This is a genomic window from Okeania sp. SIO2C9 (genome assembly GCF_010672455.1).
Taxonomy (GTDB): Bacteria; Cyanobacteriota; Cyanobacteriia; order Cyanobacteriales; family Microcoleaceae; genus Okeania.
On sequence record NZ_JAAHGO010000047.1, the window covers coordinates 1 to 57,671 of the forward strand.

Annotated in this window: 52 protein-coding genes and 2 pseudogenes; 35 read left to right on the top strand and 19 right to left on the bottom strand. The window is 35.3% G+C overall.

The window, feature by feature from the left end:
* Positions 1–211 precede the first annotated feature (211 nt).
* On the bottom strand, positions 212–964 hold the full coding sequence (locus tag F6K23_RS27360) for a S8 family serine peptidase (protein ID WP_293161634.1): 753 nt from the start codon (positions 962–964) through the stop codon (positions 212–214).
* Positions 965–1,216: 252 nt separating this feature from the next.
* On the bottom strand, positions 1,217–2,530 hold the full coding sequence (locus tag F6K23_RS27365; protein WP_293161636.1) for a hypothetical protein: 1,314 nt from the start codon (positions 2,528–2,530) through the stop codon (positions 1,217–1,219).
* Positions 2,531–3,279: 749 nt separating this feature from the next.
* On the opposite strand from F6K23_RS27365, the gene F6K23_RS27370 reads away from it, so the two are divergent.
* Complete coding sequence (locus F6K23_RS27370; protein WP_293161638.1) at positions 3,280–3,879, top strand: sigma-70 family RNA polymerase sigma factor; 600 nt, start codon at positions 3,280–3,282, stop codon at positions 3,877–3,879.
* Between the two features lie 184 nt (positions 3,880–4,063).
* Here the strand turns inward: F6K23_RS27370 and F6K23_RS27375 are convergent, their stop codons facing one another.
* From F6K23_RS27375 to F6K23_RS27390, 4 genes are all read right to left on the bottom strand, one after another.
* Positions 4,064–4,720, bottom strand: a complete 657-nt coding sequence (locus F6K23_RS27375; RefSeq protein ID WP_293161640.1) for a tetratricopeptide repeat protein — start codon at positions 4,718–4,720, stop codon at positions 4,064–4,066.
* A 518-nt stretch (positions 4,721–5,238) separates the two neighbouring features.
* Positions 5,239–7,323 (bottom strand): FAD-dependent oxidoreductase, encoded by a 2,085-nt coding sequence (locus tag F6K23_RS27380; protein WP_293161642.1) that lies wholly within the window; start codon positions 7,321–7,323, stop codon positions 5,239–5,241.
* 1,315 nt (positions 7,324–8,638) lie between these two features.
* Positions 8,639–9,226, bottom strand: coding sequence for a pentapeptide repeat-containing protein (locus F6K23_RS27385; protein ID WP_293161644.1), 588 nt, complete (start codon positions 9,224–9,226; stop codon positions 8,639–8,641).
* 188 nt (positions 9,227–9,414) lie between these two features.
* On the bottom strand, positions 9,415–10,023 hold the full coding sequence (locus tag F6K23_RS27390) for a Uma2 family endonuclease (RefSeq protein ID WP_293161646.1): 609 nt from the start codon (positions 10,021–10,023) through the stop codon (positions 9,415–9,417).
* A gap of 270 nt (positions 10,024–10,293) precedes the next feature.
* Here F6K23_RS27390 and F6K23_RS27395 point away from each other — a divergent pair.
* A pseudogene (locus F6K23_RS27395) lies at positions 10,294–10,710 on the top strand (element excision factor XisH family protein).
* Positions 10,698–11,051: a XisI protein gene (locus tag F6K23_RS27400; RefSeq protein WP_293059285.1), complete on the top strand. Its 354-nt coding sequence runs from the start codon at positions 10,698–10,700 to the stop codon at positions 11,049–11,051. Before F6K23_RS27395 ends, F6K23_RS27400 begins: the two are co-directional and overlap by 13 nt.
* Positions 11,052–11,239: 188 nt before the next feature.
* Here the strand turns inward: F6K23_RS27400 and F6K23_RS27405 are convergent, their stop codons facing one another.
* Positions 11,240–12,610 (bottom strand): NB-ARC domain-containing protein, encoded by a 1,371-nt coding sequence (locus tag F6K23_RS27405; protein ID WP_293161648.1) that lies wholly within the window; start codon positions 12,608–12,610, stop codon positions 11,240–11,242.
* A 383-nt stretch (positions 12,611–12,993) separates the two neighbouring features.
* On the opposite strand from F6K23_RS27405, the gene F6K23_RS27410 reads away from it, so the two are divergent.
* Together F6K23_RS27410 and F6K23_RS27415 are read left to right on the top strand one after the other, a co-directional pair.
* Positions 12,994–13,203, top strand: a complete 210-nt coding sequence (locus tag F6K23_RS27410; RefSeq protein ID WP_293161650.1) for a hypothetical protein — start codon at positions 12,994–12,996, stop codon at positions 13,201–13,203.
* 99 nt (positions 13,204–13,302) lie between these two features.
* Positions 13,303–14,013, top strand: a complete 711-nt coding sequence (locus F6K23_RS27415; RefSeq protein ID WP_293161652.1) for a bifunctional 2-polyprenyl-6-hydroxyphenol methylase/3-demethylubiquinol 3-O-methyltransferase UbiG — start codon at positions 13,303–13,305, stop codon at positions 14,011–14,013.
* A 138-nt stretch (positions 14,014–14,151) separates the two neighbouring features.
* Here the strand turns inward: F6K23_RS27415 and F6K23_RS27420 are convergent, their stop codons facing one another.
* Positions 14,152–14,490: a XisI protein gene (locus F6K23_RS27420; protein ID WP_293161654.1), complete on the bottom strand. Its 339-nt coding sequence runs from the start codon at positions 14,488–14,490 to the stop codon at positions 14,152–14,154.
* Entirely contained in the window at positions 14,481–14,897 is a 417-nt protein-coding gene (locus tag F6K23_RS27425; RefSeq protein WP_293161656.1) for a XisH family protein, read from the bottom strand. Before F6K23_RS27425 ends, F6K23_RS27420 begins: the two co-directional genes overlap by 10 nt.
* A 625-nt stretch (positions 14,898–15,522) precedes the next feature.
* On the opposite strand from F6K23_RS27425, the gene F6K23_RS27430 reads away from it, so the two are divergent.
* From F6K23_RS27430 to F6K23_RS27440, 3 genes are all read left to right on the top strand, one after another.
* A complete protein-coding gene (locus tag F6K23_RS27430) occupies positions 15,523–16,065 on the top strand; it encodes a Uma2 family endonuclease (RefSeq protein WP_293161676.1) in 543 nt (180 codons plus the stop codon).
* Positions 16,066–16,322: 257 nt separating this feature from the next.
* Positions 16,323–16,922: a Uma2 family endonuclease gene (locus F6K23_RS27435; protein ID WP_293161678.1), complete on the top strand. Its 600-nt coding sequence runs from the start codon at positions 16,323–16,325 to the stop codon at positions 16,920–16,922.
* A 461-nt stretch (positions 16,923–17,383) separates the two neighbouring features.
* Complete coding sequence (locus F6K23_RS27440) at positions 17,384–17,983, top strand: PEP-CTERM sorting domain-containing protein (RefSeq protein WP_293161680.1); 600 nt, start codon at positions 17,384–17,386, stop codon at positions 17,981–17,983.
* Positions 17,984–18,776: 793 nt separating this feature from the next.
* Here F6K23_RS27440 and F6K23_RS27445 read toward each other — a convergent pair.
* The 5 genes from F6K23_RS27445 to F6K23_RS27465 form a co-directional block, all read right to left on the bottom strand.
* Positions 18,777–19,700 (bottom strand): TauD/TfdA family dioxygenase, encoded by a 924-nt coding sequence (locus F6K23_RS27445; protein ID WP_293161682.1) that lies wholly within the window; start codon positions 19,698–19,700, stop codon positions 18,777–18,779.
* Between the two features lie 99 nt (positions 19,701–19,799).
* Positions 19,800–20,873 (bottom strand): hypothetical protein, encoded by a 1,074-nt coding sequence (locus F6K23_RS27450; protein WP_293161684.1) that lies wholly within the window; start codon positions 20,871–20,873, stop codon positions 19,800–19,802.
* Between the two features lie 118 nt (positions 20,874–20,991).
* Positions 20,992–21,303, bottom strand: coding sequence for a hypothetical protein (locus tag F6K23_RS27455; RefSeq protein WP_293161686.1), 312 nt, complete (start codon positions 21,301–21,303; stop codon positions 20,992–20,994).
* Between the two features lie 118 nt (positions 21,304–21,421).
* The gene (locus F6K23_RS27460) at positions 21,422–23,710 is read right to left on the bottom strand and encodes a CHAT domain-containing protein (protein ID WP_293161688.1); all 2,289 of its coding nucleotides are present in this window, start codon (positions 23,708–23,710) and stop codon (positions 21,422–21,424) included.
* Positions 23,711–23,720: 10 nt separating this feature from the next.
* The gene (locus tag F6K23_RS27465) at positions 23,721–25,880 is read right to left on the bottom strand and encodes a hypothetical protein (protein ID WP_293161690.1); all 2,160 of its coding nucleotides are present in this window, start codon (positions 25,878–25,880) and stop codon (positions 23,721–23,723) included.
* 431 nt (positions 25,881–26,311) lie between these two features.
* On the opposite strand from F6K23_RS27465, the gene purL reads away from it, so the two are divergent.
* Positions 26,312–28,630 (top strand): phosphoribosylformylglycinamidine synthase subunit PurL, encoded by a 2,319-nt coding sequence (gene purL, locus F6K23_RS27470; RefSeq protein ID WP_293161692.1) that lies wholly within the window; start codon positions 26,312–26,314, stop codon positions 28,628–28,630.
* Between the two features lie 677 nt (positions 28,631–29,307).
* On the opposite strand, the gene F6K23_RS27475 is transcribed toward purL, so the two are convergent.
* Positions 29,308–29,577: a hypothetical protein gene (locus F6K23_RS27475; protein WP_293161694.1), complete on the bottom strand. Its 270-nt coding sequence runs from the start codon at positions 29,575–29,577 to the stop codon at positions 29,308–29,310.
* Between the two features lie 852 nt (positions 29,578–30,429).
* Between F6K23_RS27475 and F6K23_RS27480 the strand changes: the two genes are divergently transcribed.
* The 8 genes from F6K23_RS27480 (at position 30,430) to F6K23_RS27510 (ending at position 34,482) form a co-directional block, all read left to right on the top strand.
* Complete coding sequence (locus F6K23_RS27480; RefSeq protein ID WP_293161695.1) at positions 30,430–30,999, top strand: hypothetical protein; 570 nt, start codon at positions 30,430–30,432, stop codon at positions 30,997–30,999.
* Positions 31,000–31,312: 313 nt separating this feature from the next.
* Positions 31,313–31,540: an addiction module protein gene (locus F6K23_RS27485; protein ID WP_293161697.1), complete on the top strand. Its 228-nt coding sequence runs from the start codon at positions 31,313–31,315 to the stop codon at positions 31,538–31,540.
* A gap of 92 nt (positions 31,541–31,632) precedes the next feature.
* Positions 31,633–31,833, top strand: coding sequence for a hypothetical protein (locus F6K23_RS27490; RefSeq protein WP_293161759.1), 201 nt, complete (start codon positions 31,633–31,635; stop codon positions 31,831–31,833).
* A gap of 211 nt (positions 31,834–32,044) precedes the next feature.
* Positions 32,045–32,290: a UPF0175 family protein gene (locus tag F6K23_RS27495; RefSeq protein ID WP_293161698.1), complete on the top strand. Its 246-nt coding sequence runs from the start codon at positions 32,045–32,047 to the stop codon at positions 32,288–32,290.
* Positions 32,287–32,778 (top strand): DUF3368 domain-containing protein, encoded by a 492-nt coding sequence (locus F6K23_RS27500; RefSeq protein WP_293161699.1) that lies wholly within the window; start codon positions 32,287–32,289, stop codon positions 32,776–32,778. Before F6K23_RS27495 ends, F6K23_RS27500 begins: the two co-directional genes overlap by 4 nt.
* A gap of 197 nt (positions 32,779–32,975) precedes the next feature.
* Positions 32,976–33,416 carry a CHAT domain-containing protein gene (locus tag F6K23_RS27505; RefSeq protein WP_367267840.1) on the top strand — a complete coding sequence of 147 codons (441 nt, stop codon included), beginning with the start codon at positions 32,976–32,978 and terminating at the stop codon, positions 33,414–33,416.
* A 289-nt stretch (positions 33,417–33,705) separates the two neighbouring features.
* Positions 33,706–33,948 carry an element excision factor XisH family protein gene (locus F6K23_RS42210; RefSeq protein WP_367267838.1) on the top strand — a complete coding sequence of 81 codons (243 nt, stop codon included), beginning with the start codon at positions 33,706–33,708 and terminating at the stop codon, positions 33,946–33,948.
* 192 nt (positions 33,949–34,140) lie between these two features.
* On the top strand, positions 34,141–34,482 hold the full coding sequence (locus F6K23_RS27510) for a XisI protein (protein ID WP_293161700.1): 342 nt from the start codon (positions 34,141–34,143) through the stop codon (positions 34,480–34,482).
* Between the two features lie 158 nt (positions 34,483–34,640).
* On the opposite strand, the gene F6K23_RS27515 is transcribed toward F6K23_RS27510, so the two are convergent.
* Entirely contained in the window at positions 34,641–35,258 is a 618-nt protein-coding gene (locus F6K23_RS27515; protein ID WP_293161701.1) for a glutathione S-transferase family protein, read from the bottom strand.
* Positions 35,259–35,526: 268 nt separating this feature from the next.
* The gene (gene ileS, locus F6K23_RS27520; protein ID WP_293161702.1) at positions 35,527–38,991 is read right to left on the bottom strand and encodes an isoleucine--tRNA ligase; all 3,465 of its coding nucleotides are present in this window, start codon (positions 38,989–38,991) and stop codon (positions 35,527–35,529) included.
* Positions 38,992–39,333: 342 nt separating this feature from the next.
* Between ileS and F6K23_RS27525 the strand changes: the two genes are divergently transcribed.
* From F6K23_RS27525 to F6K23_RS27540, 4 genes are all read left to right on the top strand, one after another.
* Positions 39,334–39,783: an NYN domain-containing protein gene (locus F6K23_RS27525; RefSeq protein ID WP_293161704.1), complete on the top strand. Its 450-nt coding sequence runs from the start codon at positions 39,334–39,336 to the stop codon at positions 39,781–39,783.
* Between the two features lie 30 nt (positions 39,784–39,813).
* Positions 39,814–40,191, top strand: coding sequence for a hypothetical protein (locus tag F6K23_RS27530; protein ID WP_293161706.1), 378 nt, complete (start codon positions 39,814–39,816; stop codon positions 40,189–40,191).
* A gap of 208 nt (positions 40,192–40,399) precedes the next feature.
* Positions 40,400–41,362 carry a XamI family restriction endonuclease gene (locus F6K23_RS27535; protein WP_293161708.1) on the top strand — a complete coding sequence of 321 codons (963 nt, stop codon included), beginning with the start codon at positions 40,400–40,402 and terminating at the stop codon, positions 41,360–41,362.
* A complete protein-coding gene (locus tag F6K23_RS27540; protein ID WP_293161710.1) occupies positions 41,363–42,913 on the top strand; it encodes an Eco57I restriction-modification methylase domain-containing protein in 1,551 nt (516 codons plus the stop codon).
* 422 nt (positions 42,914–43,335) lie between these two features.
* Here F6K23_RS27540 and F6K23_RS27545 read toward each other — a convergent pair.
* Positions 43,336–43,464, bottom strand: a pseudogene (locus tag F6K23_RS27545) (DNA-binding protein); the annotation flags it as partial.
* A gap of 38 nt (positions 43,465–43,502) precedes the next feature.
* Here F6K23_RS27545 and F6K23_RS27550 point away from each other — a divergent pair.
* The 11 genes from F6K23_RS27550 to F6K23_RS27600 all read left to right on the top strand — a co-directional run bounded on the left by F6K23_RS27550 (position 43,503) and on the right by F6K23_RS27600 (position 54,427).
* Positions 43,503–45,614, top strand: a complete 2,112-nt coding sequence (locus F6K23_RS27550; RefSeq protein WP_293161712.1) for a GNAT family N-acetyltransferase — start codon at positions 43,503–43,505, stop codon at positions 45,612–45,614.
* Positions 45,592–46,071, top strand: coding sequence for an ASCH domain-containing protein (locus F6K23_RS27555; RefSeq protein ID WP_293161714.1), 480 nt, complete (start codon positions 45,592–45,594; stop codon positions 46,069–46,071). Before F6K23_RS27550 ends, F6K23_RS27555 begins: the two co-directional genes overlap by 23 nt.
* Before the next feature lie 274 nt (positions 46,072–46,345).
* Positions 46,346–48,040 carry an McrB family protein gene (locus tag F6K23_RS27560; protein ID WP_293161716.1) on the top strand — a complete coding sequence of 565 codons (1,695 nt, stop codon included), beginning with the start codon at positions 46,346–46,348 and terminating at the stop codon, positions 48,038–48,040.
* A 76-nt stretch (positions 48,041–48,116) separates the two neighbouring features.
* Positions 48,117–48,302 (top strand): hypothetical protein, encoded by a 186-nt coding sequence (locus F6K23_RS27565; RefSeq protein WP_293161718.1) that lies wholly within the window; start codon positions 48,117–48,119, stop codon positions 48,300–48,302.
* 448 nt (positions 48,303–48,750) lie between these two features.
* Complete coding sequence (locus F6K23_RS27570; protein WP_293161718.1) at positions 48,751–48,936, top strand: hypothetical protein; 186 nt, start codon at positions 48,751–48,753, stop codon at positions 48,934–48,936.
* Between the two features lie 326 nt (positions 48,937–49,262).
* Positions 49,263–49,775, top strand: coding sequence for a hypothetical protein (locus tag F6K23_RS27575; protein ID WP_293161719.1), 513 nt, complete (start codon positions 49,263–49,265; stop codon positions 49,773–49,775).
* A gap of 54 nt (positions 49,776–49,829) precedes the next feature.
* Entirely contained in the window at positions 49,830–50,969 is a 1,140-nt protein-coding gene (locus F6K23_RS27580; RefSeq protein WP_293161721.1) for an McrB family protein, read from the top strand.
* Between the two features lie 141 nt (positions 50,970–51,110).
* Positions 51,111–51,344 carry a hypothetical protein gene (locus tag F6K23_RS27585; protein ID WP_293161723.1) on the top strand — a complete coding sequence of 78 codons (234 nt, stop codon included), beginning with the start codon at positions 51,111–51,113 and terminating at the stop codon, positions 51,342–51,344.
* Positions 51,345–51,445: 101 nt separating this feature from the next.
* A complete protein-coding gene (locus F6K23_RS27590) occupies positions 51,446–52,654 on the top strand; it encodes an McrC family protein (protein ID WP_293161725.1) in 1,209 nt (402 codons plus the stop codon).
* Between the two features lie 261 nt (positions 52,655–52,915).
* On the top strand, positions 52,916–53,827 hold the full coding sequence (locus F6K23_RS27595; RefSeq protein ID WP_293161727.1) for an NYN domain-containing protein: 912 nt from the start codon (positions 52,916–52,918) through the stop codon (positions 53,825–53,827).
* A gap of 225 nt (positions 53,828–54,052) precedes the next feature.
* On the top strand, positions 54,053–54,427 hold the full coding sequence (locus F6K23_RS27600; RefSeq protein WP_293161729.1) for a zinc ribbon domain-containing protein: 375 nt from the start codon (positions 54,053–54,055) through the stop codon (positions 54,425–54,427).
* A gap of 239 nt (positions 54,428–54,666) precedes the next feature.
* Here the strand turns inward: F6K23_RS27600 and F6K23_RS27605 are convergent, their stop codons facing one another.
* Positions 54,667–55,098: an NUDIX hydrolase gene (locus F6K23_RS27605; protein ID WP_293161731.1), complete on the bottom strand. Its 432-nt coding sequence runs from the start codon at positions 55,096–55,098 to the stop codon at positions 54,667–54,669.
* Between the two features lie 381 nt (positions 55,099–55,479).
* Here F6K23_RS27605 and F6K23_RS27610 point away from each other — a divergent pair, with 381 nt between their 5' ends.
* From F6K23_RS27610 to F6K23_RS27620, 3 genes are all read left to right on the top strand, one after another.
* Positions 55,480–55,794 (top strand): hypothetical protein, encoded by a 315-nt coding sequence (locus tag F6K23_RS27610; protein WP_293161733.1) that lies wholly within the window; start codon positions 55,480–55,482, stop codon positions 55,792–55,794.
* Positions 55,795–55,865: 71 nt separating this feature from the next.
* Positions 55,866–56,354: an IS200/IS605 family accessory protein TnpB-related protein gene (locus F6K23_RS27615; protein WP_293161761.1), complete on the top strand. Its 489-nt coding sequence runs from the start codon at positions 55,866–55,868 to the stop codon at positions 56,352–56,354.
* Between the two features lie 300 nt (positions 56,355–56,654).
* On the top strand, positions 56,655–56,876 hold the full coding sequence (locus F6K23_RS27620; protein ID WP_293161735.1) for a hypothetical protein: 222 nt from the start codon (positions 56,655–56,657) through the stop codon (positions 56,874–56,876).
* Positions 56,877–57,671: the final 795 nt, after the last annotated feature.

The window sequence follows — 57,671 nt, forward strand, 5'->3', positions numbered from 1 at the left end:
ATATCTGGCTTTCAATGTTTTCGACCTATTACTAACACGCTCGTAGTTTTATTATAGCATGGGTTGGCATTCCCATACGACGCTCCCCTTCGGGAGAGCGCGGGTATAAATGCCAACATTAGATAAATAAGACCTATACAGTATAAATACTTACCAATATTACGATTTTTATACTACTTTTAATGCTACAAATTGACGTGCGGAATATGGGCTAAAATTTTGACCGCCTGACTCCTGAAGCTAAATAGAGCGTTTCTACTCCTCCTGCCAAAACAGTAGCAACCGAAGAGCCACTTGTAGACTTGCCTCTAACTCCAATTTCTAAGCCTGGAGCATAGCAGTTGACTTGAGGCATCTGACAGCACCAATTTAAGGGTTGACCATTAATATCTGCGGCTGAAACAGCAATTACATCAGATAAACGAGCTGGAAAGAGTAATGTCTCAGCCCCCCTATTTCCAGCAGCGGCTAAAACCACACAACCTGCTTTGATTGATTGATGCACGGCCTTAGTTACAACAGTTGTGCCACGAATTCGTCCTAAAGGCATGATAATCACATCTGCCTTTTCATAAATAGCCCAACGAATTCCTTTGGCTAAAGCTTCTGCACCCCTATGTGGATCGCCTGTTCCCAGAACTTTTCCTACTAAAAGCACAGAAGCAGGAACCAATCCCCAAAATCCATCAATACCCTGAGCAACCAATAATCTGGCGTTTTTTGTGCCGTGTCCGGTGGAATCGAAAACCCCACCAGACCCAGTGAAATCTCGCGCTCGAATTTGAGCGCTTTGCAGTTGACGATCGGAACTGGAAATCCCAGAATCAAGTAGCGCCACTCGCATTCCTGCTCCATCCTCCTTATCCAAAGCTGGATGCCAACGCAGTCGGTTTGGATGACTGCTATTAGAGGTAAAATGACGAATGATTTCTTGCAGATCGAGTTGGGGTTGGGAGTTTTTCACGGGGTGATGGGGGGATGGGGTGATGGGGGGATGGGGTGACGAAAAAAGCGCTCTGCACTATTTTAGGTGAAACAATCCACTAGAAATAAAAATCTATTGCACAGTTTTAGCTATGTCAGTCTACTACTGGACTGTTTCATTTTAAATGTTGCATTAGAAAATGGGGTGATGGGGTGATGGGGGGATGGGGTGACGAAAAAAGCGCTCTGCACTATTTTAGGTGAAACAATCCACTACGAGAAGATAGGACACTTAGGCGTACAACTTCCAGTAATAGTTAATGATGTAGTGACCGCCATGTCCATAGAAGTGAGCGGTACGAATGCCAGAAGTTGGGCTACCCCATTTGCCATTGGGATAATACCAACGCGCACCGAAACTGGGAACAGTACAACTTAGAACCTTGACAGGGAAAATATCATCTTTAAACAAATTGATGATCCAGCCGATCAGCTTGTCTACAAGCCAAGCTGTAATTTGTCCGATAGCTTTCGCAATTGCCGGCCCTACTAGAGAGGATAAAGCACCTGATACAGCCTTAGCGATCGCCTTTTTGACGTAATCCCGAATTTTGACATAAATACTATTCAAAACTGAGGAAAGTCCTCCGTTATCTTTTTCTGCCAAAATCAGAGAAACCTTGTAAGCTTTCGGCCAATATTGACCTTCCCGCATATTGAACCAGTGATATTTCCAATGAGGAGAGTAGGTTTTTTGATCTCCATCATCAAATCCACCTCCAATAAATTTTTCAGGAACCTTCTTTGTATCACCAGTTTCATCGACAGAAACACCAGCCAAAGCAATTTCGTCACTTCCCCAGAACTCTGGGTTTGTTTCATCAAGACATTTAACTCGCGTGATGTAAAATCCGAGTTTGTCTGTAACAGCTTGTTCTTCAAAGTCGTCTGAATCACTCACTCCGAATGGATCTTCTGAGTAGACAGGACCCCAAACTTGTTGCAGTTTTTCTGAATCATAAACTTCGGAATCAACAGAAGTTTTAACAACCTCTTGAGTTGCTTCCTCAAAATCAGTTTGATTGGAAATTCTAGCCGGAAGTTTATCTTTAGGAATAAGCAAACCCCCATCGGTCATTTGAGCAACACCTTGTGGTAAGGTAAGAACAGGAGTTTTTAATCCCAGAAGTTTTTGGTCAATTTCGAGTTTCGGTAAGACATTTGCTTCTTCAACGCGATCTATTCCCATGCTGAGATATTCTTGGCTACTCAGTTTTCCGTAACGTCCAAACTGAATCTCTCGTATTGCTTGAGGTGCCATTGTCAGTTCGGTGGCTTTGGATCGGACACTGGCACGCTTCTCCTCATTCATGCCTTTGATGGCTTCTTGAAAAGTTGCCTCCAATGTTTCCGGACGAGCCTGTTGTTCTACATTAGCAGCCGCAGTTGTAAAAGAATACTTAGCTGCATCTAGAACATCATTAGCAATCTTACGCAGTTCGCTATTTTCGATGTCTACAATTTGATCTGTATCAGAAACTGTCGGTTTTAAGAACCCAGGTTCTAGACTTAATCTGGTATAGTCAACGTTTGAAAAGTCTTGCATAATTATTTCCTCGTTGAAATTCTATTCTTGCGAATAATTTTTCTGACTTGAGTTGAGACATTTCAGTGTTTCATGCTTCAACCCTCTTGTTACTATTAACGGTTTCCACGCAGAAAATATTCCCAAATTTCTCAAAAATATTTTTCTCAAAAGGTCTAGATATAGTTCAAAGTTTTGCTAAACAATAGTTATAGCGTTTTTCTGGTCTGGGATATTAATGCCAATAGCATTTCTGTCTGATTCAATACTCAAGTATATCTATAGTCTGATAAATTTCTGGTTGTCCCAGATTTCCAGTAAAGAATCTTGCACTAACAAGTCAAGGTTACTTGTTTATAACTCCCACCTTTGAGACATTAATGCCAATAGCGTTTCTATCTGATTCAACACTCAAATATATCTATAGTCTGATAAATTTCTAGTTATCCCAAATTTTAGACTCAATAATTTTGGATTAAAGCGATCGTGCCTCCCACCGCTACCACGATAGAACTCCATTCTGCTGATTTTGCCTCTGTAATTTAAGGAAATTAGACTACACTGAAACTTACTGCATAACTGTGAAATTCTAGGAAATATTATCTCTTGATAACTGAGAGATTAATCTAAGTTGTGTTTCTGTCTGATTCCCTAGACTCGTTAATTACAACCGAAATTTTTCTGACATTAAGCATCTAACAATTCATTATTAATTTCCCCAAAACTATCAGGTCAGTGTCTATAGGTTTAAAAACTAGGATCGATATTTTATGTTTTTTAAGACACTTGTAAAGACTCAAAGTCAAACAATATTTAACAAAGAAATTGAGTATTGGAATCAATTGATTAATTGTTCCGATCATAGAAAAATTCTGGAAAAGATTGCCCGAAAACGTACTTATAATACCAGTCTTCCTTGGGAAGATGCTCTACAGATAGCTTACTTGAAGATTGTAGAAGCAATTCTAGCAGGAAAATTTTCTGGTCAAACAATTGAGGATTTTTATCGTTGGTCAGCTAAAGTAGCTAAAAATTCAATAGTTGACTGTATTTACCAAGAAAAAAATCGATATTGCATGAGTTTAGATCAATATGTATCTGAGACAGATGTGTCTCTACTAGAAACTTTATCAAACAAATCGAATTTATGGGAATATTTGGAGATAGAAGATTTAGCCCTCAAAGCAGCTCAGATTATCGAAAATCTTGACCAATATTACCCAAAACAAAAGTACAAGGATCTTTGGTTAGGAAGAGTTCAGGGCAAAACTCAAACACAACTTGCTCAAGAAATGGGATTAACCCAAAGTACCATTTCTAAGCGCTGGAAGGAGCTAGAAAATCGTTTACTTGAAGAGATGGAATTTTAACAATGAGTAGGGCGTTGTCATTATTCCTACTATTAACCATATTTTTGGGTTAATTTTTGTTCATTAGGGACGGAAAAAATTGACATTTTTTTTGTTTAGATATAAGCAGAAAGCGACCCCTTGTCTAAAGTATGCGATCGCCCTCTCCAAAAAATATCAATTAATAATTTTTTTAGGAATACAATTAACTATAAATTAATGCTTGAAATTGTGGTTCATAACGAATGTTTTCGCAATCTGGGTCTTCTTGTACCCAGTCTTTTACTTCTGGTTCTAAATTAATAGCTTGTTCTAAATTTTCAAGAGCCTGGTCAATCTTATTTTGTAAAGCATAACAGCAAACTTTGTTGTATAAAAGCCATCCATCATCTGGTATACATTCTATAGCTTTATCAAAGCAAATCATCGCTTCATCATATTCGTCAAAATTTATCAAAGCCCATCCTTTATCTTCCCAAACAGGTGCTAAATCATCTCTATCCCTCAAAGCTTTACCTTCTTGCACAGATTTCTCGTACCATTCAAGAGCTTGATTATGACATTCAATTGCTCCTTCATATCTTTCTAAAGCACTGAGAGTTAATCCTTTATTTCTTAATCCTGTATAAGTATCAAAAGAATCCTCTGGTTGTTCCAATGCTTGTTCATACATAGCAAGAGCTTCTTCATATCTTTCTAAACCTAAAAGGGCACTGCCTCTAGTATTAATTGGAACAAATTGATTAAAGTAGTCTGGCTCTAGTTCAAATGCTTTGTCTAAAGCAGCAAGTCCTTCCTCAAAATTGCCATCTTCTGTTTCTTCTAGACCTTTTTGTAGTAACTCTTCAGCTTCATTGGACATATCGATTCAGCCTCTATAAATAAAACAGATTTTTCCAGCAGCTTCTCACAAATAAAGACATGATTATCTATCCTGTAATTATTCTTAATATTTTCTTGAATTCAAAAATAATGAAAACAGAAAATACAATGAAATTCACAATAATTTGTCTAGATTTTTAAAATTGTTACACTAGTAAAAATACTCAATCCCGGTTTCTAGTAGAAGTTATATTACTAATATCATGTCCGGTTGAACAGTTATAAATAAATGACAGAGGAGTCATATTATGTCCGAAGGCAATCGTTTGTGTAAAAGTTGGCGTGGATATTTGCAGGAAATTTAAGTTTTTTTCTTGCCTGTTGCCTTCCGGAGCAGATGAGCTGTTGCCTATTTACTATACAATACCGATGCTACCGGACATGATATCAGTCCTCAGGAGTCAGTCCTGAGGAGGGAAGAAAGAATAAGAAACAGCAGGAGAAGGAGAAAATTTTTTGATAACTAATTATCCGGACATGATATAACTACAAAAACATTTAATCAATGTCATATTGCGATCGCAATACCATATACAAAATTCGAGATAACTCCCGTCGTGTCAAAGGTTGAGCATCTAGAGGTGTACCGGAAGTAGCAAATAACTGAAACACGTCAAAATCTCCACTTTTACCGATAATAAACGCCAACTGCTCCCGCGTACATTGTAAACTTGGGGCAAAATATCCATTTCCCACTCCCGAAACAATACCCTTTGCTGCCATAGTTTCAATAGCACGATAGGCAAAATGCTCCTTCGGTACATCAGAAAAAGTAGGAAACTCAGGATTAAGCATTTCAAAACCCATCACATTTACCACTGCCACCGAAACAACTGCTCGGTTTACCGTTCCCTCTGGATTAAAATATAAATGATTGTAATTCTCAGTCCTGACAAAACCTGCCACAGCTAAAATTTGAATCGCCTCAAAGTCTGGGTCGTCATGAGAAATATCGTTATACCAAAATAGGGGAATTTGATTACGAGTTAACAAACCCTGAAATTTATAAATCAGTCGTTTATTCGTGGCAATAGTCCGAATATCCACCCCTTCATTCAGAGCAAAAGCAGCTAAATGACCCCCTGCTTCCCCGATTGCCCATTCAACGGCGTGCATCCGATATACAGAATTACTCAAATGAGTCGTGCCAATACTTTTCGCCGACAGAATCAGATTATCTGTATTTATAGGCACCATTGCTTTTAACGCAATAGTAAAAGGCAAACATTTCATTTCATCTTTACTGTTAAAAACAAGATGGTTCGGGTTATCGGTGGGATGAAGATCAAACAAAGCATAATGACCAATACCAACGCTATCCTCAAAACATCGTCCCCGTGCTTGCTCGCCATAATATTGTTGAGCAGTATCTTGATAAACAATAGTGGTTAATGCTATCCCTCTTCTTGCTTCGCGGATATAGGGTTCCAGAGCAATACCATCATTAGTCCAAGTTAAATCTCCCCGTGGTTTTAATTCCCCTACCTTACCTATTAATATCCAATTGTTTGTTTTCAATGTTTGCGACTGGAGGTAATAAATATAAGCTTGAGTATATTCCCTTGCTTGCTGAATATGTTTTTGGCGATCGCTCCGACTCACCGCAGTCAACAGACCGACTTTGTAATCATTGGAATCATAATTGAGGATAGTCACATCACCATTACTCGTAGTTGGGATATACCCATCCTTGAGACGTCTTATCCGTCGATAAGTAAAAATGGCAAACCGCTCAAAAAATGCTCGTCCTTGATAAGTGCTGGTAAATTTATCTGTCTGTAACCAAGGTTCGACACCATAACCTTCTGGTTTACCAATGGGAACACCTGCTCCCTCAGCAGTCTTTTCCACAGCAGCACAAAAAGTGATTGACTGTTGACATTCGGGAAAAGGTTGTTGTGGTAGAAGTGGTTCACCCGTGTCGTTTTGTGATTCTTGTCCGACTCTGGATTCAATATTTCCTAATTCTAGTAAGTCTCCCAAGTCTGTCGCTTCAATGGTAATTTGAGCATTGACGGTGAAGCGTTGATTATTCTGCACATCCTGAAATACAACACCTGTTACCTGTCGTTGTTCATTGGGAGATTGATTAAATAAAATTTCTACAGGTTCAGCAAAAGGTATGAGGGTTAATTTGCCGTTGCTGAGAAAATCTTCTATAGCTTCATTAAGTGCTTGTGCCATAACTACAGTTGTTGTGGCAAAATTGCTTACCCAACCTCCACCAGGATTATCAATTTGTTTGCCGTTAACTGGTTGGAGTTCCCGACTACGTTGGCGAAATTGCCATTGGGTTTTGGAGAAAGCGTATTTGTCTCGGTCTACTTTATCTTCATATATTTCCCCTGGATTAAATTTTTTTTCTAGTTGAGGGTCGTCGGAAGCAGGTAATGCTTGAGTTGTAAATTGTCCGCCTAATATTTGTTTTGGTTGCACCAGGCAAACATTTGCACCCGCTTTTAATGCACCCAGGGTAGCTGAATATGCTGCTGTGGAACCACCCACTATTAATATTGGGAATGAGAAAATTTGACCGTCGGTGGGTCTGGTAAAAAAGCGATCGTCTAATATACTGTTGCTCATGGTTATTTTGGATGTGGAACTTTATAGCAAAATGCTAATTATTAGTATTTCCTTGTTTCAGCTTATTACAGGCAACTCTTTGGAAAAAGAGTTCAAGAATTTAGAATTTAGAATGCGCGAATTTAGAATTACCTCTTCTTTTCAAGGAGAGGATTCGGTTAAAAAGAATTTCTTTCTTCTCTTGGTCGATTGGATATGGTTCCGAGACCTCGCCATCCCACCCTTCGGGAAGCTACGCTAACGACTGCTTTTTTCTCCATGAATGGAGAGGCTTTATACCTTAATTTTTCGGTAATTATTAATTATTATAGCGTTTCTCAAATTAGTGAGATAAAGTTATCTTTTTGTCTTTTTCAGCGGTTTTCATTTGGGTAGACCACAGTAAGGACGTTCCATGGAACGTCCCTACAGGATTTTGCTTGTGAAGATGTGGTTCATCAAGAGCGAAAAGCGCTGTTATTCCCTGTTCTCTGTTCCCAGATCCGGTGTTCCCTCAAACCTAAAATTTTGTACCTCACGCTTTTTGGGAATTGCTATATAACAATTTAAAAAAAGAATGTTAAGAATAATAAGTGTGATGAAAAGACAGGTTTAGGAGATGTCCCTTTGACTAAAAAGATAATTTACGACCTAAAAAATAGAATCTAAGCAATTCATTCTGACTCCTGTAGGGGCAAACGGCCGTTTGCCCCTACTGACTCCCAATAAATAACCTAGTTATTCATGGCAAACATCGATCGAATTGGTATTAGACATCTCCGAAAAAGAATAAACTTTTTGCATAATTAGGCAATAGTTCAACAATTAATAATGAATAATGAATAATGAATAATTACTTCTCCTTGAAAAGAAGAGGATTGACTAATAATGAAAATTTTTTTTTATTATTCCCTTAAAAGGGGAGGCTTTAAACCACAATTTTTCGGTAACAGGGAATAAAAGTCCTGAAAAAAGGCAAAAAAAATTCTCTACATCTGTAATTTATACCAGATGTCTATTAATTTTAAGTTGTTGATTTTCTCACTATTTTTCTAGTTACTAACAAACTCAAAAAAATTAGCATCTTCAATAATATCAAATCCGTTAATTGGACATAAAAAAAATCTTCAATCGTCATAACTACGCTCATCTTTATGATTTTCTCTCTCCTCCTGACTCCTGAGCTAAAATCCGTTTAATTCGGTATAAAAAAATGTTCCATCACAAGTGCCATTGCCAAATCTTTCCCCTACTCCCCTACTCCCCTACTCCCCACACTAATTACACCCTCCTGGGAGGGGTTAGGGGTGGGTTGACTCCTCCTTACTGAACCAATCTATAACTGTTTAACCGGATTTAATATAATTTCCTCATCAAAAATAGCATTAGTTAAATTTGCATCCTCAAAAGATGTTTTTGATAATTTCTCCAAGTTTACAACAACTTGAAAAAACAAAATTATAGCCAATCCAAAAATTATTCCGGAACCCAAAAATAATAACAATGCCTTAACTATATTTCCGGAAAAAAAAGAGATAATACCACTCGAAGTAATAACTGCTGAAGTACCCGTTAAAACCGCAGCAATAATCTCATTCTCCGCATTAGTAATAGCAACCGCCACAACTCCAGTTCCAATTAAAGCAGCAACCCCCGCCATTCCATCAGCAACAAAACTCGCAAAAGCACTCGCAATAGTAACAGCGATCGCCGCTCCAGCACAACGAGCGATCAAAGTCCTAATTTTGCTCCTACATTGTCCAATTTTTGCACCTCGAAAATTGGCCTCTACTAGGATAGCATCCTGAAAATTGCAACCTCTCAAGTCAGAACCGCTAAAATTAGCCCCTGTCAGGTCTTGACCTTGAAAATCACGATGTCGTAGGTCTTGCTGAGAAAAATCTAAAGGTAATAGTTGATTCATGGTATTTTCAAAAAGGAATTAAGCAGAGGGTAAGCATTTCCTCCGGAATGCTGCGCAAACAGCCGTCAGCCATCAGCTATCAGCTATCAGCTATTGCTTTTAATTTAGGATAAAAGCTTTATTAATTGTCTTATTACATAAATAAAGGGTAAGTTTATTTTCTGGAGATGTCTAATAATTAATAATTATTAATTATTAATTGTTACCATAGGTCGCAACAAATCCCCAACCACAATCACACAATCAAGAAATTCTCTAGGAGCGATCACATCATCTTCTCCTAAAATCATTTTCTGTTGATATCCATCCTTAGTAGGTTGTCGATATACATACAACTGACGATGATTCACATCCAACACCCAATAATCCTCTATTCCAGACTTTGCATACTCTTTTCCTTTCACCTCCAAATCACTTTTGAGGGTACTATCAGCAATCTCCACGATCAAATACACATCTTCTGCTGTAGGATGAGAGTCATCATAATCAAGAGGATCTACTTTCACTACTGCAATATTTGGTTCAGGTTGAGAAAAATTATTCAGTATCACCGGAAGTTGTTTCTGCACCGAGACCATTTTTCCTAAAGATTTACTAAACAAGCGGTCTGCTCGTCGAATAGCTGCAGCGTGGGAACTTCCTTGAGGTGACATCTTGCGAATAATTTGTCCTGCTATTAATTCTACCTGTTCATCCTGGTGCAAAATTCCTACTTCTGCCATGCGCTGATATTCTTCTACACTTAGCAGACCTAGGGGTAATTCTGTGAAATTTAATAGCATTTTAGTGGTTGACATGACTGGGAAATGGAAAAATTTCCTAGAAGTATTTATTTTTTAATAAAAATCTTGATAATTGATAGGTTAAAGATTTATCTATGTTTAAATTATCAGTTTAGTTTATGGTAATTTTAGTCATCACTTTGTTTTGTAATTGGTTGTTTGAATTATAGCACAAAAAATCGCTATCTATCTCATTATTAGCTAGTATTTATATTTTAATATGCTAGGTTATAATTATATCCTGTATATCCTGAAAAACCATAAATCTAAACCCCAACTTAGATAATGCCACAATACGATTTGTATCACAACGAAGTTAAAAATGCGTTGAGCAAAGATGGCTGGACTATCACTAACGATCCTTATACTCTAGAATATAAAGGGCTGCGTTTGTATGCAGACTTAGGAGCATAAAAACTATTAGCCGCCGAAAGAGCAGAACAGAAAATAGCCGTAGAAATCAAAGTGTTTAATAGTCCTTCACAAGTAACCGAACTACAAAAAACTATTGGACAATATAATATGTATCGAAGCATATTGCGTCGTGTTAACCCAGACAGGAAATTATATTTAGCAATTCCCCAAGAGGTTTACCAAGATTTTTTTCAACAACCAGCTATTCAAGATATTGTCAGCGACCAAACAATTAATTTATTCATTTTCGATCCAGATAAGGAGGTAATTATTCAATGGCTAAATTAGAACCTAAATTAGAACATTACCGCAAAATTATTATCCAAATTCTCCAAAAACACGCCCAATATCAACCCAGTCATGGAAACATTGAACCACTATTGGTTTGCGATCCAATAATGAATAATTATTTATTGCTTGATACAGGATGGGATGAAACAGGGCGAGTTCATGCTGTTGTTTTGCATCTGCGCATTTTGGGAGAAAAAATTTACATTGAGTCAGATGGAACTGAAAGAGGAGTTGCTTTAGAACTTTTAGAATTAGACATTCCTAAAGAGGATATTGTTTTAGGATTTATTCGACCAAAAAGTAGGCATTTAACTAATTTTTCAGTAGATTTTAGTTAGTATTTCAGATTAAGTATTTAAATTATAGTAGTGGAATGACATATCTAAAATAGTGCCCTGCGACGGATTTTTAAATCCCTTTAAAAGTGACGAATGATTTTGGATTGAGAATTTATTTAATTAGTAATAATTTTAGATAATTATGAGTATTTATGTGGCATTACTAAGAATAATTCAGTAATATGCCGTCAACTGTTAGATTGATTTTTCACATATTCTTTAATAACAGGTTCAAGAGTAAAAACAGACCCTTCCTTGCTCACATTTTTTTTGATTAAACCTCGTTTTATTAAAGACTGTATTGCTCCTAAAAAATCGTTATTTGTAGAAAATTCTGGTGGTTGACTAGAAATATTTCCTCCTATTTCCTGATTGGCTAACCACTGCATGACTAACTTTTCAGACTCGGATAACCGCTGATAATGTTCGTGTAATATTGGTTTTAAATCTCCTAAAAATAGATAGGAATAAGATAAAAATTGAGCCACACTACCATTGAATAAATCTTGAATAGTAGAAACTATAATATTTAACCATAAAGGGTTGCTACTATAAAGATTAATCAGTTCTAACCATCTATCTTCATCAGTTAATTTTTTCGCTTTTAATAATTCTGTTGCTGACTTTCCTAAACCTTGAAGTTGTAAGGTGTGGCAGTGACAGTTTTCTGTTTCTAAGTTAGCTATTTCTGTAGGTTTTTCCCAACTGAGGAGGAGTAAACAACTGTTGTGAGGAGAACGTGCTATTTCTTTGATTAGCTTACCGTAATTTTTGTATTCTGGAATGTAAGTACTGACAAATTCTCCAGTAGTTAATGTTTCTTGGAAGTCGTCGAGAATAATTAGGCAACGATGGAAACGCAAGTAATCTATAATTGACAGATTTTGTTTTGGTTGGGGTGGGGAGAAAAACTCAATTAAGTTAGTTTTGAGAGCGTTGAGGGTGGAGAATTTGCGATGACTTCGCCAGAGGATACGGTCGAAGTTATCTTGGATATCTGCAACGAGTTGCCTGGTGAGGGTGGTTTTACCGATACCGGATAATCCTGTTATGGTGACAATGCAAGTATTTTCTGTGAGTATCCATTGTTTCAAGGTAGCGAGTTGGTTGGTACAGTTGTGGAAATTACGGAGTTTTGGTGCGGAGGTTAGGTCGTGGCGTTTTTCTGGTTGAATATTGTCTGAGTTAGTAGGGGTGGTGGGCGATCGGTTTTTTGGAGTTTCGTCAGAGTGACAACTTTCTCCACAAATTTTGATATGACCTTGGTTAAAATTACTTTGTACGAAATTCTTGGAATTAGAAATATAAAACCTTTCCATTGCAGCGCGGAAGTTTGTTTTATTAACTTTTTCGTCTAGTTCTTCCGATATCATTTTCCATAAGTTACCTGCTACTGTTTTGACAGTACCTTTACTATAGCGATACTCATCAGCAATTTCTTGATATTTGTAATTCTTCCAGACTCGTTCTAATATTGCCCGTTCCAGACTATTCAAACGTCTTTTCTTTTTAGCCCACATTAAATCTTCCGCCCATTTAATTACTTTTTGGAAGTCCATTTTTGCTAAATACATTATTTGAAGAAGGAGACAGGAGACAGGAGACAGGAGACAGGAGATAAATTACATGGGGATAGTCAACGAAGGGCCGCTCCGCGTCTACGCTCCCCCAAGTAATGCGTGAACACCCCCGTTGACGGTGGGGTATTAAACCCATAAAGAAAATGATAATACTTACCATACTACCTTTTTAACTTTTTTACAACTTTTTGCAACTATATTTGACTTTTTAATTCAATTTATACTGATAAAACCTCGCCAAAAGTATCTACCAAATTCAACTTTTTATGACCTTACAAAACTCTGGTAATTCTATAGAATGGAAAAAGTAATTCAAGTATGAATTAAACGTTTTTTTTGTAGAAATTTAGGAGCAAGTAAAAATGGCAGAACCTATCACAATACTTGGTGCAGCATCTTTCATAGCAGCCGTTAAAGCATACTGTGTGGCACACCATATTGCAGTGAGTTTGCCAATAATCACGAAGTGTGCTACTGCTTATCTAACAGGCGGTAAATCTGCTGCTATTAGTGCAGCACAAAGTTCAAATGCAAGCTATGGTTTCATTTGCGCTCTAAAGGACGTTCTTTAACTGAGTATACCTTTGTGTTAATAAATATTATGTGAAAAAAGAGGGTGCATCACAACTCTCTTTTTTTATTACTTTTAATCAAGAGATTAATAAAATAATATGCTTGAAGAAGAGCTACGCAGAATTAATCAAGATTTTTACTCAAGAAGAATAGACCGGACAGAGCAAACTATTGACCTAGAAGAAAGTCTGTCTAAAGAAGTAGGATGGGGTTGCTATGAAAATCAGTATCAAGGCTTCCAATTAGCAACTAATTTAGTCAATATAGACTGGGATTCTACAAATATTTCTATATTAGATATTGGCTGTGGGTACGGAGCATTAGCTAGATATTTAAGAGAGAAAAAGGGATTTCAAGGAAAGTACACTGGTATAGATATTTTAGCTACTTTCTCAGAAAAAGCATCCGAACTACAAGGTAACGATAACAGAAATAATTTTATAAGTGGTGATGCTTTATCTTATAATTGGAAAAATTCTAAATATGACTTTGTTGTATCTCTAGGTACACTTTCAGTTAATTATGACTACCCAGAACCTTATGGAAAAGAATCATTAGAATTTGCTTTTAAACTGGTAAATTTAATTTGCCAACTATCTTGTAGATATGCTTGTTTATATTATCCAAATGAGAAAAACTCGCCCCTAATACAAAGAATGACTTCTACAGATATGGCTTTTTACGATCCGGGCGATATTGAAAAAATGTTTAAAGAAGTAACTAGCGGAAATTACAAAAAACTGATAACTAAGTCATATCCCACTGCTGATAATGTGAAAACCATTACCAGTATTTGTTTTGAAAAATGACCCTACTATCCTATCTTTTGCTCTAAATATTCACAACTTTCACGAGCGATCGCCGACCATTCCTCTAATATCGATCACTCATCATATCCGGTCTAAAAAATGAGATGGTACATAACAGCGATCGCTCTTGGTTTAGCTTCATATTAACCCCGTCGCCAACCCTGTAAACTTGCGCATATAGGGCGACCTGTATCCTAGCACAATATCAGACTTAGGCACTCCTGCTGCAATTAACTCATTAGCTATTCCTGCTTCAGTTCCATCTCGTTGAATCCAAATTTTCCCCGACCTAATCTCAACATGAATAACACATCCAAACACTCGTCTTTCTCCACACCATCCGACATGAAACATCAAATAGCGATCGCGTTCTAAGTCAAAAGCAATTTGAGTTTCTATTTCCTCATTGTCATTATCGCCCTCAGAATGTTTTTCAACAATGGACTTAATTAGTTTTCGATATTCCTCTATGTCCATGTTACAATCTCCTCTCCAATAGGATTAAATATAAGTAAATTTAGCTGCATCCGCGTTACTGATATTTTAGCTAAACGGCGAGTAAAAAACTCTTCATAAATGTCTTTTGGAATTGCCAAATAAAGAACTCTATTTGGTTCTAGTTCTTCTAAAACTACTTTATAATTCCAAGCTTGACCCATCGCTTCGTGAAAATCACTAATTAACGAAATACCTAAAAAACTTTTAATTTCTACTGCTATTTTCTGTCCGTACTTTTCTGCTCCTAATAAGTTATTTTCAGCACCTAAATCTACATAAAGCTTATCCTCATCTACTTTAAGATATAGAGGATCGTCAGTAATAGTCCATCCTTCTTTTTCTAATGCTGAACGTACAATGGGATGAAATATATCTTTTGCTGCCATAGCTTTAAAAGTTAAAAGTCAAAAGTAATCAGCGCTACGCGCAAGTCAAAAGTCAAAAGTTAAAAGTTAATCGATAGTTCCTCTTTACTTGCAAAGCTACAGTATTATATAATTAATTATTGAAACTTAATATAAATTTTTCTATTATTTTAGGATAGGACGATATATTAGACATCTCCAGAAAATAAATATTTTAATTAGAGCAGGCTAAGGATAGGAAAAATTCACCCTAAAAAATCTTTTTTCGTGCCTTCGCGCGTAAAAATATCTTACCTGTTGCCTGTTGCCTATTGCCTGTTGCCTAATCCTGCAAAAAACCTATATCTTTTTCACCAGATGTCTATTTATCAGTATGATGAGTAAAGCAAGTAAAGAAATTTCGTGGTTTTAACAACAACCAAGCAGGGCAATAAACCTGATTTATTGGTTGGGAAAGCGTAAGTCCTTTCAACAATTAATAATGAATAATGAATAATGAATAATGAATAATTACCTCTCCTTGAAAGAAGAGGATTGACAAAGAGATGAAAATTTTTCTTTATTATCCCCTTAAAAGGGGAGGCACATACCCACAATTTTTCGGTAAAATATTAAATAGCAATCTCAAATTATTCATAAACGCACCATGATTACTTTAGCTAAATGGTCAATACAAGACTATCATCAGATGATTTCTGCAGGTATTCTGAGCGATCGCCATGTAGAATTATTAGAAGGAGAAATTATTGAAATGTCGCCAGAAAAATCTTTGCATCGGAAAATAACTGATTCTATTGCTGAATATTTGCGAGAAAAGTTTCGAGGTCTGGCAAAAATCTACGAAGCACATCCAGTTACTCTTCCTAATTCAGAACCGGAACCAGATATTGCTGTTGTTAAAATGCCAGCATCTTTATATGATTCTCGTCATCCCTATCCTGAAGAAATTTATTTGTTAATAGAAGTTTCTGATACAACTTTAGAAAAAGATTTAGAAAAAAAACGATTTGTTTATGCTCGTGCTGGCATTTTAGAATATTGGGTTGTAGATTTAGTAAATGAACAACTCATCGTATTTCAAGAACCATCAAAAGATGATTATCAAGTTCAAAAAAACTACAATCAAGGAACTATTTTTACACTTGTTTTTCCTGAGATTGAAATATTAGTAGAAAACTTATTGAAATAGGGAGTAGATAGGGATGTTGTATTTCATTAATGGATAATGAATAATAGACATCTCCAAAAATAAAAAATCAAATCAATTATCACACAGAAATTCTCAATTATTTCTCTCTACTGCCTATTGAAACTTAATAGAAATTTTTCTATTATTTTAAGATAGAACAATATATTTGTCATATTTGTCAGTATGATGAGTCAAGTAAGTTTAGCGATCGCCTTCTATCATTCTCACTGAAATTTCCCAAATAGGATATCGAACTAATGATTGCCCAACTACAAAACCAACCGATGACCTCCCAAGAATATCTCGAATGGGAGGAGCAACAACCCATCAAATATGAATATGTTAATGGAAAAGTCTATCCGATGACTGGGGGGAGTCTTGGACATAACTCAATTGCATTAAACTTAGCCTCTGCACTGAAAGATCGCTTCCGGGGTAAGGGGTGTAAAGTTTTCATGGCAGATGCCAAAGTAGGCATTTCTGAAAAAGGTCCTTTTCATTATCCTGATGTCATGGTCACTTGTGACGATCGCGATCTAAGTGCTAGGCAAATAGTTTATCATCCTTGTTTGATTATAGAGGCATTATCTCCTGGTACAGCACATTTCGACCAAGGCAGAAAATTTAGGAATTATCGTCGAATTGATACTTTAAAAGAATATGTTCTGATTGAAGCGGAAACTATGAATGTGGATAGCTACCGACTTAATGACAAAGGAAAATGGGAACTTACGAGTTACTCAACAGAAGAACCAACTAGCAATCAAACAGACCAAGAGGTTTACTTTACCAGTGTTGATTTCCCATGTTTGCTCTCCTCAATTTATGAAGACGTAATTTTTCCCGAATCAAATTAATTATAGATAATTGATAATTAGCTCTGGTTAAAACCGTCCTTGATTGAACAGCTTCATTAATTGATAATGGATAATGGATAATTGATAATTACCTCGGGTTTTAACCGTTACGGAATTGAAAATAAGGAAATATTATTTCTTCTGTTGGTCCATTGGATATAGCTCCGAGACCTAGCCATCCCACCCTTCGGGAAGCTCCGCAAACGATCGCTGTCTTGGTCGATTGGATATGGCGAGGGGACCTCGCCATCCCTCGACCGCTTTTTCCCCTTAAAAGGGCGCGAATTATTTAATTATTAATTATTCGGTAAATGATATGAGATTCAAGGAAAAGCGACTTCTTTAATAGGATAAAATGCTCAATAATGGTTTCTCAAATGATTGGGAAGTGCAGAATACTTGACTGATAGCAGGAAGTAGGGTATACTTAGGTTTTAAGTGTAAAATAGTTATTTTTTTTTATGAAAAATCTAACTCTATTATCTGCCACAGTCCTCACTGCTGCATCTGCATTGGTTTTTGGGAAAATACAAGCTGCCTCTGCTTTAATTTGGAACTGGAATTATTCCGCTCCTGGCATAGAGGCGAGTGGAAATTTGACTACTAATGACACTCCTGACGATTTTGGTTTTTACCTAATTACTGAAATTACTGGTACGCGAAATAACGAAACAATTATTGGTTTACAACCTACGGGAACTTCAATACCAGGAAACGAACCTTTTATACTTGACAATATAATTAGTCTTAATCCGGATGAGCAGTTAACAAGTAGCGGTTTTGGGTATTCCACCTCGGAAGGAAACTTTGTTAATATGTTTTTTGCTGATTTTTTGCAGCCTCCGGGTTATTTTGAGATTTTTTCTGCGGCGCCATTTGTCACAGGTTTTGAAAATTTTGGGCCCGAAGATAGTGAATTGCCCGTTAGTTTTTCTGCTACCCCAATAGTTGTTCCCGAAGCTACCTCCACTTTAAGCCTCCTCGCTCTCGGTACTCTAGGAGCAGTTTCAACCCTCAAACGCAAACTGAAGCCTTCCAAATCCACAGCTAACCCTAGCTAGTAGGTTTGGCAAATATTACAGCGGTTTTGGTGCACGATAGACCACAGTAGGGAGGTTTCATGGAACATCCCTACTGGGTTTTGGTTGTGACGATGTAGTTGATAAATCTGAAAAGCGCTGTAATATCATGTCCGGTTAAACAGTTGTCATTACGAACGCAGCGATAGCGGAGTGAAGTAATCGCAAAGTGCTGTGATTGCTTTCCGTTCCGGAATGCTCCGCAAACGCTTCACTTCGTGACCCTCGCAATGACATATCATCACTAATCATCCGGACATGATATAAGTAACCAAAATCAATGATAAATCAGTATGATATTTGCCGATATTAAATAAGTAGAATTAATCAACATTAGGCAAAATGGTTAAATATTGTTGAGGAAGCAACCACAAAAGTTGACGTGGCAGTTGAGGTGAATTTTCCCAGAGATCGTAAAGATGAAAATTTTTTAGTTTGTGCAGTTGTCAGTGAAGCTATTTTTTTAATTACAGGTGACTAGGACTTTGAAGAAATGCAGTCGCTTTTACCAATGACTACAATTATTTCCGTTGCCCTTTTTCACAAATTGGCGATCGCTATGGAATAGAATAAGTTATCACTTTCTATTTGTTGATTTAAAGAGGTATCATTCATTATGTATCAAGAATTATTAAATTAGTTAATGAGTAAATCAGAGGGGTGAAATGTTAAAGAAAAGATTCAATTAATGGGTTATTTATCAGGAATAATTACGATCGCTTTGGCAAACTAAAGAAAAGCCATCCTCATTCAAGATGGCTCCCTTAAATTCGTTTTATGCAAGGATTAGCTGTTGAATATCAAAGCTATGGGTTTTATAATTCCCAGTTGCTTTTCGTAAGGCATCAAGATTTTTACGGGAAAAACAACGTTGTAACCATCGCTTACCTCCTGTAATAGCTGCTCTACCATGCAAAACTCGACTGTTGGAGAAAATAACAGCACAACCTGGTTCTAGGATTACAGACTCTGCAATTTCTGGTAAAACAGTTCTTAAGGAATCTAGGGCGACTTGTGCTTGTGGTTCCCTAGTTGTGACAGCATACAGATTACCTGCAATTTCTAGGTCTCCGCTAGGGTTTCGAGTTACCAGAGAACGAAGCTCTGAGCGTAGAACTTTGCCACCAAATATTTTGAAGGAATCAGGAGACTCAACCCGATACTGAGGCTTCATTAATTCCTGTTGGTGACGGGAACTGAGTTCTGCAAATGCCCAATCAATAGGGGCAATGAAGGTCGGGGTGTGATGTTCATTGATTAATCCCAGGAGGGTTAAGAACTCTGGTCGGAACTCTGGTTTAAGAATTGAGTCATCCGTATGAAAACCAAGAGCAACTATTCCACTATTTGATAGAGATTTGTCTAATCCTGGAACTGGGGCAACTTCATGGACTAGCACACCTCCTTTTTCTTGGATATAAGATAAGGGTTGCAATCCAATCGTGCGTTGGATAGAAAAGAGGGTTGCTTCACTGATCCAAGTGTTTTTGCTGGTTGGCCGTTTTCCATCCTGGGGAGGTTCCGGTAACGGGCGATCGATGGGAAGATTCCTCATAACCAGAAAGGATGCACCACCTGGTTGAGTTAAGGATTTAAGGGAGAATTGATATGGCTCCAGTGCTGGGTTTTTGGAATCAGTGATATTTAATAGATGCTGGTAGTAATCTGGAGTGGTGTGATGAGAATTAGGTAAATACATAAAGCGCAATAGAATAACTATGTAACTATAATTTCTATTGGTGGATGTATTGTTTTTGTTGCAATATTATGTTATTGCTTAGTCGAACGCTAACTTTTTCTACTCGTTTTTAACTACTGAAACTACTGATGAAAAATAATAAACTAGACTAGGAATCCCAAAAACTATCCAAATAGTCAAGTTACTATTTAAGCCAAAAAGATCGTCGATCGGCTGAGATAAAAATCGACCAATTATTGTTAAAATTAGGAAGATTGCTATTATGGAGCCTATTCTTTGTAAATCTTGGTTATTTTGATAAATTTTCAAACAGAGAAAGGTGACATAAATCGGATATATTAAGAAGGCAAAAGCATCTAAGTTACCAATGGCATTGCTAGAACCAAATATTAGGTTGAGAGTGTTTAAGTTGTAATAATAACGGAGAGGCATCCAAGTCATAAAGACAAGAGATGAAATGGTTAAAAGATTGAGATATTTTTCAAATGAGCGGATTTCCAGTTTTGAATAGATGAAGAGAAGGATACAAGATATCAGACTAACAGTTGTTATGGAAAAGAAAGATAACATATAAAATATTCTACTAATGGAGAATACATTATTTTGGCTTTCCCATGTAGAATAAGATAAGCTATTTTTCATTAATGTGTAGTAACCTTGCTTTTGTTCTGGTTCGAGAGTATCTTTTTGTTCTCTAAATTTAGCGATCGCTTCTTCAATTATTGATTTACGAACAGTTAAGTTATTGCCTCTAATTATTTGATTTGTATCAAGAATGCTTTCAGGAATTTGTTGTATTTGTACAATTGTTTCTTGAGGTAGATTAATAGTAGATTCTGCTCGATTATTTAATTCTAATAGGAGCATATTATTAGAGGTGACTTCTATATATGTCAAGAAAATAGAAATGAATACAATTATTAATATATTTTGCATCAACTTCTTTTTTTCTATTACTAAATCGATGGCTTGATTGAGGCTAATAAGTACAACTCCAAAGGCTAATAAAGAAAACAGAATCAAGTGAGGATAGAGTTTAAAATAAAGTAACCATTGACTATTATTGCTAAACTCTATAGCAATACTTAAGGGTAAACCAATAACAGTTATGCAGAATGCAGTTTTCATTAAAGGCTGTTGTAAATTGAGGAAAGAAGTGAAAATCTTATTCATAATTTATCCCTGTTTTTATTGATTGTGGTTTCAGCTTTAAGACAGTTGAGATGTTAAGCATTTCAACCACATATTTGTTCTTTACCAAGTTAAGAATACAACCCTTATTAATTCTGATTTATGATTCCTGATTCTGATTTCCTAAATAGTTGAAAAATAGATAAGTTAACAACCAACTAAATATGACTACAAAAATCCACGTTCTCTCATCAATAGTATTTAAACCAAACACTTTGCTAAATAATTCTGTTTGCGCTCCTAATATAAAACTCAATATCAAGTGAGGGTAGAGTTTAAAATATAGTAACCATTGACTATTATTACTAAACTCTATAGCAATACTTAAGGGTAAACCAATAACAGTTATGCAGAATGCAGTTTTCATTAAAGGCTGTTGTAAATTGAGGAAAGAAGTGAAAATCTTATTCATAATTTATCCCTGTTTTTATTGATTGTGGTTTCAGCTTTAAGACAGTTGAGATGTTAAGCATTTCAACCACATATTTGTTCTTTACCAAGTTAAGAATACAACCCTTATTAATTCTGATTTATAGCTCCTGATTCTGATTTCCTAAATAGTTGAAAAATAGATAAGTTAACAACCCACTAAATATGGCTACAAGAATCCACGTTCTCTCATCAATAGTATTTAAACCAAACACTTTGCTAAATAATTCTGTTTGCGCTCCTAATATAAAACTCAATATAATGAGGATTACTGTAATAATGATAAATCCCCAATTTTTTTTCTGTTGTAATAGAATGTAATAAATAGTTGATACAAATAAATAAAAATAACAGATAGTAAAAACAACAAATGGATCTAATGGTTGAAACCATTGAAGGTTGTCAGAGTCAAAAATTATCTTTTTAGGTTCATTAATATGATAAAGTTTAAAAGGTATCCAAAGTAACATCATAGCTGTAGAAAAAACTAGATTTTTCAAGTATTTATTATGATTAAAAAATCTTCTTGGGTCTTGAAATTGTGCTGAAAGAACAAAGAAGATGAGAATTGTAAAAACTTTTATAAATAAATTCCAAGCGTAAAACCAGCGACTAATAGAAACCCAATTTTTTTCTCCTTTCCAAGTCGTTTTATAATCTAATCCAAGATACATTAATTTATGGAAACCAAGAGCTTGTGATTTAGTAATTTTATTACTGTCTTTCAAGTTAAGATAATTAGATAGAGCTTGTTCAAGAATACGTTTAGTAATTACGATATTGTCTTCATTAATAATATCTCCAGTGTCAACAATTTCTGGGGGGATTTCTTTAATTCTGTCGAGTTCACGTTGAATAATTGAGACTTCAGAAATTTCCGATCTAGCAGACGGACTTAACTCAAAAAGTAGCATATTAGGTGATGTAACTTCTACACAAAGAAGAATAATGGAAATAAATAATGCTCCAAGTATTCCCCACTTAAATTCATTAGTTGATTTATTAATTATTTGACCGAAACCTTGGCAAATACTCCAAATAGCTGCCCAAAAAAAACATATAGGATATATAATCATATGGGGGTATAATTTGGCATACCATAACAACTTTTCCCAGCCAAATTCATAAAGAATACTAAGAGGTAAACCAAGTACACCGAAAATTCCAGCAATAATAATAGGAACGAGTAATTTCAGAGGTAATTGATACTCAGATAAAAAACTTTTCCATACCGGTAAAGGAACAGCAGGATTTGGTACAACTACAGGAAGGGAATGTCCTCCTGGATATTTATCGGGGTGATTATATTTTTTTTTTAACTCTTTTCTTGTTTTTCCTACAGCAACAAATAAAGGTTCATCGTGGCAGAAAAATTCCAGAAAATATTCCAAAAAATGTATTGCCATTATGTCAGGTATTGATTCTTTCATTACGATACTTTGGGGTAAGCGTAATTCAGCAAATTTATTGGCAATACCTAACCCGTCACAAGAGTTAAATATAGCCAAATATAATCCCTTATTAATAGCAAACTTTAATTCATCTTCTACATCATCTATGGTGATACCTTTTTCATCATTATTATTCAGATATAAGACCCCTTGACCATTTTCATTAGTTTCACTATGACCAGAATAAAAGATAATATTCCAGCCTATTTCTTCTTGTAAGCAACCTTTTAATTCTTCTAGAGTAGGTTGCTCTAAAAATTCAAGTTTTGCGCCATGTTTCCTCACTTCATTGAGTAATTGTGAGTCTCGGTTAATGTTAATATTATCGTTATCTCCTAAAATAACTAAAATACGAACTTGGGAATGTCGTTTAATATTTTCCCATCCTGGAGGTGGTTCATATTCTGGCGGACTAATAGCAATTTCTGTTTCAGAATACTTTCTAAAGATACTCCATTCTAACCAAGGGAGTTGTTTTAATAGGGAATTATCAGTTTGGATAGTAACATAAATTTCTCCTAATTTGTCAATATTTTTAGTTAATAAATCACTAACTTTTGACCATTTTTCTGACTCCAGCCAACCGTTTAATTCAGTAGTCAAATCTTGATAATATTCCCAACAATTGAGAGGAGTCTCTTCTTCACATATACTCATTCCATAATCATCTTCATCCTCGTCAATGACTTGTGATAAATCTTCTTCTATTCTGATTTTTCTATTAGTTCTGGATAAAGGATCTACAATTTGAATAAATGTCTTTTTCCATTTACCAAGTGATAATTCAAGACTTTCAGGAACTGAATCAACAAAATATCGTCTGCGAATTTTTGATGAATTATTCTCGTTGTAAATCAACAATTCTACACTCAACGATTTTTGTTGACCAGTTGTTTTATCGATCTGTTCAACTAAGTTTAGATCAATTGTTTGTGCCATAAATCATTAACTATTCACAATCTATAGTTTCAGTAACAGGTTGAATACTAGGAAAAGGTTCAGTTTTACTATTACCATTTACAGTAATTTGAACCTGAAATACTTTTCCCGTTTCTCTATTACTTTCAAGTTTTTCCAGCCACATAGTTGCTTTGCTAATCTTAAGAGCAAGAACAAGCTGGTTATCTCCTATTTTAGATCGTGAAGTTGAAATCATAACTTTACCAGAAGGTTTTAGTAAGGCTAATTCTAAACCAGAGGGTAAACTTGTTGTAGTTTCTCCAGAAGGAAGTAGTTCAAAAGAGAGCTTCATTTCTTCGTTTTCTTTTTCTTGAATCATCTTAATCATTAAAACAAATTTTTGATTATCTAATTCAATTTTCTTCCCTCTTTTTAATTGAATAAAAGGAGTAGAAGATTGCTCTTCTTTAGATAGCCGATTAACATTTACTCTTCTTTTTCGCCCACTAGAAACTAATATTTTTTCAGGTTCAACCCAATTAGCATCTAAAAGTCTTTCAAGTCGTTCCCTATAAGAATTAATTTGAGTATTAAGATGATTAATTTTTTCTTGATAAATAGGAGTGAAAAATTCGCCAACTAGATTGCTAATTTTTTTAGTAAAAGGTTCGTAGAATACCAGAGACATTTCTAATTCTGCCTCGAACCACTTTAACAGTTCACTCTCAATAATGCCTTTTGCAGTATCGGCAGTAGTCGGTTCCCACTTGAGGTAATTGTTGCTTAACATCTGTTGAAGTGATGGTTCTAACTTTGACCATATTTTCTGCAATTCCTGGTAAATTATCGATCTATAGTTTGGTTTAACATATATCTGCCATATATCCTCTAAAGTAGTAGATGATAATGCTCTATCTTTACTAAGAGAATAGTCTTTTTCATCCACTCCCAGTTCTTCAGCAAAACTTTTTAACCAATTCTCCTTAACTTTTCTATACCGACGATTAATTGTACTTTGATCGTTATTGAGCAAAGGTGCCAGGTTTCTTCCCACATCACCCCAATCAAAACTAAATATTAAAAGAACTAGACGATATTCTTTTGTGTTTAATGTTTGACAAAACTCCGCTAAACTTTTTTGTATATCGCATCCCATCGCCTGGAAATAATTCGCTTGAGAAGCATGATAGCAATTTACTTGAGAAGCGTCACCATCCCAAGCATACTGATAATCAGCAATATGTTCTGTCCATGTTTCTCTTTCCTTCTCATCCTCTTTCAAGGGAACATCCAAACTAAATTCATACTTGGGAACATATTGATACCACGCACTAATACAATCTTCTAGCCATTGCTGAATGAGTTCAGCATCTACCTGTAAATCGTCATCTTTTAATTCTGGCGATCGCATCCTTAAGATTTGAAACAAATCTGCTATTTCTTTCAACTGTTCCTCTGTCCAGATTTCGTACTTTTGGCTTGGAGCATAGACTTTATTGAAACATTGCCAACTTAAAAGACGACGTTCTAATTCTAAACCTAAGTAGCCAGAATACTCTAAACTTTTTTTGATCTCATTAGCATTAGGAGTAAGCTCTTCTAAATTTAGTTCATCACTACCTTCATTAGAGTCTTTCTTTCCTGTTGGTTTTTTTAAATTAAAATACCGAGTATGCTTAATAGCTCTTTTTTGCCGATCATTCATGCCGAATAACTTCAAACATCGGCTAGAAATTTCACTTGATAGCCTTTTCTTGGCATAGACTTTAAAGACACTTTTTTCACTGTTATATTCTTCAATAATTGTATGAACCCACTCCACACCATCATTATTCTTGTCATAGACTATTTGAAACCCTATTTGATAGATATCCTGCAAACGATAGCAAGACTTGTAGTAGGCTTCATCTTTCAACTTATTGTATGATTTATTAGCTTGTTTAGCCGCAATCTTACATAAATACGCTTGTAAATGTCTAACTGCATATGTATTACCATCATTGCGAGACTGTTCAACAAAAATTATCAAAATTCCTTGCAACCGACTCAAACCTGGTTCAGACTTCAGCATTTCTTCTAAATCGTGCTTTAGATCGGACAGCCCTTTTTCTAGATTCCGCTCAAGAGACACTTCTCTTTCCCACCGTAGTCTTCCCGTATTAAGAATAACAGGCAAATGGCAAAACAACCATATTAAATTTTCGTCCATTACGCTCACTCCTCCAATCAGAATTTTCTTATGGGAGTCTCATCATAATGGCCATGAAATTGACAAAAATAGGCCACTAGCAAACGATTACCTCCTCAAAATAATCAGTATTAGTTAAGTTTTGAAGTTTGTTGTATCAATAGCTGAGACTAGGAATCCTCCAAAAACCCAGTTCCTGGAAAATTCCCAAATTTCCTGCCATCCTGACAACAGACGCCACCCTATTTCAAGTTATGGCCTATTAACCCCTTTCTATACTCTAATTGGTGGAGTTTTTTATTTTGTCGTAGCGATCGCCAAAATTTTTTGTTGAGTTATATTTTAGAAAAAAAATAGTATAACTAAAAATATAACAATGTAGAAATTGATTGGGCAATTCAATGAGATAATAAAACTGCCAAAAAATTCACTCAAATTTCCCATTATAAATTATGTCACAAACTCCCTTTTCCCCAGAAGAAATAGCATCCGAAGGCATCAAACCAGAAGAATATCAAGAAATTCTCAACCGCCTCCATCGCCATCCCAATAAAGCAGAACTCGGAATGTTCGGAGTCATGTGGTCAGAACACTGCTGCTACAAAAACTCCCGCCCTCTCCTCAAACAATTTCCCACCACAGGTAAACGCATCCTTGTTGGACCCGGAGAAAACGCTGGAGTCGTAGACCTAGACAACGGACTCCAACTTGCTTTCAAAATAGAATCCCACAACCACCCATCCGCTGTCGAACCATTTCAAGGTGCTGCTACCGGAGTCGGTGGTATTCTCCGAGACATATTCACAATGGGTGCCCGTCCCATCGCTGTACTTAACTCCCTACGTTTCGGTTCCCTAGAAGATGCTAAAACTAGACGCATTTTCACTGGAGTAATTTCCGGCATTTCTCACTACGGAAACTGTTTCGGAGTACCTACAGTTGGTGGAGAAATTTACTTTGACCCTGCTTATACGGGCAACCCCTTAGTCAATGTCATGGCATTGGGTTTAATGGAAACTCCCGAAATAGTTAAATCTGGTGCATCTGGTATTGGCAACCCAGTCTTATATGTCGGTTCCACCACGGGTAGAGATGGTATGGGTGGAGCAAGTTTTGCCAGTGCTGAACTCAGCGATAAATCTATTGACGATCGCCCTGCGGTACAAGTAGGGGACCCATTCTTGGAAAAATGCTTAGTTGAAGCTTGTCTAGAAGCATTCAAAACAGGAGCAGTAGTGGCAGCTCAAGATATGGGTGCTGCTGGTATTACCTGTTCTACTTCAGAAATGGCAGCAAATGGTGGTGTGGGTATTGAATTTGACCTTGATAAAGTGCCAGTGCGAGAAACTGGGATGGTTCCTTATGAATATTTGCTCTCAGAGTCTCAAGAACGGATGTTGTTTGTTGCTGAAAAAGGTCGCGAACAAGAATTAATTGATATTTTTGAACGTTGGCAACTTCATGCTGTGGTTGCGGGTACAGTTATTGAGGAACCTATTGTGCGAATTTTATTTGAGGGGAAAATAGCAGCGGAAATACCTGCTACTGCTTTAGCAGATAATACTCCTATTTATCACCGGGAGTTGTTGACTGATGCACCGGAATATGCTAAAAAAGCTTGGTCATGGAATTCGGCATCTTTGCCATCATGTACGGAAGCAGGTATTGAAGTGCAGGGAAATTTGCAAACCTGGAATGATATTCTTCTGACTTTATTAGATACTCCAACCATTGCTTCTAAACGTTGGGTCTATCAGCAATATGACCATCAAGTTCAGAATAATACAGTTATGCTTCCTGGTGGTGCTGATGCTGCTGTCATTCGGTTACGTTCGCAAATTTCCACGGATAACCTACCATCAAATTCTGGTGTTGCTGCGACGGTAGACTGTAATTCTCGTTTAGTTTATCTAGACCCATATACGGGGGCAAAAGCAGTGGTAGCGGAAGCTGCTCGGAATCTCAGTTGTGTAGGTGCTGAACCTGTGGCAGTTACAGATAATCTCAATTTTGGTAGTCCGGAAAAACCTGTGGGATATTGGCAACTTTCGGAGAGTTGTCGCGGTATTGCTGAAGGTTGTCGGGAGTTGGGAACTCCTGTTACTGGTGGGAATGTGTCTTTGTATAATGAAACTTTGGATAGTGAGGGTCATCCCCAGGGGATATATCCGACTCCAGTTGTGGGAATGGTGGGTTTAATTCCTGACTTGACTAATATTTGTGGTCAAGGTTGGCAAGTTGAGGGAGATATTATCTATTTAATTGGAAATTTAGGAGTTGGGTCTTTAGCTGCTTCGGAATATTTGGCAACTGTTTATGGTGTGGTTGCTGGGAAACCTAGTGAGGTAGATTTTGATTTGGAGCGTCGGGTACAGGGAGTTTGTCGTTATGGTATCCGTGAAGGTTGGGTAAATTCTGCTCATGACTGTGCTGAGGGTGGTTTGGCGATCGCTCTGGCAGAATGTTGTATTAGTGGGAAGTTGGGAGCTGAGGTTAATTTGGAATTAGCTGAAAAGTCTGATTTTCGGTGGGATGAGTTTTTGTTTGGAGAGGGTGGTTGCCGAATTTTGGTTTCTATTGCGCAAGAAAATCAGAAAATTTGGGAGTCATATTTGCAGGAAAATTTGACTAATTTTTGGCAAAAAGTTGGTCTGGTTGGTAATGCTGAAAGTGCTTTGCAAATTTTAGTTAATGAGGGTGTGTCTTTGATTAATTTAGAGATGGGGAAAATGAGCGATCGTTTTAACAATGCTATTGAAAAGCGGTTGTAGGTTTTAGGTTGTAGGTGGTAGGTTGTAGATGAAACAAGTTTACCGAAAAATTGTGGATATGCGCCTCCCCTTTTAAGGGGATAAAAAAAGAACATATTCCTTATTTCAAGCCTCCTTATCGCAGAGGTACTGATAACTGATAACTGATAACTGATAACTGAAATGACCTACAACCATTTTCGGTAGTTCTCGATAGTAATGGTATATGTAGCAAATGAATAATTCCTAGTGTGGGTATCCTCGAAGGGAAGGGAGCAAGATGCTCCCACTACTGTATCTGGTATAGAAGGTAGCGGGAGTTGTTTGCGTAGCATGACCTAGGAAAGGGTTTCTTACAATTGTGACTTAATTCTATACACGCTCCGATGCTACCGGACATGATATTACTTCCTCTTTTTCTGAAACTATATCCTCCACATTCCCCTCCTGGGATCAGGGTTAATATCATGTCCGAAGGCAATCGTTTGTGTAAAAGTTAGCGTGGATATCTACAGGAAATTTAAGTTTTTTCTTGCCTGTTGCCAGATGAGCTGTTGCCTGTTGCCTATTTACTATACAAGACCGATGCTACCGGACATGATATAATTCATTGTCGTCAGAGAATATTCATAAGAAATACATTTAATTGTGCAAATATACAAATCTCCCCATCCCCCCATCCCCCGATCTCCCCACACTTAGGGTGGTGCTTCGGGGCTGAGAATAACAACATATTCCCCGCGATCGCTCTGCTGAATAACTACAACTGGAGGGCGAGCATTTGATGGTTCATCTTTTGACAAAGAAGGGAATATATAATATTGACCGTCCGTATCAAACAGCAGTCGCCAGATAACTTGGGGAAAGTCAGGGTCAGTTTTGTTATTGTAATCTCGTAGTAGTAACTGTTCATATAATTCTATATCTCCGATAATACGAAAATTGCTAGTATTAGGATCGTCTGTCAATTTTTCTTTATCAACTTTTCTGCCTAATGGTAGTTGATTTTCTGGGGTTATTAAGGTTACTACTGGTAAGAATGATGTGTCGCTACGGGAGTCTCCTATCGCATCAAGATTTCCTTGAGTTTGAGCGAGGAAAAATAGGGTTATTAATAACCAGAAGGTTACGACTATTTCATCAATTAAAGCTTTGTCATATTTTTGATAGTTAATTTGTTGAAAATAAAGAAATGATTGAAGATAACGGATTATTTTATGAGGCTTAGTTTTTCAGCTCCATTTCAATAATTTTAAACGCCATTTATTGAGGATTTTATCTAATTTTTGGGTGAATATTTTAATCATATGAAAAATATTTGGAACGACAACAAAAGAAGCGATCACTATTCCTATAGTACGAAAAAAAGTTGAATAATCTCCACCGAATAAGTTACAAAAAAATACTTGTATTGATACAATTAAAAATGATTATACAGGCAAATATCAAGTGTTTACTTGTAGTTTAAAATAACTAAAATAAGCCCAACGATAAATCCAACCTGTGAAATATAAGCCGACTCCTAATACAGTTAACAAACTAGCAATTCTGCCAAACATCTTCTATAAATTCTGATTTTTTACAATTTTATGCTACTGAGTGAAAATCCTTATCAGCTATCTCCGGAAATTTTCACTAATATAATGGGTAAACATATTAGTGTTCAACAATGAATAATGAATAATGAATAATGAATAATTACCTCTCCTTGAAAAGAAGAGGATTGACTAATAATGAAAATTTTTTTTTATTATCCCCTTAAAAGGGGAGGCTTTAAACCACAATTTTTCGGTAATTAATATTTCTATCTGGTACTAACTATGAAGATAACTCAAATTACAATTATTTTTCTAGTTGCTTGCCTGATGGTAGTGGTAGGAGAGATAAAACAGGCGATCGCCAACCCTAACCTAATTGTGGAAACTAAACTTGAAGAAACACAACCTATTCCATTTTCATTACCTGTTATTGCTGTAGTGAAACTAAAAAATGGCGATCGCCGAACTGGTAAAGTAGTAAGTATTAATTCTCAGTACATAACGATAAAAAGAGGTGAGAATAGTGAGAAAGAAGATATTACTAATGTCACCCGGATTAAGTTTGATGAGAGGTCTGGTGTTTGGTGGGCAACTCCTCAGAATAATAGACAAACTATAACTAATATAACTATTCTGAGTGGTGTATTAGGCTTCAGTTTACCACCAATCTCAACAGGGGATACCCGACGTTTTGAGGTGCCAGTGGATGGGTTGGCATGGGAAAATGTAGATGAGAATGCTATTGAGATTAAACCAGAAAGTGTGATTCGGGTAGATAATGAAGAAGGTATTCCTAGACCTATGCGGAATATTAGGAAAAGTCGTTATGTTGTGAGTGAAATGGAGTTTTAACTGGAGCGACAAATTTGGATTATTACTGCTAAATTACAATCAATAAAGGAATAGTATTTAGTAGGTTGGGTTGAGGAGCGATCTTCGCCAGCTTATCCGTAGGATCAACCCAACAAATATAAACCTATTCCACTATTTTCAATAACTAATTATGCGGACTTGATATAATTAATTATTAATTGTTGTAGCATTATAAAAAAGTCATATTAGGGTGGGCAAAAAGTAATTTATCTAGATTAATAGTTAACTTTTGAAAATTTGCTCGCCATGGCTTTGACAATTTTAATGTTCGTATATTTTTGGGATAATAATTATGCTATCTGTCGAAGAAATAATTAAAGAAGCTTTGTCTTTACCAAATATACAAAGGTCACTTTTAGTTGAAAAGTTGATTGAAAGTATGGAGTTTGATATAGACGAAACTATTCAAACTACTTGGATAAATGAAGCTAAAAAACGTCGAAATGAAATTAAGAATGGTGATGTTTTACCCATCCCTGGAGAGGAAGCTTTAGCTGAAGTAAGGCGAATTTTAGAATAATGAAATATGTTTTTCATCCTGCTGCTTTAACAGAATATTCTGAAACTGTTGAATTTTATGCAGAGCGTCGAGTATAAATTGCACAGAAATTTATTAATGCTGTGGAAAATACAATATTCAACTATTTTGAATATTCCACTTGTTGGCCTGTAATTGATGAAGATATTCGCCGATGTCTAATGCGTAAGTTTCCTTATGGTATTTTATACACAATTGAAGATAATTTCATTCTAATTTTAGCAGTTATGCACTGCAGTCGAGAACCTGGATATTGGAAAGATAGGGTCAAGTAAAAGCCATAAGACAATTAATACCATGTCTGATTAAATAACTGTAATAAACAATCTTTACCCAACCTGGTAGGGACGCCCTTATGCAACGTCCCTACATTGCGGTTAATTAATGTTACTTGATATATAGTAGGGCGAGCAAAGATTAATTTTTGTCTCTTAAGAAAATTGATATAATTATTAATTGTTAATTGTTAATTATTAATTGTTGAACATGAGCATTATTATTTCTGATGAAATTTTGTGTGCGACTAGAATGACGGAATCTGAGATGAAACTGGAAATAGCTGTTATGCTTTTCCAAAAAGAAAAACTGACTTTAGGTCAAGCTAGTCGGTTTGCTGACATGAATAGAATTGCTTTTCAGCATTTATTAGCTAGTCGTCAAATTCCAGTTCATTATGACATAAAAGATTTGGAAAAAGACATTAAAAACTTACAAGAGATGGGGATATTATGATTATTGTTAGCGATACTTCAGCTATCAATAACTTAGCCTCTATTAACCAACTCAATTTGTTAAATCAACTATACGGTAATGTAATTATTCCCACAGCAGTTTACAAAGAATTGACAGAAACAACTTTTCCGGTAGCTGGTGCAACTGAAGTTCAAACATATAGTTGGATTTCAATTCGCTCAGTTAGTAACCAAGTTATGGTAGAAATTTTGCAAAAAGAACTAGATCGAGGTGAAGCTGAGGCGATCGCTTTAGCAGTAGAAATTTCAGCAGATCAACTTTTGATTGACGAACGTCAAGGTAGAGCGGCAGCAGAGAGACTAAATTTACGATGTACAGGAGTTTTAGGAGTTCTAATTGCGGCTAAAGGTCGAAAACTGATTCCTGAAGTCAAACCTTTGCTAGATCAGCTCATTCATCAAGCTGGTTTCTGGGTAGCAAAACCTCTGTACAACAAAGTTTTGAAAATTGCTGGGGAATATAATTAATTAATGTTGTAGTAGTGGTTAGTTAAGATTCAATTTTTAGCCAGTGGGAGCATCTTGCTCCCGTTACGCTCAAACTGTGTTTTCTACGGAATCTCTATTTTCTTTTCTTTTTTTTAAAGGAGTTTTAATGAATTTGATTTTCCCTTGCCATTCTTTCTCGAATTGCTTTTGCCTTTCTAACCAGTCAGCTAATATTAATTTCGGATGGTTTCCCCATAGTGCATCTTGCTACCCACGGTTGCTTTCAAGAAGGTGGTTGCCCTGGTGTGGGTTTAGAGGAAAATACAATTTTGTTTGCCAACGATGAAACTTTTAAGATCAAAGATGCTGCCAGTTTAGGATTAGAAAATACAGATTTAATCGTTTTGAGTACTTGCCAAACTGCCATGACAGCAGACTCCAACGGTGAAGGAATAGCGGGAGTTGCCTATTTATTTGAGCGTGCGGGTGCGGATGCTGTGATTGCCAGTTTATGGAATGCGGAGGATAAGACAACGAAGGAAATTATGGTGAAATTTTATCAGTATTTGCAACAAGGAATGACCAAGGTGGAGGCATTACGTCAGGCGAAGTTAAGTTCTGCTAGGGAGAATGTTCCTCCGTTTTATTGGTCTCCTTTGATTTTGATAGGCAATTAGAAGGAAGAGAAAATAATGCCAGCAAAAGATACTTAATCCAAGCCCCCGCGCATCCCCCAATTTTGGGGGACTTTTAAAAGCAAATTGACTCTTGTTTCCCCCAAATTTGGGGGGCTAGGGGGGCAAAATTCAGTATCAAAAAACTTTTCAGATATCCTCTTAGGACAATACTTAATTTATCAAACATTTGCGTGAGTTTGAAACAGCATTAGAGGTTGTCTGAGAAGTCCCATTTGCTACATCCAAGCCCCCGCGCATCCCCCAAATTTGGGGGAATTTTAAAAGCAAATTGACTTTTGTTCCCCCCAAATTTGGGGGGTTAGGGGGGCAAAATTCAGCATCAAAAAACTTTTCAAATATCCTCTTAGGACAATACTTAATTTATCAAACATTTCTTTCTGTGACCCACCCCAGTTATAAAGTTTATTTGGCAGTTAGTCACAAAATTTATGAAAAGTTTTTTGTGCAAGTTGCAATTGAATTAATTCTCCAAAAATATCAAGTTTTACTATTAGACATCTCCAGAAAATAAATCTTTTAATTAGAGCAGGCTAAGGATACGAAAAATTCACCCTAAAAAATCTTTTTTCGTGCCTTTGCGCGTAAAAATATCTTACCTGTTGCCTTCCGGAGCAGATGAGCTGTTGCCTACTCCTGCAAAAAACCTATATCTTTTTCGGAGATGTCTATTAGTAATTGACATTAAAAAAGAGGAAATTATTAAATGGATAAGCTAATTCATTATCAAAATATCATCAAACAAATCCTAACTAATTATCAAAGAATATCAGCACAAGTTCCCGAACCTGATATAGATGAGGTATTAATGTTTGATGACCAAAGAAGTCAATATCTTTGGTTTAATATTGGCTGGAAAAATGATAGACGAATTCAAGTAATTTCTGTTTATATTCGGATTAAAAATGAGAATATTTATATTGAAGAAGATTGGAAGGAGGAAGGTATTGCTAATGAGTTATTAAGGGAAAATGTACCGAAAGAAGATATTGTTTTAGCTTTCCACGATCCTGAAACTCGTAAGTTAACTGATTTTGCTATTGTTTAAATTAACAGAAATGTTTTTGCCTTGATATTCTGCTATTTATTAGACATCTCTAGAAAAGAAGGAGTAAGGAGCAGGGAAAAATAATTTATGTTTACTTATCTCCCACTTTTCCACTCAATAAAATGTAGCAAACATTTATCAAATTGATATAAATTATATTAATTTAAAGGAATAGGAACAGTAGACTTTACTGATTCACGTTGATGTAATCTATTGAACCAATTTTTTAAATTATCATATTCCAAAAGCCAGTCTTCATTTAATCGAAGGCTGTAGTAACCAAAAGAACATAATGCTGCCACATCTGCTGCTGTCCATTCTTCATCACCTAACAAATACTTAGATTTAGCTAATTGTTGCTCAAAAACTGGTAACAGACGATTAATTGACATTTCTAATTTAGTTCGATAATAATTAGGCTCTAAATTATTTGTCAAATTTAGTATCCATAAATTGATAATATTATCGCCTAAATAATCTGCTAACTCTTCCCATTTACGACATTCAAGTTTTGCTTGGGGATGAGTAGGGTAAAAATTTGGTTCTGGATAGGTTTGCTCTAAATACTCAGCAATTAATGTAGAATCCCAAATTATTGTGCCATCTTCTTCTATAAACACAGGTACTTTTCCAATGGGAGAAATTGTTAGAAATTCAGCAGGTTTATTCCGTAGGTTAATTTCCTTGAGTTCATAATCTAATTTTTTTTCTACTAACAATATCCTAATTTTTCGAGAAAAGTTTGATTGTGGATGATAATATAAAATTCTCTTCATTAGACATCTCCAAAAAAGTCATAAATAAAATTTACCATCAAATAATGTAGAAAGGTCGGCGGATTTGATATTAGGTAGAAACCAGGTTAATCGAGTGAATTTCGATGGGGGAAACCCGGTTTCTGATAACGGTCTGGTTGAGAATACACAGGAATTATGCAGAACCACCATATTTAGTAGGGGCGATTTCCTGCGGAATGCTGCTAATTACGCGAATCACCCTTACAGGTGGTGTATGATTTAGTATTTTCCGTAAGTCCTGATACAGTTAAAATTCTCCTGCTAAAGCAGCAATACAACGTTCACAAATAGTGGGGTCTTCTGAAGAAACACCGACATGAGTAGAATAATTCCAACAGCGGTCGCATTTCTCTCCATCTGCTTTGACTACTCCTATTCCTAAAGAGTCTGAAATAGATTTATATTCAAGATTACTTAAAGCTTCTGGAGACTCTAATAATTCTACCTGAGAAGTAATAAACAGATAACGTAATTCATCAACTCCATTACCAGCTATTTTGGCTTTAATATTATGAGGTTGTTTCGGTAAAGTTTCTGTTTCTACTACTTGTGGTACTGGGGTAGAATCTACTTTTTTGGGAGGAACATAAGCTCCTTCTGGTGAAACTAAAGTTGCTGACTGTTTAACTGTATTATCTGTTGATGTTTTCCGTGTTTTCCGTTTGGGTAATAAAACATCTTTTCCAAATATATCTTCTGTGGTCGATTTAATTTTTTCAGACAGCTTTTGTCGATTTTTAGCAAATAATAGGTCGCCAGTCACGAAGCGAATTGTGGAGATCATTCCTACTAATTCCATGATGGAACTTACTACAGGTAGTTGGTGAATTGTTATTACTACTGTTACTGCTACTCGGATTAACAACAGTAATATAATGATAAAAAATGCTGCCCCTAAAACTTTTTGATACCCACTAAATACTTTGCTCAAAATATCGGTAAATTCTGATAAAAAGTTCTGGGTTTGAGTAAAATTAGCAGGAGATTTTGCCTGGTTATTAGGAGTTTTGTTTTCTGTTTTTTCTGGTTCAATTTCGATTTTCGCTTCCAGAAATTCTGACTGACTTTTTTCTGTTTTAGCAATAGGATTAAAAGTTTTTATTTGCTCCCGTAATTCAGGTTCTTTTACATACAACAATACCTTTGCTTCTAGAGGCGCACCAATGGCTTTTTCTGCCCGTGCTTTTTCCAATACTTTGTTAACTTCAGTGCGAGTTTTTCGTAACTCTTCCCATAACTTAGCCAACTCTGGGTTATGCCATTGTTCCTCCATTTTCACCCACCCAGACTCAAATACAGACTTGTAGGGAGTTGGATAAGGAATATTTTGCCAAATATCTTCTGCCATATGAGGTAAAACAGGAGCGATCGCTTTTGCCAAGTTTTCTACAGCTACAGCTAAAACAGTCTGACAACTACGCCGTCTGTAGGCGTCGGTCGCACTAATATAAAGTCTGTCTTTGGCAATATCTAAATAAAAATTAGATAAGTCAACCACACAGAAATTTTGAATTGTTTGGAAAAAGCGGAAATACTGAAACTTCTCAAAACCATCCTTAACTTCTGCAAATACCTCTGTCATTCGGTGCAACATATAACGGTCTAACTCTGGCATTTCCTCATAAGCAACAGCATCTTTTGCCGGATCGAAATCATGGATATTTCCCAATAAAAATCGCGCGGTGTTTCTAATTTTGCGATAAATATCTGCTATTTGCTTGAGAATATTTTTACCCAGGGGTACATCCGAAGAATAGTCTACAGAGGAAACCCACAAACGCAAAATATCTGCACCATAAGCAGGTTCTTGTTTTTGATTTTTACCACCTTCGATAACTATTGACGGGTCTACCACATTTCCCAGAGACTTACTCATCTTCCGACCATTCTCGTCCAGCACAAAACCGTGAGTCAAAACTGTTTTATATGGTGCAACACCATTAGTAGCAATACTGGTCAGCAAACTTGACTGAAACCAACCGCGATGTTGGTCAGAACCCTCCAAATATATATCAACTGGATACTTTAACCCATCCCTTTGTTGAGCAACTGCCGCCCAAGATGAACCAGAGTCAAACCAGACATCCATCGTATCTGTACCTTTCTGGTATTTGTCAGCATCTGAGCGATATTTTTCCGGTAAAAGCTCCTCCACCGACATTTCCCACCAAGCATCAGAACCTTTTTCCGCAACAATTTTTTGCACATGAGCAATAGTCTCCTCAGTCAGCAAAGGTTCCCCAGTCTTTTCCTCATAAAATACCGGAATAGGAACCCCCCAACTCCTTTGTCGAGAAATACACCAGTCAGAGCGATCGCTCACCATGGGAGTAATACGGTTTTCTCCTTGAGCAGGTATCCATTGAACATCAGCGATCGCCTTTAGTGCTTCATCGCGGAAACCTTCAACAGAAGCAAACCATTGTTCCGTTGCTCGGAAAATAGTTGGTTTTTTAGTTCGCCAGTCATAGGGATATTTATGTTCGTAGGGTTCCTCTTTCAGCAGAGAATTAGCATTTTGCAGTGCTTCAATGACAGCAACATTTCCCTCTTTTAATACATTTAACCCAGAAAACTCTCCCGCTTCAGCAGTAAATTTCCCATTGCCATCCACAGGGGACAAAATTGGTAAACTATAACGTTGCCCTACTATATAATCTTCCTGACCATGACCCGGAGCAGTATGAACTAAACCCGTACCTGAGTCAGTAGTAACGTAGTCGCCACCAATAACAACTTTACTTTCCCGGTCAAACAGTGGATGTTGGTAAGTGCAGTTTTCCAAGTCTTGACCTTTGACTGTTGCTACAGGAGTTAAAGTTGTACCGAGAGTTGCCGACAAACGTTCCACTGCTTCTGCTGCAACGATAAATAATTTGTCTTCCCCTATTGCATAGTCAGCATCCGGTTTAACCACAGCATAATTCAAGTCTGGGTTAACGCTGACTGCCAAATTACCAGGAATAGTCCAAGGTGTTGTCGTCCAGATGGCAACCCAGAGTTTTTCCAGGTAAGGTTTGAGAGATTTTTGAACCGCTTTTGATAGTTTAGTAATTTTAAAAGCAGCATAAATACTCTGAGATGTGTGACCTTCAGGATATTCCAGTTCAGCTTCTGCAAGAGCAGTCCTAGAACTCGGACTCCAATGTACAGGTTTAAGACCACGATAAATGTAGCCTTTCAAAACCATTTTGCCAAATACCCCAATTTGAGCAGCTTCATATTCTGGAGTCAGAGTCATGTAGGGATCTTCCCAGTCTCCCCAAACTCCATAACGTTTGAATGACTGCCGTTGTTTATCTACAGTTTCCAGAGCAAAATCTCTAGCTTTTTGACGTAATTCTATAGGTGTGAGTTTTCCCCTTTCTGCTGATTTAAGATTTTGAATAACTTTTAATTCAATGGGTAAACCGTGGCAGTCCCAACCAGGAACATAACGCACTTTTCGCCCTTGAAGAATTTGATAGCGGTTAATAATATCTTTAAGAATTTTATTCATGGCATGGCCAATATGTAGGTTGCCATTGGCATAAGGCGGGCCATCATGTAGAGTAAATATTTCCCCTGGGTTACTTTCCGAGAGGCGTTCATAAATTTGTGATTCTGCCCAAAACTTTTGTAGTTCTGGTTCGCGAGTGACTGAGTTTGCCCTCATATTAAATTTGGTTTGGGGCAAGTTTACGGTGTCTTTATAGGATTTGGCTTCAACCATTAGATTTTAGATTTTTCTGTTAGTATATTCAGAAATTTTAGACTTATTTCTTTGTATAGCAGAAGGAAGAAGGAAGAAGAAAGAAGGAAGAAGAAAAAAATATTGCGTTATCTGAGTTTTAAGCTTTTAATCTGTCCTAACTTTTCCTTCGACTGCTATATCATCCCTTGTCTAGGATTTTAGTCGTGTTTAATCTTATCTGTAGAACTGTCTGTTTATCTTAATCTTGTTAAAAGAGTCGGTCTATCAACAAAAAAATTTGGTCAACAGTTACAGATAGTTTTGATTTATTGTAGTATAAAAATTACAATTTGAAGTAAAAAATTAGATTTATTGTAAAAAATGACATTTTCTAGAATTCTTACTGCTCCTCCTAGTAATAAACCACCAGAAATAACCTATTTATTTATTGATGGAGGTTACTTAAGGAGAAGTTATAAAGACTGCACTTCTCAATGGTTTGGTAATGACGTTGGAGATGGCAGAGATATTGACTTTGCTGCAATCAAAAGTCATTTTAAAGCTAAAAAAGTTTTCTATTATGACTGCCTTGATGAAATTCAGAATAAAAATGAGAAAGATGAAGATTTTAAAGCTCGTGTATCTCAACAAAAGAATGATTTTAATCAAATCCGTTCTCTAGAGGGATATCACGTTAAGTTAGGAACTTTGGTAGGTAATCCAAAACGTCAAAAAGAAGTAGATGTTCTATTAACAGTAGATATGATGAATCACACGATTCGTAATAACATGACTAAGGCAGTTTTAATTGCTGGCGATCGAGATTTTTAACCAGTTGTTGAAAGTCTAGTTAGTATGGGAATGTATGTAACAATAGCTTACAACCCTGATTCATATTCGGATGATCTTATATATGCTGCTGATTATTCTATATCCTTATCCTTTGAAGATTACTATAATTGGTCATCCCAAGAACTTAAAAATAAGTATCCATTTCCCAAACCATATAAAATGGCATTGCAATTTGTTACCAAACCTCCTACACCTTGTGATGATGCTCATTTACTCAAGCAGGGAAAAGTTAATGATGACACAGTTAAATTATTTCAAAAAGAAAATGAGTTTATACTCTACTTTCCAAATATAACTAATGGTACGAGCGATCTTAGTTGTGATAGCGAGGAAAAACTAGAACTTTACTACTCACTCAAGTATGGAAAAAAAATTGAATGGGATTGAATTAATTTACAGTTATAAATCACTGAAAGTGAAAATATGAATGAGACAATCAAATTATTAGACTTTGCGTAAGTCCTAAAAATGATAACCCTGTAGGGACGTTCTATGGAACTTCTCTACTTTGTTAGCTGTTGCCTGTTGATAAGTTGTTTCAACCTACATTCCGCTTGTAGTTAAAATAATTATTTGGAGCTTAAAAGTTTTAGTGATGGCAGTAAATGCAGATAAACCCCATCTGTGGAAAAAAGATATTACTCAATCAGTAGATTTCTACAATAATTGGTTTCTTGAGTTTGCCCCGATAACATACAAAGAAACTCGTCTTAGTACCACTCAAAAGGTTGAGTCCACATTAATTTTGACAGCTAATTTCAGAAATATCTCACGGGAGATACTGTATCAGCACCCATTTATCTTGCCTATATTACGGATGGCAACAGCGCCACCTATTGCTCGTGACCGACTCATTGGACTTGCTGATGTACCACCCAACCTTGTTAAGAATATGGAAGAAAAACTACGAATACCGCCACGAATGAATCCAGGAGAAATTAATTCTGGACTTGATAAACTTTGTCTAATTATTATTAGATTACTAGATAAAGATATCTTTCCTTGGCTCAAAAATGATAGACAACCAACCGATATAGAAGTTAGTAGAGCTGCTACTATTGTTGCCGATCGCTTGTGTGGTAATGTAGCTGACCCTATTATTCGTAATGCTCAAGAACAAAGACAACTTTCTACTATAAAAAATTGGTTAGAAAACAGAGGTTATTCTTACATTGAAACTGGCAGTGGTTTACAGTTTAATCAACTCAATCCAGGTAGTTTTTCATTTCGGATGAATATATCAGTAAAACAACCTAAAGGTAGCAAACAGATTAATATTCCTATTGATACTATTATTATGCCGTTTAATTCTCAAGTTGGTGAGTTGCCACTATTAATTGAAGCGAAGTCAGCAGGGGATTATACAAATACAAATAAAAGACGGAAAGAGGAAGCTATTAAAATTAATCAACTAAGAAATACTTACGGCAAAAGTGTCAATTTTATTTTATTTTTATGTGGCTACTTTGATAGTGGATATTTAGGCTATGAAGCTGCCGAAGGTATAGACTGGGTATGGGAACATCGCATAGATGATTTAGCACTATTTGGAGTGTAGATGATGATAGTAAATAAAACTCAAGAATTAGCTAGAATAAAGTTACAAAACAAACTTGATGCCACTAAAACTCAAGCTGAAAAAAATCAACTTGGTCAGTTTGCTACACCAACAGAACTAGCAAAAGATATCCTTCAATATTGTATAAAGCTTTTACCTAAACAAAAAATTCGCTTTCTCGATCCGGCTTTTGGAACGGGTGCTTTTTATTCTGCGTTATTAAACTTATTTCCTATATCAGAGATTGATGAAGCTATTGGATATGAAATAGATATTCATTGTGGTCAAGAAGCGAGTCAGCTTTGGAGTCAAACAAGATTAAAATTAAATATTGCTGATTTTACAACTTCTATTCCACCAGAATTTGATGCAGCTAAAGCTAATTTAATAATTTGTAATCCTCCCTATATTAGACATCATCATTTAACTAAAGATGAAAAACTAAGATTGCAAAAATTAACAGAAAAGATAACTGGAATAAAGATCAGTAAATTAGCAGGAATTTATTGTCATTTTCTACTTTTGTCTCATGGCTGGATGGCTAAAAATTGTTTGGCTGCATGGTTAATTCCTAGTGGGTTTATGGATGTGAATTATGGACAGCAAATTAGAGATTATTTATTAACTCAAGTAACATTATTACGAGTTCATTCCTTTGAACCAAAAGATGTGCAGTTTAAAAATGCTCTTGTCTCTTCTTCAGTAGTTTGGTTTAGAAATAAAATCCCATCAGATAATCATCAAGTTGAGTTTACATATAGTGGGAGCTTAACTAAGCCCAAAAAATCTCAATTGATATCTGTTAAAGCACTAAAAAATATTAATAAGTGGACAAATATTTCTAAATTAGATAGCAGTATAAACATTGATAGTCATGGAATAAAATTATCAGAATTATTTACAATCAAACGTGGTTTAGCAACTGGAGCAAACGATTTTTTTATTTTAACGCCAGAACAAATATCCAAATATCAACTTCCTCCAGAATTTTTAACTCCTATTTTACCTAGTCCGCGATATTTTTCAGTTAATGAAATTGAAGCTGATGCTTTAGGTAATCCTATTTTAGAACGTCAGTTATTCCTGCTTTCATGCGATCTATCAAAGAATGAAATTCAATTTCAATATCCCTCACTTTGGCAGTATCTTCAGATGGGAATCAAAAAAGGAATTAGTAATCGTTATTTGTGTAAACATAGGCGACTATGGTATCAACAGGAATCTCGTAAATCGTCGGCGTTAGTTTGTACTTATATGGGGCGTCAAGATGCCTTAAAAAGAACACCATTTAGATTTATTTTGAATCATTCTCAGGCAACAGCGACAAATGTTTATTTAATTTTGTATCCGAAATTTGAGCTAGAGGATATTTTTAAGAAAAAGCCGGATTTACTCAGGAAAGTTTGGCAAATTTTGAATCAAATTTCGTTAGATATATTGATAAGTGAAAGCCGAGTTTATGGGGGTGGTTTACATAAGTTAGAACCTAGAGAGCTTGGTAATGTTCCAGCAGATAAAATTATTGAGATTATACCAAGTTTCAAAAGTTAGGCTAAATTTCTTTAGCTTGATGGTTAGAGGTTAGGGTTCTGACATTTAATCTGCGGGCGCACTTATGAATCATTGGGTTTGCAACCAGAACAGTTTATGGTGTTGTATTTTGCTCTTGTTTCTGGAGTTTAAAGCAGTTTTCAGGTGAATGAACCACGTTAAAAAAATGATAACCCTGTAGGGACGTTGCATACAACGTCCCTACTTTTTTTGAAAATCATACCTGTGCTTCAGAAACACTTTCTTTTCTTTTTTTCAAAGGAGTTTTAATTATTTTCCCTTTCCATTCTTTCTCAAATTCCTCTCCTTTTTCTAAGCAGTCAGCGAATATTAATTCCGGATCGTAGTTAAAAGCTTTGGCGTGTTCTTCTCGAATTTTGTAAATTTATTCTAAAATTTCATCAGGTAACATCGTAGTTTTTTCATGCTAATTGATAGGGCGTACAAAGTATTGGTAATTCATAGCCAAAGTTAGTGCTAATTTCAGATAGTTTTTTCTGAATATTAGGGTTAGCAATATGACGACAATTCCATGTTAAAAGATAGTCTAAACTATAATATACTGTAATGATAATTATAGGGATAAAAAATGAAAGAACAAATAAAAATCATAGAAATTGACGAAAAATCTCCCCATTTGCAAGCTGTTATCGAATTAGGTGATGCTAATACAAAAACTCTAAGTTTTTTTCGTAGAACAGCTTTTAATAAGCACGCAGAAAAGGGTCAAATCATTGTCGCTATTGACTATAAAAAAAGTTTGGTTGGGTATTTATTATATGGAGTAGCAACTTCATATCACCGAATTACTATTATTCATTTATGTATTGCTGATTCTCATCAAAGTAAAGGAGTAGCTAAAAAGTTATTTGGTTATTTAGTTGAGATTACTCAACAAAAATATAGTGGTATTGGTTTAACTTGTCGTCGTGATTTTAATTTAAGTAATTTCTGGTCTAAGTTAGGTTTTGTTTTTCAGTACGATAAACCAGCCAAAACTCCTGGAAAACTTAATGCGTATTGGTGGTTCGATCACTATCATTCAAATTTGTTTTCTAATGCTGCTACTCGTCAACGTGAGTATAAATTATATGTTGCTATAGACTCACAAATTTTCTTTGATTTTTATCATAGTGACAATAATAATAAAGATGCTCAATCTTTACTTGCTGATTGGTTAGACCCTGACTTACAATTGTGTTTGACAGATGAAATTTTTAATAAAATAAATATTTTTTTTGATAATAAGGATGAGAGAAAGCACTTCACCAATCTAGCGAAAAAACTCTTGACTATTTTATCGCCAAATAAAATATCTTCCTCAAAATTTCAGTCTCTTAAAAATTTATTTGAACAAAGAAAAATTAATATTAGTGAGTCTGATATTCGCTATATAGATAAAGCTATTACATCAGATGTTTACATTTTTGTAACTGGTAATAGCGGTCTTTTAGACATAGCAGATGAATTTTATGAACAGTTTAATGTCTCTATTATTCATCCTAGAGATTTGATTATCCAAGTGGATGAAATTCGTAGACAAACAGAATATCAGCCTGTTCGTCTAGCAGGTACTCTACTACAAAAATCCCGCGTTACTCTAGGGCAAGAAAAGTTTTTAAATGAATATTTTAGAGCTGATAAATTGGGTGAAACTAAGGCTGAGTTTAAACAAAAAATTCTTCGCTTTATTGCAGAGACAGATAAATTTGATTGTTTTTTAGTTTTTGAAGGAGAAAAACAACCTTTAGCCTTAGTTGTTTATGATAGGCGTAAAAAATATGAGTTAGAAATTCCATTGATGAGAGTTGTGGATACTTCTATAACAGCAACTATAGCTAATCATTTAATTTTTGAATCTATATCAATTTCTGCCAGAGAAGAAAGAAGTTTTACTAAGATAACAGATCGATTCTTGTCAGAAGCAGTTATTAGAAATATTCATAAAGATGGAACTTTTGTAGAATTTAATCATACTTACTTAAGAGCTAATATGGCTATAGCTAAAACAGTAAATCAACTATCACAATATTTAGAAAATTTAGCCGTTAGCTTAGGAAAAGAATATAAATTTTGTCATCAAATCTCTCAACTTCTTCAGAAAAAGGTAGAAAATGAGCATGAGCAAAAAGAATTATATTTTAATTTAGAGAAATACTTATGGCCTGCAAAAATAATTGATGCGAATCTTCCTACATGGATTATTCCTATCAAAGCATTCTGGGCAAAAGATTTATTTGATGAAGAGTTAGCTAATAATTGGTTATTTGGCTCTAAAACTGAGTTGGCACTCAAACGTGAACTTGTTTTTTATCGTTCTAAGAGAGGTTTAAAACCTGGTGTAATTGGTAGAATTATATGGTATGTCAGCAATGATGAATCTTTTCCATACGGAACAACAAAAGTAATTAAAGCTTGTTCTCGATTAGATGAAGTGATAGTAGACAAACCCGAAAAATTATATAGACAATTTCGTAATCTAGGTGTATATAAATTAGAAGATTTAATAAAAATAACCAAGAATAAGCCTAATGAAGATATAATGGCTATTCAATTTAGTGACACTCAAATATTCACTAATACTATAACTTTAAAAGAACTTCAAGAAGATATACTAGAAAAAAAGATAACTGTTCAAGGACCTTTTAAAATAACACCAGAACAATTTGCTAAAATATATGATAAAGCAAACAAAAATTAATCAGGATTATTCAATTATGCCAAATACAGTTCTTTTATCTATAAAGCCAGAATATGCTGATAAAATCTTCAAAGAGAGAACAAAAGAAGTTGAATTACGTCGTGTTTTTCCTGATTTAGATAAAGATGATTTAGTTATAGTTTATGTTTCATCTCCTAAAAAAGCTGTTGTTGGTTACTTTAAAATCAAAAACATTATTAAAAAAGAAGTTTCTTACCTTTGGGAAGAAGTAGAGGGTAAAGCAGGAATTACCCATGAAGAATTTTATGATTATTATTCAGGAGTAAAGTTTGGCATTGGAATATTTTTCAAAAAAAGCAAGACCTTTAAAAAACCAGTCGAATTAGAAAAACTAAGACAAGAATTGAATAATTTTAGACCACCCCAAAGTTATCGTTATTTAAAACCCGATGAATGGGAAGTTCTTAAGAGATTGGTAGATTATGATTTTGAATAATTAGGGTTTGCGCTTCACTAGTCTTTTAGTAGGGGTAGGAGACAGGAGACAGGAGACAGGAGACAGGAGTTAGAGGAAGGAACGAGGAGGTAGGAGCTAAGTTTTGTCTAAAGATTGTTCTACCTTATGCAGCCCAAAATACTAGCTTTTTGCAGTTCACAGGCACCGAAAAGCTGGCACTTTTTTGAACCCCAAAAAGGCTAATACTTTATATTTATCAATACGTGCGAGAATTAATCAGCAAGCCCTAATTAAAAAATAAAAATAACTCTCTATGGCAATTAAACAACTAACTTTATTTATTCAACTTTTCCAGGAATTTTCTGACTCATATCCCTATAGCCCAGAAGGATTAAATCATAGAGCTTCTTATGAAAAACAACGTCAACAAGGTCGCCGGAATTTTGCAGAAATAACTGCTGCTGTTAAGGCAGGGGAAGACATAACTGAATCCGTTAGATTCAAACTTTTACCTCATACTAATACTCCCATAAATCGACAAAGGGCTGCATGGATTCACATTACTGAATCAAACAATATTGATTTAACTGAATGGTTTCAATTCTGGAAAAATCAAGGTTGGGAAAAGCAAGAATATTGGTCTATTATTGCTAGAGAAATTTATAATTTTGTAAATTCCTGTATTACAGATTATCATAAATTTTTATTAGCTTGTAAAAACTTTTCTAAATTCCCAAAATCTGGAGAATTTCAAGCAGGAAAAATGACACCTATTCTGAATGCACTAAAACCGGATGATTTTATTTTAATTAATGATAGAACGAGAAAAGTAATTAATTATTTAAGTAACACAAAATATACTGAAAAGCTAACTGAATACCCATATATTAATCTCACTGGTCATAATCTAATTTTAGAGTTAGCTGAAGAAATGCAGAAACACAATATACCTGCGATGCGAGATGATGATTTATTTGATATGTTTTGTCATTGGTTAGTAGCTGTGAAAAAATATAATTTTCCTAGTGAAAATATAAACAGTACAGACAATATTTATGAAACTAATCAAGATGAAAAAATCAATTCCACTCCAACCAATAACCATCTCCAGAAAAGGTTTTCAAACCCTTATCCTGCCATTCCAAAATCAGTATTTTTGGAGAGGTCTAATTTACAATCAGAATACACTCTAACTCAATGCTCCCAAGAAACCAACATCACTGAAACACAACTCACTCAATGGATATGCGCCATAGGTCGCAAAAAACAAGCTATTTTCCAAGGTCCACCCGGTATCGGCAAAACTTTCCTCGCTCAAAAACTCGCTCAACATTTAATTGCTGGAGGTGACGGTTTCTGGGAACTCATTCAATTTCACCCTGCTTACACCTACGAAGATTTTATTCAAGGTATTCGACCGCAGAGTGAAGATGGTAAACTCACCTACCCTGTTGTTCCGGGTCGCTTCCTGAAATTTTGTCAAAAAGCAGCACTCTGTCAAAATACTTGCGTACTCATCATAGATGAAATTAACCGCGCTAACCTTTCCCAAGTTTTCGGGGAACTTATGTATCTCCTGGAATACCGCGACGCAGAAATTCCCCTTGCTGGTAGTGGAGAATTATTCAGCATTCCTGAAAATGTTCGCATTATTGGTACGATGAATACTGCCGATCGCTCTATTGCTTTAGTAGATCATGCACTCCGTCGTCGCTTTGCTTTCATCAAACTCTCTCCTAACTATGACATACTACGTCAATACCACGAAGAAATAGAAGAATATTTTCCAATAGAAGAATTAATTGAAATTTTAGAAGAAGTCAACCAAGAAATAAACGACCCCAACTATCAAGTCGGCGTTTCCTTTTTTCTTCTAGAAAATATTGATGAGGAAATACAAGATATTTGGCAAATGGAAATTGAACCATATTTAGAGGAATATTTCTTTGCTCAACCAGAAAAAGTCGATGAGTTTCGGTGGGATAAAATTAAAGATTTCATGTCATAATCAGAAAATTAGATAGACAGTTCTACCAACATCTATTCCTGTAAAAAAATCTCTGTTATGGTTGGCTTTTTCCAATATGAAATCTCCCGAAATTATCGAACTTACTGAATATATATATCGCCAGTTTCCACCAGATAAAATTGACTATTATATTGCTACAAAGTTATGGCAAAAATACGACTTGAGAGACATATATTTCAAAATTGCTTCGGCGAGTATTCCAGCATTCTCTGGTTACTGCCATATTAGCAGCAACAATTAGACTTTGTCTTGGTCTGGCGGTTAAATAGCCAATAAAACTTGTTTCTAAGTATAAAGTTTCATTCATTGCTATTTAATTATTGTTCAAATTTACCTTGTTTAAATTTAGTGATGAGCAAATTCAAACCTAATTTTATTGTGTTAACAATGTTTCAAAGCTAGTAAATTGTTTCCATAGGAAGCAGTCAACCAAGAAATCAACGACCCCAACTATCAAGTCGGCGTTTCCTTCTTTCTTCTAGAAAATATTGATGAAGAAATACAAGATATTTGGCAAATGGAAATTGAACCATATTTAGAGGAATATTTCTTTGCTCAACCAGAAAAAGTCGATGAGTTTCGGTGGGATAAAATTAAAGATTTCATGTCATAATCAGAAAATTAGATAGACAGTTCTACCAACATCTATTCCTGTAAAAAAATCTCTGTTATGGTTGGCTTTTTCCAATATGAAATCTCCCGAAATTATCGAACTTACTGAATATATATATCGCCAGTTTCCACCAGATAAAATTGACTATTATATTGCTACAAAGTTATGGCAAAAATACGACTTGAGAGACATATATTTCAAAATTGCTTCGGCGAGTATTCCAGCATTCTCTGGTTACTGCCATATTAGCAGCAACAATTAGACTTTGTCTTGGTCTGGCGGTTAAATAGCCAATAAAACTTGTTTCTAAGTATAAAGTTTCATTCATTGCTATTTAATTATTGTTCAAATTTACCTTGTTTAAATTTAGTGATGAGCAAATTCAAACCTAATTTTATTGTGTTAACAATGTTTCAAAGCTAGTAAATTGTTTCCAGAGTTAGTTGAAAATGCCTTATAAATTAACCAAAATATGTGAAGAGCATACAAAATAGTAATATGCCCACCATAAATAAATCTATTTGCTATAATCGTGGTTTAATTTATGTTATGAAATAAATAAAACCTGGAGTTAATTTTTTGAAAAAAATGGTAGATATTTTTGTACACCCAGAATCTCCTTTTTCAGTAGAAACTTATAATTTTTTTAGAGAAATTGAAACAATTTTATGTGAAGAAGATGAACTAGATATATTAAATTATTATGATGCCCACAAACTAGAATTTAAAACTTATCTTGAAAAACCTTTAGAAGAAATTGCCAATCATGTATCCAATCAACTTTTTGGGGAAATTGAAGTTGATAAAGAATGTATTTTAGACGATGTTTATTTAGAAAATTACCAATTTTATTTTTATCTATATCCTCATAAACAAGAATCAGAAAATACGGAAATTAACACTTGTTTGTTTATGAATTTTCCGGGAGAACACATAAATAATAATTATCCTGCTTTAAATATAGGTATGTATGTTGATGGTAGTAGTCCCGATAAAAAGCGTTTTTTAGATAATTATCAAGGAAAATTTGCTACAAAAGTTCCGGAAATTATTTTTCAACATACCTATCTGTCTGAAAAATCTTCCCTGTTTGATTCATGACTATCTAGTAAAAAACTTCATCCTTTTAATCGCTTAGGTGATTGGTTCAATATTTTGAGCAGAAAAAACAGTTCAATTAAAGACATTAAAATAATTGATTGTCTTCCTCTTGAAGAGTTACTAAGATACTCTCGTAAACAGTTAATAGAGTCAATAACTCTTAACTTTGAAGGAATATTTCCTCTACTATTATTAGCAATTAGTAATAATATTCTATCAGATATAAATTCCTACTTGGAGTACCGTTACAATAAATATCCCCATCTTTTCAATCCTTTTAATTTATTTAATATCGACTTCACTTCAGAAAATAACAAGGTGATACAAGCATCTAAACAAAAGCAAAATCAACCAGAATACACTTTAACTCAATGCTCCCAAGAAACCAACTTCCCAGAAACAAAACTCACTCAATGGATATGCACTATCAACCGCAAAAAACAAGCCATTTTCCAAGGTTCACCCGGTACAGGCAAAACTTTCCTTGCTCAAAAACTCGCCCAACATTTAATTACTGGAGGTGACGGTTTCTGGGAACTCATTCAATTTCATCCTGCTTACACCTACGAAGACTTTATTCAAGGTATTCGACCGCAAAGCGAAGATGGTAAACTCACCTACCCTGTTGTTCCGGGTCGCTTCCTGCAATTTTGTCAAAAAGCAGCACTCTGTCAAGATACTTGTGTACTCATCATAGATGAAATTAACCGCGCTAACCTTTCCCAAGTTTTCGGGGAACTTATGTATCTCCTGGAATACCGCGATGCAAAAATTCCCCTTGCTGGTAGTGGAGAGTTATTCAGCATTCCTGAAAATGTTCGCATTATTGGCACCATGAATACTGCCGATCGCTCTATTGCTTTAGTAGATCATGCACTCCGTCGTCGCTTTGCTTTCATCAAACTCTCTCCTAACTACGAAATATTGCGCCAATATCACAAAGAAATAGAAACAGATTTTTCAGTGGAAGGGTTAATTCAAGTCTTAGAAAAAATAAACCAGGAAATAAATGACCCTAATTATCAAGTTGGTGTTTCCTTCTTTCTCCGAAAAAATATTGCAGAGGAAATACAAGATATTTGGCAAATGGAAATTGAACCATATTTAGAGGAATATTTCTTTGCTCAACCAGAAAAAATCGATGAGTTTCGGTGGGAAAAAATTAAATATTTCATGTCAAAATCAGAAAATTAGATAGACACTTATCCAAACATCTCTTCCTGTGAAAAATCCATGTTATAGCTGTATTTTTGCAATATGAAATATCCCCAAATTATCCAACTGACTGAATATCAACCTTGCCAGTTTACAGAATAAATAGAAGAATATTTTCCAATGGAAGAATTAATTGAAATTTTAGAAGAAGTCAACCAAGAAATAAACGACCCTCACTATCAAGTCGGTGTTTCCTTTTTTCTTCGAGAAAATATTGATGAAGAAATACAAGATATTTGGCAAATGGAAATTGAACCATATTTAGAGGAGTATTTTTTTGCTCAACCAGAAAAAGTTGATGAGTTTCGGTGGGATAAAATTCAACATCGGATATCTTCAGCAATTAATAATTAATAATTAATAATTCAGGACTTAGGCAAAGACACTATGTGTAGTGTATAGACCTAACTTTAGTAGTTGTTGCTCCATGTTAATAAATTTAACTAATTTTCAATATGAAATATCCCCAAATTATCGAACTTATTGAATATAAACCTCGCCAGTTTCCACCAGATAAAATTGATTATGATATTGCCACTAAATTATGGCAAGAATACGACGAAAAAGGCAAAAAAATTAAAGTTGAATTTCCAACTCCCAAAACCAACAACAAATGGCAATTTACTTCTCAAGGATGGGTTGGTTATATTCCTATAACTCCAGATTTTCACATCATTCTTAAACCAAAAGTACCGCTTCATAACTTATTTGGAATGTTGGAATATGTCTACAATCTCAAAAGTTTTCGTTTCTTAGATGGTTTAGTTAACTGTGAGTCTCTACAGGAATTTTACAATTGTTTGGTTAATATTCTGGCTCAAAAAATATTAGACCGGGGTCGCAAAGGTTTTTATCGTACTTATCTGCCAAAAACAGAAAATTTAACTTATATTCGGGGGCGGTTAAATATGCAGCAAGTTATGCAAAAACCCTGGAATGTTAAGTTTAAATGTGATTATCAAGAACATACTGCTAATATTCCCGATAATCAAATTTTAGCTTGGACTTTATTTATTATTGGTCGTAGTGGTTTCTGTTCTGAAAATGTCACTCCAAGAGTTTCAAAAGCTTTTCATCTTTTGCAAGGTTTAGTAAATTTACAACCTTTTAAATCTAGCGATATTGTAGACAGAAAATATCATCGTTTGAATGAATATTATCAACCTTTACACGCTCTATGTCGATTTTTTTTGGATAATATTGGAGCTAGTCATCAACAGGGAAATTACTCAATGTTACCTTTTTTAATAGATATGGCTAAACTCTATGAAAAATTTGTAGCTGAATGGTTAAAAATTAATCTACCCTCAAATTTAAGAGTTCAAGAGCAAGAAAAAGTAGATATTATTGATGATAAAATTTCTTGTCGAATTGATTTAGTTATTTATGAAGTAAAAACTCGTAAGGTTGTTTATATTCTTGATACTAAATATAAATTGGATGCCAGACCATCGCCAGATGATATTCATCAAGTGGTTGCTTATGCAACTTATAAAAAATGTCACGAAGCTATTTTAGTTTATCCTCACAAATCAACTAATTCCATCAATCAATTAGTTGGTGAAAGTCAAGTAAGATTGCGTAGTTTGACATTTGCTATTGACTCCGATCTAGAAAAAGCTGGTCAATCTTTTTTAGCAGAATTAATCAAGTATGTTGATTGAGGCTTGACATTTATAGTATTTTGTTAAGTTAATCTTAAGTAAGAGATTATTTAGCTAAAGGGTATGTTAAATAGCTACAATATATGTCATATAGCGTTTCTCAAGCTAATGAGGTACACCTATCTTTATTTCTATTCTATTCCCTATTCCCTATTCCCTATTCCCTATTCCCTGTTCCCTAAAAATTACGAATTTTGTACCTTACCAGTATGGGAATTGCTATATAAAGTTCAAGTATAAAATATAGATTTGTTGCCACAAATGTCAAATACTCATAATCCTACCAATCTACAATCTTCAAAATTAACTTATTTATTTATTGATGGAAGTTATCTAAGAGAAAGTTATATCGACTCCACTTCTAAATGGTTTGGAAATGAAGTTGAAAATGACAATATTAACATTGATTTTAATGCTATAAAATTTTTTTTTAATGCTCAAAAAGTTTTCTATTATGACTATATAGACAGGATTCAAGGTAAGTATGAAGAAAAAATAGATTTTGAAGAGCGTGTATCTCAACAAAAAGATTATTTTAATCAAATTCGTTCTCTAGAAGAATATCACGTTAAGCTAGGAAATTTGACAAAAAAAGGTCAAAAAGAAGTTCATATTCTCCTCACAGTAGATATGATGAATCACGCTATTCGCAATAATATGACAAAAGCAGTTTTACTATCTGGGGATAAGGATTTTAAACCACTTGTTGAAAGCTTAGTTAATATGGGAATGATTGTATATGTATCTTCCGAAGTTCGTTCAACTTCATCAGACCTGAAATATGCGGCTGATTCTTACATCCCACTGTCATTCTTTGATTACTATAAATGGTCGTCTCCAGAACTGAAAAATAAGTATCCAATGCCTAAAATCGAAACATATAAAACTCCACTTTTAAGTCGAGGTCTAGAAAAATTTACGGCACTATCAGATATGAAAATTGGTAAGAAATTTGGAAGTATAGTCAAAGTTTCTGAACCTCAAAATGCTGAGTTGCTCGATCAAGGAACAGTTAAAGGTTACGAAGTTAAGTTATTTCAAAAAGATCGTGAGTTTATTCTCTTCTTTAGAAAGATAAAAGATAGTTCTACTTTTAAGATGAGTTTGAATAATCAGGATAGATTAGAACTTTACTACGCTCTGGAATATGGAAAAAAAATTAAGTGGGATTAAACTAATATACGAATACTTTTGAAAGCTGATCCTATAGTGGGACTTACACAATTTAATAAGCAAAATCAGACTATAATGCTTATAAACCAACGATTTTACGTCGAAGCTTTCGCTATGATGAAAGAAACAACATAAACGTGTAGCTAATATCCGTATGTGTTGCACTTCATAAACTAACAAGCTACCTAGCCAAGAACCACGGCAGTGTTGCGCTCGAAAATTTGAATGTATCTGGTGTTAGCCAACCATAACCCACCCCCATCCCCTCCCGGGAGTGGAGCTAGAGGGGTGGGTGCAGACCAAGGTTTTTATGAGTTTAGACGACAACTTGAGTATAAGTGTCAATGGTATGATTGTGAGCTAGTAATAGTAAATAGATTTTTTCCATCATCAAAGACTTGCAGTAGGTGCGGTCATATTCAGGATATGCCATTAAACTTGAGAACTTTTGATTGCTCTGAATGCGGTAGCTCTATAGACAGAGACTTAAGTGCAAGTATAAATTTGAGAGATGAGGTCGGCTTGACCGTTGATGCCTGTGGACGGAGTGCTGCCGACAGTTCCGCAAGTTTTTCCCAAACTCATACCATGTCCGAATGATTAAGTATAATCAGGACTTACGCAAATTGACTTTTAAACAACCATCTGTAGGGGCGAATGGTATTCGCCCTCACTATATGTAGAGTATCTGCGTAAGTCCTGATAATAAAAATGTTTTATTGAAGTTATCTTGAAGGAATATCTCAAATTTCTGATCCGTTTCCCGTGTTCGAGCTTGAATTTACACCTACAACCTACCACCTAGGAACTTTATTATAACTAATTAAACGGACATAATATCACTTGACTCTCGGTCTAATACCATAATGACGATACTGTAAATAATCTCGGAGAATACGGTCGTGGTCAAAACAGAGGTCTTGGGGAATTTGCCAAGATTCAAACAAAGCTAAATTTTTGGCATCATCGGCTGCTTTTGGTTCTCCAGTAGCAGTGGCAATAAATACAACACTCATGGTGTGTTGACGAGGGTCGCGACTGGGGTCAGAATAAACATAAAATTGTTCGATTAATTCTACTTCTAAACTCGTCTCTTCTTTTGCTTCTCGTCGCGCTGCAGTTTCGACAGATTCTCCATAGTCAACAAACCCACCAGGAATTGCCCAACCAAAAGGTTCGTTTTGGCGTTCGATCAGTATAATAGGTCGCCCCGGTCGGTTAGTTAATTCAATAATAATGTCAACGGTCGGAGTAGGGTTGCGATATGTCATGTTAATTTTTGAGATACAATCATTTTGAATTTTATCTGCCTAAATACCAATTGCCAAGGAACTTTATGTTTAAATTAGACAATTAATAATGTTAAAAACTTAGTGATATACTTGAATTTTATGGTCTAATTAGTATTAAAACAATTCCTAAAAATAATGTTATTTTTATTGAAAACTTCAGTTATCAAGTAATAATGGTTAATTAATCAGGACTTACGCATAACTAGCACATATAGTTAACGGCCGTTAACACCTAAAAATGGTGTATAATTTCTTATGCGTGCGTAAGTCCTGTTAATGTTTTTAGCAATTATTTATATATCACCCCTACTCCCTACTCTTAAGAAAATGTAGCAAAAATGCATGAAATTTGATATTTAGATGAAAAAATGTTACAAAACTGTGATTTATAGGGAAAAGGGAGCAAGGATTTATAGCAAAGATTTATCTAAATGGTATAATAATAGTCAAACAATTTCACAAATCAAACAAGTTCGTCTCGTCCCTAGACTTAATCATTATGTAATAGAGGTGATTTATGAAGCCACTGAAAAACAATACGAGCTAGAAAAAAACCGTGTTGCTAGTATTGATGTAGGATTAAACAACTTAGCTACATTAACTTTTAATCAAGCCGGCATCAAACCCAAGAGTGATCAATGGCAGACCGTTAAAATCTATCAATCAATACTATAACAAAATTAAAAGCTTCCTACAGTCTCAACTCCGGGAAAACCAATCAAGCCAGAGATTGAAAAAGCTTTGTAATAAGAGAGAATTCAAAATCAACGATTATCTTGCGTATTGCATCTCGTTTGATTATTGATACCCTGATTAATCAAAAAATAGGAACATTGATAATAGGGCACAATGAAAACTGGAAGCAGAAGATAAGTTTAGGGAAAAGAAACAATCAAAATTTTGTATCTGTCCCCTATAACAAGTTAATAGAAATGTTATCTTATAAAGCTAAGATGGTAGGTATAGATGTAATTCTTACAGAAGAATCTTATACCTCCGCATCAAGTTTTATAGATAATGATTTGATTCCAGTTTACACTGAAGGTGAGAAAAATCATGTCACCTTTTCAGGAAAAAGAGTAAAGCGATGCAGCGCCGCCAAAGGGGGTTTCCCCCATGAGCGACTGCATCAAGACAAAGAGGAATGCAATCGTACCGCAAGCATTGGATTAATCAATGAGTCACGTGAACGGTTCTCTAAACATTATGAAAAAAGTAGTCCCAAATGTCTTTGACCATGGGATAGAGGAGCCAGTACGCCCTTGCGGGTCCCCCGACTTAAAGCAACTGGCGTGGTGTTGTAGTGCCTCCTCCGGAGGAGCTGCGCTAACACCCAGTTAGGGTAACACCTGCAAAATAAGGATATGTCATATTTGACTATATTTTTATGAACTATAGAGAAGAGAAATTAAAATCTTGCACTCAAGACATTCACAAAAAATAATAAAATAAATAGTGCTAGGTACATAGAAATAAATTTCTCTTCTTCTAATGACAAAAGAAAAAGACTTTTTTCCAGTCAAGGAGGTATTTCTATGTCTAGTCTAATCTATACTCAGCAAAAGTATATTCTTATCCATACTGAGCAAAAAAAATCTCAGCATATCAAACCGAAGAAGCATTTAAAAAAAAGAGCAAAAATCAAACCTATAAAAAGTGAAGAAAATTTAGTTGATGAATATTGTCACAAATCAGAGCCTGAATCTTTTCATGATTTACTGATGCGATTTATTTATGGATTTATCGTTCCTTTGTAATTGTTGAGATTTTTCTTGAGCAAATTTCCTGCTCTTTTGACCAAAAAATAAGGTCTCAAGCCTTCCCTTGGCTGCGTTGCGAGCTACTGCTCTACCAGGGGATGAAAAGCGGTTGAGGGATGGCGAGGTCTCCTCGCCATATCCAATCAACCAAGACAGCGGTCGTTTGCTTTTGCTTCGCAAAACTGGCGTAACGCAACGCTGACGCGAAACGCGACAGCGGAACGGAATTCTATCTTCAAAGCGAACCGTAGGGTGGGATGGCTGGTGAAACCTGCGCCATATCCATGAGACCAAGAGAAAATAAAGTTCAATATTTCAAGCCTCTGACTTTCCTAGGTCATGCTGCGCAAACAGGTACTGATAACTGATAACTGATAACTGAAATGACTAGCCATAATAATTTTCCTCACTTTTCTTTTAAGCTAATATCATATCCTGGTAACAAAGGTAAGGAAGAGGGAAGAAAGAAGAATGCTTAAGAGTCAAGAAAAAACTTAATACACCATTTGTAGGGGTTAACGGCCGTTAACCCCTACTATATTTGCTGGTTATGCGTAATATCATGTCCGGTAGCATCGGTATTTTCAATAATGAATAATTAATAATGAATAATTAATAATTACCTCTCCTTGAAAAGAAGAGGATTGACAAAGAGATGAAAATTTTTATTTATTATCCCCTATCCAAGGGGAGGCGCATACCCACAATTTTTCGGTAAGCGCGAAGGTAAGGAAGAAGGAAGAAGGAAGAAGGAAGAAGGAAGAGGGAAGAAGGCTTAAAAGCTTGAAAAAA

Bases quoted from the DNA above. Each gene is read 5' to 3' on its own strand.
- F6K23_RS27570 (WP_293161718.1), top strand. From the start codon at position 48,751: ATGAAATCTCCCGAAATTATCGAACTTACTGAATATATATATCGCCAG.
- F6K23_RS27510 (WP_293161700.1), top strand. From the start codon at position 34,141: ATGGATAAGCTAATTCATTATCAAAATATCATCAAACAAATCCTAACT.
- F6K23_RS27565 (WP_293161718.1), top strand. From the start codon at position 48,117: ATGAAATCTCCCGAAATTATCGAACTTACTGAATATATATATCGCCAG.
- F6K23_RS27410 (WP_293161650.1), top strand. From the start codon at position 12,994: ATGGCAGAACCTATCACAATACTTGGTGCAGCATCTTTCATAGCAGCC.
- F6K23_RS27430 (WP_293161676.1), top strand. From the start codon at position 15,523: ATGATTACTTTAGCTAAATGGTCAATACAAGACTATCATCAGATGATT.
- purL (WP_293161692.1), top strand. From the start codon at position 26,312: ATGTCACAAACTCCCTTTTCCCCAGAAGAAATAGCATCCGAAGGCATC.
- F6K23_RS27530 (WP_293161706.1), top strand. From the start codon at position 39,814: ATGTATGTAACAATAGCTTACAACCCTGATTCATATTCGGATGATCTT.
- F6K23_RS27450 (WP_293161684.1), bottom strand. From the start codon at position 20,873: ATGAATAAGATTTTCACTTCTTTCCTCAATTTACAACAGCCTTTAATG.
- F6K23_RS27610 (WP_293161733.1), top strand. From the start codon at position 55,480: ATGAAAAAATGTTACAAAACTGTGATTTATAGGGAAAAGGGAGCAAGG.
- ileS (WP_293161702.1), bottom strand. From the start codon at position 38,991: ATGGTTGAAGCCAAATCCTATAAAGACACCGTAAACTTGCCCCAAACC.
- F6K23_RS27605 (WP_293161731.1), bottom strand. From the start codon at position 55,098: ATGACATATCGCAACCCTACTCCGACCGTTGACATTATTATTGAATTA.
- F6K23_RS27560 (WP_293161716.1), top strand. From the start codon at position 46,346: ATGGCAATTAAACAACTAACTTTATTTATTCAACTTTTCCAGGAATTT.
- F6K23_RS27370 (WP_293161638.1), top strand. From the start codon at position 3,280: ATGTTTTTTAAGACACTTGTAAAGACTCAAAGTCAAACAATATTTAAC.
- F6K23_RS27550 (WP_293161712.1), top strand. From the start codon at position 43,503: ATGAAAGAACAAATAAAAATCATAGAAATTGACGAAAAATCTCCCCAT.
- F6K23_RS27620 (WP_293161735.1), top strand. From the start codon at position 56,655: ATGTCTAGTCTAATCTATACTCAGCAAAAGTATATTCTTATCCATACT.
- F6K23_RS27535 (WP_293161708.1), top strand. From the start codon at position 40,400: ATGGCAGTAAATGCAGATAAACCCCATCTGTGGAAAAAAGATATTACT.
- F6K23_RS27455 (WP_293161686.1), bottom strand. From the start codon at position 21,303: ATGAATAAGATTTTCACTTCTTTCCTCAATTTACAACAGCCTTTAATG.
- F6K23_RS27375 (WP_293161640.1), bottom strand. From the start codon at position 4,720: ATGTCCAATGAAGCTGAAGAGTTACTACAAAAAGGTCTAGAAGAAACA.
- F6K23_RS27365 (WP_293161636.1), bottom strand. From the start codon at position 2,530: ATGCAAGACTTTTCAAACGTTGACTATACCAGATTAAGTCTAGAACCT.
- F6K23_RS27465 (WP_293161690.1), bottom strand. From the start codon at position 25,880: ATGGACGAAAATTTAATATGGTTGTTTTGCCATTTGCCTGTTATTCTT.
- F6K23_RS27595 (WP_293161727.1), top strand. From the start codon at position 52,916: ATGTCAAATACTCATAATCCTACCAATCTACAATCTTCAAAATTAACT.
- F6K23_RS27480 (WP_293161695.1), top strand. From the start codon at position 30,430: ATGAAGATAACTCAAATTACAATTATTTTTCTAGTTGCTTGCCTGATG.
- F6K23_RS27445 (WP_293161682.1), bottom strand. From the start codon at position 19,700: ATGTATTTACCTAATTCTCATCACACCACTCCAGATTACTACCAGCAT.
- F6K23_RS27575 (WP_293161719.1), top strand. From the start codon at position 49,263: ATGGTAGATATTTTTGTACACCCAGAATCTCCTTTTTCAGTAGAAACT.
- F6K23_RS27420 (WP_293161654.1), bottom strand. From the start codon at position 14,490: ATGGACATAGAGGAATATCGAAAACTAATTAAGTCCATTGTTGAAAAA.
- F6K23_RS27590 (WP_293161725.1), top strand. From the start codon at position 51,446: ATGAAATATCCCCAAATTATCGAACTTATTGAATATAAACCTCGCCAG.
- F6K23_RS27380 (WP_293161642.1), bottom strand. From the start codon at position 7,323: ATGAGCAACAGTATATTAGACGATCGCTTTTTTACCAGACCCACCGAC.
- F6K23_RS27525 (WP_293161704.1), top strand. From the start codon at position 39,334: ATGACATTTTCTAGAATTCTTACTGCTCCTCCTAGTAATAAACCACCA.
- F6K23_RS27385 (WP_293161644.1), bottom strand. From the start codon at position 9,226: ATGAATCAACTATTACCTTTAGATTTTTCTCAGCAAGACCTACGACAT.
- F6K23_RS27415 (WP_293161652.1), top strand. From the start codon at position 13,303: ATGCTTGAAGAAGAGCTACGCAGAATTAATCAAGATTTTTACTCAAGA.
- F6K23_RS27400 (WP_293059285.1), top strand. From the start codon at position 10,698: ATGGCTAAATTAGAACCTAAATTAGAACATTACCGCAAAATTATTATC.
- F6K23_RS27435 (WP_293161678.1), top strand. From the start codon at position 16,323: ATGATTGCCCAACTACAAAACCAACCGATGACCTCCCAAGAATATCTC.
- F6K23_RS27540 (WP_293161710.1), top strand. From the start codon at position 41,363: ATGATGATAGTAAATAAAACTCAAGAATTAGCTAGAATAAAGTTACAA.
- F6K23_RS27485 (WP_293161697.1), top strand. From the start codon at position 31,313: ATGCTATCTGTCGAAGAAATAATTAAAGAAGCTTTGTCTTTACCAAAT.
- F6K23_RS27555 (WP_293161714.1), top strand. From the start codon at position 45,592: ATGATAAAGCAAACAAAAATTAATCAGGATTATTCAATTATGCCAAAT.
- F6K23_RS27425 (WP_293161656.1), bottom strand. From the start codon at position 14,897: ATGGCAGCAAAAGATATATTTCATCCCATTGTACGTTCAGCATTAGAA.
- F6K23_RS27600 (WP_293161729.1), top strand. From the start codon at position 54,053: ATGTATCTGGTGTTAGCCAACCATAACCCACCCCCATCCCCTCCCGGG.
- F6K23_RS27405 (WP_293161648.1), bottom strand. From the start codon at position 12,610: ATGGACTTCCAAAAAGTAATTAAATGGGCGGAAGATTTAATGTGGGCT.
- F6K23_RS27500 (WP_293161699.1), top strand. From the start codon at position 32,287: ATGATTATTGTTAGCGATACTTCAGCTATCAATAACTTAGCCTCTATT.
- F6K23_RS27495 (WP_293161698.1), top strand. From the start codon at position 32,045: ATGAGCATTATTATTTCTGATGAAATTTTGTGTGCGACTAGAATGACG.
- F6K23_RS27515 (WP_293161701.1), bottom strand. From the start codon at position 35,258: ATGAAGAGAATTTTATATTATCATCCACAATCAAACTTTTCTCGAAAA.
- F6K23_RS27585 (WP_293161723.1), top strand. From the start codon at position 51,111: ATGGAAGAATTAATTGAAATTTTAGAAGAAGTCAACCAAGAAATAAAC.
- F6K23_RS27460 (WP_293161688.1), bottom strand. From the start codon at position 23,710: ATGGCACAAACAATTGATCTAAACTTAGTTGAACAGATCGATAAAACA.
- F6K23_RS27390 (WP_293161646.1), bottom strand. From the start codon at position 10,023: ATGTCAACCACTAAAATGCTATTAAATTTCACAGAATTACCCCTAGGT.
- F6K23_RS27440 (WP_293161680.1), top strand. From the start codon at position 17,384: ATGAAAAATCTAACTCTATTATCTGCCACAGTCCTCACTGCTGCATCT.